At 71.8% G+C, this 57553-nt stretch carries 47 protein-coding genes, 1 pseudogene and 1 riboswitch (1 of these 49 running past the window's edge); of the genes and pseudogenes, 13 read left to right on the plus strand and 35 right to left on the minus strand.

Going from position 1 to position 57553, the window contains the following annotated elements; genetic code table 11:
- Window positions 1-151: 151 nt before the first annotated feature.
- Both nusA and rimP read right to left on the minus strand, forming a co-directional pair.
- On the minus strand, window positions 152-1192 hold the full coding sequence (nusA, locus tag ACGF2V_RS15835; protein ID WP_362618650.1) for a transcription termination factor NusA: 1041 nt from the start codon (window positions 1190-1192) through the stop codon (window positions 152-154).
- Between the two features lie 2 nt (window positions 1193-1194).
- Window positions 1195-1692, minus strand: a complete 498-nt coding sequence (rimP, locus tag ACGF2V_RS15840; RefSeq protein WP_362618652.1) for a ribosome maturation factor RimP — start codon at window positions 1690-1692, stop codon at window positions 1195-1197.
- 176 nt (window positions 1693-1868) lie between these two features.
- On the opposite strand from rimP, the gene ACGF2V_RS15845 reads away from it, so the two are divergent.
- From ACGF2V_RS15845 to ACGF2V_RS15855, 3 genes are read left to right on the plus strand one after another with little or no spacing between them, the layout of a single operon-like run.
- Window positions 1869-2393, plus strand: coding sequence for a hypothetical protein (locus ACGF2V_RS15845; RefSeq protein WP_362707994.1), 525 nt, complete (start codon window positions 1869-1871; stop codon window positions 2391-2393).
- A complete protein-coding gene (locus tag ACGF2V_RS15850; RefSeq protein ID WP_362707992.1) occupies window positions 2390-2935 on the plus strand; it encodes a ferritin-like domain-containing protein in 546 nt (181 codons plus the stop codon). Before ACGF2V_RS15845 ends, ACGF2V_RS15850 begins: the two co-directional genes overlap by 4 nt.
- 28 nt (window positions 2936-2963) lie before the next feature.
- Window positions 2964-3866, plus strand: a complete 903-nt coding sequence (locus tag ACGF2V_RS15855) for an aminoglycoside phosphotransferase family protein (RefSeq protein ID WP_362618657.1) — start codon at window positions 2964-2966, stop codon at window positions 3864-3866.
- 97 nt (window positions 3867-3963) lie between these two features.
- Here ACGF2V_RS15855 and ACGF2V_RS15860 read toward each other — a convergent pair whose 3' ends face one another.
- From ACGF2V_RS15860 to ACGF2V_RS15905, 10 genes are all read right to left on the minus strand, one after another.
- Entirely contained in the window at window positions 3964-5664 is a 1701-nt protein-coding gene (locus ACGF2V_RS15860) for a proline--tRNA ligase (RefSeq protein WP_362707990.1), read from the minus strand.
- Window positions 5665-5848: 184 nt separating this feature from the next.
- Window positions 5849-6427 (minus strand): GNAT family N-acetyltransferase, encoded by a 579-nt coding sequence (locus tag ACGF2V_RS15865; protein ID WP_362618660.1) that lies wholly within the window; start codon window positions 6425-6427, stop codon window positions 5849-5851.
- 116 nt (window positions 6428-6543) lie between these two features.
- Window positions 6544-7389: a GNAT family N-acetyltransferase gene (locus tag ACGF2V_RS15870; protein ID WP_362618661.1), complete on the minus strand. Its 846-nt coding sequence runs from the start codon at window positions 7387-7389 to the stop codon at window positions 6544-6546.
- Between the two features lie 233 nt (window positions 7390-7622).
- Complete coding sequence (gene ispG, locus ACGF2V_RS15875; protein ID WP_362618663.1) at window positions 7623-8777, minus strand: flavodoxin-dependent (E)-4-hydroxy-3-methylbut-2-enyl-diphosphate synthase; 1155 nt, start codon at window positions 8775-8777, stop codon at window positions 7623-7625.
- A gap of 213 nt (window positions 8778-8990) precedes the next feature.
- Complete coding sequence (locus ACGF2V_RS15880) at window positions 8991-10301, minus strand: site-2 protease family protein (RefSeq protein WP_362618665.1); 1311 nt, start codon at window positions 10299-10301, stop codon at window positions 8991-8993.
- The gene (dxr, locus tag ACGF2V_RS15885) at window positions 10298-11551 is read right to left on the minus strand and encodes a 1-deoxy-D-xylulose-5-phosphate reductoisomerase (RefSeq protein ID WP_362618666.1); all 1254 of its coding nucleotides are present in this window, start codon (window positions 11549-11551) and stop codon (window positions 10298-10300) included. Before dxr ends, ACGF2V_RS15880 begins: the two co-directional genes overlap by 4 nt.
- A gap of 153 nt (window positions 11552-11704) precedes the next feature.
- On the minus strand, window positions 11705-13651 hold the full coding sequence (locus ACGF2V_RS15890) for an acyl-CoA dehydrogenase family protein (RefSeq protein ID WP_362618669.1): 1947 nt from the start codon (window positions 13649-13651) through the stop codon (window positions 11705-11707).
- Between the two features lie 396 nt (window positions 13652-14047).
- Window positions 14048-15493 carry an aldehyde dehydrogenase family protein gene (locus tag ACGF2V_RS15895; RefSeq protein ID WP_362618671.1) on the minus strand — a complete coding sequence of 482 codons (1446 nt, stop codon included), beginning with the start codon at window positions 15491-15493 and terminating at the stop codon, window positions 14048-14050.
- Window positions 15494-15699: 206 nt separating this feature from the next.
- Entirely contained in the window at window positions 15700-17310 is a 1611-nt protein-coding gene (locus ACGF2V_RS15900) for a PucR family transcriptional regulator (RefSeq protein WP_362707986.1), read from the minus strand.
- Window positions 17311-17480: 170 nt separating this feature from the next.
- The gene (locus ACGF2V_RS15905) at window positions 17481-19982 is read right to left on the minus strand and encodes an ATP/GTP-binding protein (RefSeq protein ID WP_362618674.1); all 2502 of its coding nucleotides are present in this window, start codon (window positions 19980-19982) and stop codon (window positions 17481-17483) included.
- A 295-nt stretch (window positions 19983-20277) separates the two neighbouring features.
- Here ACGF2V_RS15905 and gabT point away from each other — a divergent pair, with 295 nt between their 5' ends.
- Window positions 20278-21618 (plus strand): 4-aminobutyrate--2-oxoglutarate transaminase, encoded by a 1341-nt coding sequence (gene gabT / locus ACGF2V_RS15910; protein WP_362618675.1) that lies wholly within the window; start codon window positions 20278-20280, stop codon window positions 21616-21618.
- A 147-nt stretch (window positions 21619-21765) separates the two neighbouring features.
- Window positions 21766-22710, plus strand: coding sequence for a phosphatase PAP2 family protein (locus tag ACGF2V_RS15915; RefSeq protein ID WP_362707983.1), 945 nt, complete (start codon window positions 21766-21768; stop codon window positions 22708-22710).
- 78 nt (window positions 22711-22788) lie between these two features.
- Here ACGF2V_RS15915 and ACGF2V_RS15920 read toward each other — a convergent pair whose 3' ends face one another.
- The 7 genes from ACGF2V_RS15920 to ACGF2V_RS15950 all read right to left on the minus strand — a co-directional run bounded on the left by ACGF2V_RS15920 (window position 22789) and on the right by ACGF2V_RS15950 (window position 30831).
- A complete protein-coding gene (locus ACGF2V_RS15920) occupies window positions 22789-23250 on the minus strand; it encodes a hypothetical protein (RefSeq protein ID WP_362618680.1) in 462 nt (153 codons plus the stop codon).
- 228 nt (window positions 23251-23478) lie between these two features.
- Window positions 23479-24900: an FAD-dependent oxidoreductase gene (locus tag ACGF2V_RS15925; protein ID WP_362707980.1), complete on the minus strand. Its 1422-nt coding sequence runs from the start codon at window positions 24898-24900 to the stop codon at window positions 23479-23481.
- Window positions 24901-24958: 58 nt separating this feature from the next.
- Window positions 24959-25759, minus strand: a complete 801-nt coding sequence (locus ACGF2V_RS15930) for an ABC transporter permease (protein WP_362618683.1) — start codon at window positions 25757-25759, stop codon at window positions 24959-24961.
- The gene (locus tag ACGF2V_RS15935; protein WP_362618685.1) at window positions 25759-26688 is read right to left on the minus strand and encodes an ABC transporter permease; all 930 of its coding nucleotides are present in this window, start codon (window positions 26686-26688) and stop codon (window positions 25759-25761) included. Before ACGF2V_RS15935 ends, ACGF2V_RS15930 begins: the two co-directional genes overlap by 1 nt.
- Entirely contained in the window at window positions 26685-27842 is a 1158-nt protein-coding gene (locus ACGF2V_RS15940) for an ABC transporter ATP-binding protein (RefSeq protein ID WP_362618687.1), read from the minus strand. Before ACGF2V_RS15940 ends, ACGF2V_RS15935 begins: the two co-directional genes overlap by 4 nt.
- A gap of 181 nt (window positions 27843-28023) precedes the next feature.
- Window positions 28024-29274, minus strand: coding sequence for a spermidine/putrescine ABC transporter substrate-binding protein (locus tag ACGF2V_RS15945; protein ID WP_362618688.1), 1251 nt, complete (start codon window positions 29272-29274; stop codon window positions 28024-28026).
- 42 nt (window positions 29275-29316) lie between these two features.
- The gene (locus ACGF2V_RS15950; protein WP_362618689.1) at window positions 29317-30831 is read right to left on the minus strand and encodes a gamma-aminobutyraldehyde dehydrogenase; all 1515 of its coding nucleotides are present in this window, start codon (window positions 30829-30831) and stop codon (window positions 29317-29319) included.
- Window positions 30832-31044: 213 nt separating this feature from the next.
- Between ACGF2V_RS15950 and ACGF2V_RS15955 the strand changes: the two genes are divergently transcribed.
- Window positions 31045-31584, plus strand: a complete 540-nt coding sequence (locus ACGF2V_RS15955) for an NADAR family protein (protein WP_362618691.1) — start codon at window positions 31045-31047, stop codon at window positions 31582-31584.
- A 228-nt stretch (window positions 31585-31812) separates the two neighbouring features.
- Here ACGF2V_RS15955 and ACGF2V_RS15960 read toward each other — a convergent pair whose 3' ends face one another.
- On the minus strand, window positions 31813-32640 hold the full coding sequence (locus ACGF2V_RS15960) for a DUF4190 domain-containing protein (RefSeq protein ID WP_362707977.1): 828 nt from the start codon (window positions 32638-32640) through the stop codon (window positions 31813-31815).
- A gap of 132 nt (window positions 32641-32772) precedes the next feature.
- On the opposite strand from ACGF2V_RS15960, the gene ACGF2V_RS15965 reads away from it, so the two are divergent.
- Window positions 32773-33807 carry an adenosine deaminase gene (locus ACGF2V_RS15965; protein ID WP_362707975.1) on the plus strand — a complete coding sequence of 345 codons (1035 nt, stop codon included), beginning with the start codon at window positions 32773-32775 and terminating at the stop codon, window positions 33805-33807.
- Window positions 33808-34028: 221 nt separating this feature from the next.
- Window positions 34029-34826, plus strand: coding sequence for an SAM-dependent methyltransferase (locus tag ACGF2V_RS15970; RefSeq protein ID WP_362618697.1), 798 nt, complete (start codon window positions 34029-34031; stop codon window positions 34824-34826).
- A gap of 90 nt (window positions 34827-34916) precedes the next feature.
- Here ACGF2V_RS15970 and ACGF2V_RS15975 read toward each other — a convergent pair whose 3' ends face one another.
- Both ACGF2V_RS15975 and ACGF2V_RS15980 read right to left on the minus strand, forming a co-directional pair.
- Window positions 34917-36080, minus strand: coding sequence for an extracellular solute-binding protein (locus ACGF2V_RS15975; RefSeq protein WP_362618945.1), 1164 nt, complete (start codon window positions 36078-36080; stop codon window positions 34917-34919).
- Between the two features lie 205 nt (window positions 36081-36285).
- The gene (locus ACGF2V_RS15980; RefSeq protein WP_362618699.1) at window positions 36286-37725 is read right to left on the minus strand and encodes a gamma-aminobutyraldehyde dehydrogenase; all 1440 of its coding nucleotides are present in this window, start codon (window positions 37723-37725) and stop codon (window positions 36286-36288) included.
- Window positions 37726-37904: 179 nt separating this feature from the next.
- Between ACGF2V_RS15980 and ACGF2V_RS15985 the strand changes: the two genes are divergently transcribed.
- The 4 genes from ACGF2V_RS15985 (at window position 37905) to ACGF2V_RS16000 (ending at window position 41930) form a co-directional block, all read left to right on the plus strand.
- Window positions 37905-38396 (plus strand): Lrp/AsnC family transcriptional regulator, encoded by a 492-nt coding sequence (locus ACGF2V_RS15985; protein WP_362618700.1) that lies wholly within the window; start codon window positions 37905-37907, stop codon window positions 38394-38396.
- Entirely contained in the window at window positions 38381-39760 is a 1380-nt protein-coding gene (locus ACGF2V_RS15990; RefSeq protein ID WP_362707972.1) for an aspartate aminotransferase family protein, read from the plus strand. The genes ACGF2V_RS15985 and ACGF2V_RS15990 overlap by 16 nt, the downstream gene beginning before the upstream one ends.
- Window positions 39761-40029: 269 nt before the next feature.
- A complete protein-coding gene (locus ACGF2V_RS15995) occupies window positions 40030-40767 on the plus strand; it encodes an ATP-binding cassette domain-containing protein (protein ID WP_362618705.1) in 738 nt (245 codons plus the stop codon).
- A complete protein-coding gene (locus tag ACGF2V_RS16000) occupies window positions 40749-41930 on the plus strand; it encodes a hypothetical protein (protein ID WP_362707970.1) in 1182 nt (393 codons plus the stop codon). The genes ACGF2V_RS15995 and ACGF2V_RS16000 overlap by 19 nt, the downstream gene beginning before the upstream one ends.
- Window positions 41931-42028: 98 nt before the next feature.
- Here ACGF2V_RS16000 and ACGF2V_RS16005 read toward each other — a convergent pair whose 3' ends face one another.
- The 9 genes from ACGF2V_RS16005 to rpsB all read right to left on the minus strand — a co-directional run bounded on the left by ACGF2V_RS16005 (window position 42029) and on the right by rpsB (window position 52105).
- A complete protein-coding gene (locus tag ACGF2V_RS16005; RefSeq protein ID WP_362707968.1) occupies window positions 42029-43054 on the minus strand; it encodes an ABC transporter ATP-binding protein in 1026 nt (341 codons plus the stop codon).
- 2 nt (window positions 43055-43056) lie between these two features.
- Window positions 43057-44670, minus strand: coding sequence for an iron ABC transporter permease (locus tag ACGF2V_RS16010; RefSeq protein ID WP_362618947.1), 1614 nt, complete (start codon window positions 44668-44670; stop codon window positions 43057-43059).
- Window positions 44671-44792: 122 nt separating this feature from the next.
- The gene (locus ACGF2V_RS16015) at window positions 44793-45923 is read right to left on the minus strand and encodes a thiamine ABC transporter substrate binding subunit (protein ID WP_389044044.1); all 1131 of its coding nucleotides are present in this window, start codon (window positions 45921-45923) and stop codon (window positions 44793-44795) included.
- 73 nt (window positions 45924-45996) lie between these two features.
- Window positions 45997-46114: riboswitch (TPP riboswitch) on the minus strand.
- 182 nt (window positions 46115-46296) lie between these two features.
- Entirely contained in the window at window positions 46297-47403 is a 1107-nt protein-coding gene (rlmN, locus tag ACGF2V_RS16020; RefSeq protein WP_362707965.1) for a 23S rRNA (adenine(2503)-C(2))-methyltransferase RlmN, read from the minus strand.
- A 109-nt stretch (window positions 47404-47512) separates the two neighbouring features.
- Complete coding sequence (locus ACGF2V_RS16025; RefSeq protein ID WP_362618713.1) at window positions 47513-48598, minus strand: phosphatidate cytidylyltransferase; 1086 nt, start codon at window positions 48596-48598, stop codon at window positions 47513-47515.
- Window positions 48598-49155, minus strand: a complete 558-nt coding sequence (frr, locus tag ACGF2V_RS16030; protein WP_335938695.1) for a ribosome recycling factor — start codon at window positions 49153-49155, stop codon at window positions 48598-48600. Before frr ends, ACGF2V_RS16025 begins: the two co-directional genes overlap by 1 nt.
- A 180-nt stretch (window positions 49156-49335) precedes the next feature.
- Complete coding sequence (pyrH, locus tag ACGF2V_RS16035; protein WP_362618717.1) at window positions 49336-50112, minus strand: UMP kinase; 777 nt, start codon at window positions 50110-50112, stop codon at window positions 49336-49338.
- Between the two features lie 160 nt (window positions 50113-50272).
- Window positions 50273-51127, minus strand: coding sequence for a translation elongation factor Ts (gene tsf / locus ACGF2V_RS16040; protein WP_362618720.1), 855 nt, complete (start codon window positions 51125-51127; stop codon window positions 50273-50275).
- Window positions 51128-51226: 99 nt separating this feature from the next.
- Window positions 51227-52105: a 30S ribosomal protein S2 gene (gene rpsB / locus ACGF2V_RS16045; RefSeq protein WP_362618722.1), complete on the minus strand. Its 879-nt coding sequence runs from the start codon at window positions 52103-52105 to the stop codon at window positions 51227-51229.
- A 427-nt stretch (window positions 52106-52532) separates the two neighbouring features.
- Between rpsB and ACGF2V_RS16050 the strand changes: the two are divergent.
- Window positions 52533-53081 (plus strand): annotated as a pseudogene (locus ACGF2V_RS16050) (peptidoglycan DD-metalloendopeptidase family protein); the annotation flags it as partial.
- A gap of 253 nt (window positions 53082-53334) precedes the next feature.
- On the opposite strand, the gene ACGF2V_RS16055 reads toward ACGF2V_RS16050, so the two are convergent.
- The 4 genes from ACGF2V_RS16055 to ACGF2V_RS16070 all read right to left on the minus strand — a co-directional run.
- Entirely contained in the window at window positions 53335-53901 is a 567-nt protein-coding gene (locus ACGF2V_RS16055) for a helix-turn-helix domain-containing protein (protein WP_362618952.1), read from the minus strand.
- A gap of 118 nt (window positions 53902-54019) precedes the next feature.
- On the minus strand, window positions 54020-54856 hold the full coding sequence (whiG, locus tag ACGF2V_RS16060) for an RNA polymerase sigma factor WhiG (protein ID WP_362618724.1): 837 nt from the start codon (window positions 54854-54856) through the stop codon (window positions 54020-54022).
- Between the two features lie 248 nt (window positions 54857-55104).
- Window positions 55105-56376 (minus strand): DNA-processing protein DprA, encoded by a 1272-nt coding sequence (gene dprA / locus ACGF2V_RS16065; RefSeq protein ID WP_389044163.1) that lies wholly within the window; start codon window positions 56374-56376, stop codon window positions 55105-55107.
- Window positions 56377-56381: 5 nt separating this feature from the next.
- Window positions 56382-57553, minus strand: the 3' portion of a protein-coding gene (locus tag ACGF2V_RS16070) for a YifB family Mg chelatase-like AAA ATPase (protein ID WP_362618727.1). 454 nt of this gene lie beyond the right edge of the window; 1172 of the gene's 1626 nt are visible here — the last part of the coding sequence; its start codon lies off the right edge, out of view; its stop codon occupies window positions 56382-56384.

Consider the following 57553-nt stretch of genomic DNA (forward strand, 5'->3'; position numbering starts at 1 on the left):
ATCGAACGCATGTTGTCGTCGACAGCGGTACGCCGCCCCGGGATTATTCCCGCGGCCCGCACGAATCACCCGGGACGGTGCTCCGGTCCGCCGTCGCCGTCTGCGGGCGCAGCCGCCGTCGGGCCGGACGGTGCGCGCCCGGCCCTGCGGATCAGCCGCGCTCCGGCCGCCGGTGGGCCCGCTCCGACCGCTCCCGGTCGGCGACGTCGCGCTCCGCGTCCGTCTCCGTGTCCGGGCGGATGTCGATGCGCCAGCCGGTGAGGCGGGCGGCGAGGCGAGCGTTCTGCCCCTCCTTGCCGATCGCGAGCGACAGCTGGTAGTCCGGGACGGTGACCCGGGCGGACCGGGCGCCGAGGTCCACGATCTCGACCTTGCTCACCCGCGCGGGTGACAGGGCGTTGGCGACCATCTCGGCCGGGTCGTCCGACCAGTCGACGATGTCGATCTTCTCGTCGTGCAGTTCGGCCATGACGTTGCGCACCCGGCCGCCCATCGGGCCGATGCAGGCGCCCTTGGCGTTGAGACCGGAGCGGGTCGAGCGGACCGCGATCTTGGTACGGTGACCGGCCTCGCGGGCGATCGCGCAGATCTCCACGGAGCCGTCGGCGATCTCCGGGACCTCCAGCGCGAAGAGCTTCTTCACCAGATTGGGGTGGGTGCGCGAGAGCGTCACGGACGGACCGCGCACTCCCTTGGCGACCCGGACGACATAGGTGCGCAGACGCAGCCCGTGCGGGTACTCCTCTCCCGGCACCTGTTCCTGCACCGGCAGGATGGCCTCCAGCTTGCCGATGTCCACCAGGACGTTCTTGGGGTCCTTGCCCTGCTGGACGACGCCGCTGACGATGTCGCCCTCGTGGCCCGCGTACTCCCCGAACGTCTTGTCGTCCTCCGCGTCGCGCAGGCGCTGCAGGATGACCTGCTTGGCCGTGGACGCCGCGATCCGGCCGAAGCCGGACGGAGTGTCGTCGAACTCCTTGGGCTCCTGGCCCGGCTCCAGGTCGGCCGGGTCCTCCGTCGCCCACACCGTCACGTGGCCGCGCTCGTCGATCTCCACGCGCGCGCGGCGGTGGCTTCCCTCGGTGCGGTGGTAGGCGATGAGGAGGGCCGACTCGATCGCCTCGACGAGCACGTCGAAGGGGATCTCCTTGTCCTGCGCCAAGCCCTTCAAGAGCTTCACATCGATGTCCACGGCTACGCCTCCTCTTCCTTCTTGTCCTTGCGGCTGAATTCGATCTCCACACGCGCCTTGGCGATCTCGTCGAAGGCGACCCGGCGGGAGGTGGGCCTGCGGCCCTTGACGCCCGGCACTTCCAGGTCGAGGCCGTCCTCGTCCACGGCGAGGATCCGGGCGACCAGCTCGCCGCCCTCGCGCAGGTGAAGCCTGGCCAGGCGACCCGTGGCACGTACGTAGTGGCGGTGCTCCGTCAGCGGTCGGTCGGCACCGGGGGAACTGACTTCGAGGACGTACTCGCCCTCGCCCATCGCGTCGGTCTCGTCGAGCTTCTGGGAGATCGCACGGCTCAGCTCGGCACAGGCGTCCAGCTCCACGCCCTCTTCGGAATCCACGACGATCCGCAGCACCCGGCGGCGGCCCGCCCGGCTCACCTCGATGTCCTCGAGGTCCAGTCGCTCGGCGCTGACGAGCGGTTCGAGCAGCCCGCGCAGCCTTTCGCTCTGGGTGGTGCTCATCCGGGTGACTCCTCGGCCGCGTGTGCTGTTGTGGGATCTTGCGTGTCAGGTCACAGGGTATCCGGTCCCGAGGGGTGTTGCCGTCCTCCTGCCTCGTGGTCACGGGTACGCTCGCCTGCGGTGATCACTTCTGGACAGTTCCAGTCACAACAGGCCCAACCCCGAAGGAGAAACAAGTGCGGCGCACGGGGACGACGCGCAGAGGCGCGTTGACCGCGACAGGGGTGATCGCCATGGGCGCAGCCCTGAGCGGCTGCGGCGGGTCCGGGGACGGTGAGGGCTCCGCCCGGACCGGCGCACCGACCGCCGCCGAGATCGCTCGGGCCGTGCGGACGGAGCACAGGCTCCGGGCGAGCGCCGCGCGCACCAGCCTGGAACTGCTGGCCCGCTACGAGCACGTGGTGAGCGCCCATCCGGCGACCGCCGCCGGGCTCGCGCCGCTGCGCGACGCCGTACGCGCCCACGTCAGGACGCTGGCCCCCGACGGCGAACAGGCTCCGACGGCCCCGCGCTCCCGCGCGAAGGGTGCCCGGGCCGCCGTCCAGGAACTGGCCGACGCGGAGCTTCGCACGGCCGACGCCCACCTGGCGGCCCTCATGGAGGCGCCGCCGGAACTGGCCCGACTGCTCGCGTCGGTCGCGGCGGCCGGCGCGGCCCACGCCTATCTGCTGACCGACCTGGCCAAGGAGACCTCGTCATGAGCGACGGGACCGCGACGAGCGACGCGACGCGAGAGGCCGCCCAGGCGGCCCTGGCCGCCGAACACGCGGCGGTGTACGGGTACGGGGTGCTCGGCGGGCGTGTCGCGGCGGGCCGCCGGGCCGAGGCCACCGCGGCGTACCACGCCCACCGGTCCCGCCGGGACGCGCTGGTGCGGAGGGTCCGCGACCTGGGCGCCGAACCGGTGGCGGCCCGGGCCGCGTACGCCCTGCCCTTCGCGGTCCCGGACGCCGCGGCGGCGGTCCGGCTGGCCGCCGTGCTGGAGGACCGGGTCGCGGACGTGTACTCCGACCTCGTGCGGGCGGCCGAGGGGCCGCTGAGGCGCCAGGCGGCGGACGCGCTGCGCGAGTCCGCCGTGCGCGCGGTCCGCTGGCGGGGCAGCGGCGTACCGTTCCCCGGCCTCGTCGAGCACACCGCCGACGGGTCCGGCGCGGCGGCCGGGGCGGCGAAGACCGCCGCCGGGGCCGCTCCGGGCAACGGGGACGGAGCCGCTCCGGGCAACGGGCCCGGCTCCGCGCACTGAAGAGGCTTCGAGAGGGAACAAGGCACGTATGGATTTCGAACCGCCGCAGCGGCTGGTGCGAGCGCTCGGCGAGTCGTACGGGGACGCCGCCGCCGACTGGCTGGCACGGCTTCCGGCACTGACCGGGGAAGCACTGACCTCGACCGGGCGGGAGCTGACCGTCGACCGGGTCGTCGCCCCGGGCGGCCGCAGCGGTCTGGTCCTGCTGGTGACGTGCCCCGACGGCACCCCGGCGGCGCTGAAGATCGTCCCGCCCGGGGCCGCGCCCGGACTGGAGCGGGCGGCGCTGGCGCACTGGAACGGGTGGGGCGCGGTGCGGCTGCTCGACGACGGCCCCGGCGCGCTGCTGCTGGAGCGGCTGCATCCCGAGGTGTCGCTGCGCTCGCTGCCCGAGGCGAAGGCCCTGCTGGAGGCGGCCGGCACGGTGCGCCGCCTCTGGGTCGAGCCGCCGACCGGTCACGGTTTCGAGACGGTCACCGAGCGGACCGCGCGCCAGGCGGAACCGATGCGTGCCCGCGCCGCGGCCGATCCGGGCCTGGAGCCCCTGGTCTCCGCGGCGCTCGCGGCGCGCGATGAGCTGACCGGCAGCTCCACCGAACTCCTGCTGCTCCACGGGAACTTCCGGCAGAGCAAGGTCCTGGCGGGCGAGCGCGCGCCCTGGCTGGCGGTCGGGCCCGAGCCGCTGGTCGGTGAGCGGGCCTACGATCTCGCGCGTCTGGTGCGCGACCGCGTCGAGGACCTGATCGCCTCCCCCGCGGGTCCGGCGTCGGCGCGGCGCCGGATCAAGAAGCTGGCCGACGCGCTGGACGTGGACCGGGAACGGCTGCACGGCTGGACGCTGTTTCGCGCGGTGGAGTCGGGCACCCGCGCACTGGCGGCGGGCCGCCGCCAGGAGGGCGAGCTGACGCTGGAGTTCGCCGGCTGGCTGTAGACCGTGGGGCCGGGCGTCTTCCGCGCCCGCCCCGGCCGCCCCGGGAGCACGACGGCAGCCCCCGTGCGTCGCCGCGGGGGCTGCCGTGTGCCGCGGCTCAGTTCTGTGCGGTGAGGCGCGCGATCGCCTCGTCGACCGTGAGTTCCTCGCGCTCGCCGGTCCGGCGGTCCTTGAGCTCCAGGACGCCTTCGGCCGAGCGGCGGCCGGCGACCAGGATGTTCGGGACGCCGATCAGCTCGGCGTCGGTGAACTTCACGCCGGGCGAGACACCGGCCCGGTCGTCGACCATGACCCGCAGGCCGGCGGCGGCGAGCCGGTCCGAGACCTCGAGGGCCAGTTCCGTCTGGAGGGCCTTGCCCGCCGCGACGACGTGGACGTCGGCCGGGGCGACCTCGCGCGGCCAGCACAGCCCGTGCTCGTCCGCGGTCTGCTCGGCGAGCGCGGCGACGGCGCGGGAGACGCCGACGCCGTAGGAGCCCATGGTGACCCGGACCGGCTTGCCGTGCTGGCCGAGCACGTCGAGCTGGAAGGTGTCCGCGTACTTGCGGCCCAGCTGGAAGATGTGGCCGATCTCGATGGCACGGTCCAGCTTGAGGCCGGCGCCGCACTTGGGGCAGGGGTCGCCCTCCTCGACGACGACCACGTCGAGGTACTCGTCGACCTCGAAGTCGCGGCCGACGACGACGTTCTTCACGTGGGTGCCGGGCTTGTTGGCACCGGTGATCCAGGACGTGCCGGGGGCGACGCGCGGGTCGGCGATGTAACGGACCTTGTCGAGACCCTGCGGGCCGACGTATCCGCGCACCAGGTCGGAGCGGCCCTCGAAGTCCTCCGCGGTGACCAGCTCCACGACGGCGGGGGCCAGGTGCTCACCGAGCTTGCCGAGATCGACCTCGCGGTCGCCGGGCACGCCCACGGCGACGATCTCGCCGTCGATCTTGACCAGCAGGTTCTTCAGGGTCGCGGAGGCGGGCACGCCCAGGTGCGCGGCGAGCGTCTCGATGGTCGGGGTGTCGGGGGTGTCCAGCTCCTCGGCCGGGCCGTGCGCGGATCCTTCCGCCGGGGCGGCCTGGAAGGTGACGGCCTCGGTGTTGGCCGCGTAGTCGCAGGCGGGGCAGTCGACGAAGGTGTCCTCACCGGCCGGGGCGGGGGCCAGGAACTCCTCGGAGGCGGAGCCGCCCATGGCGCCGGAGATGGCGGAGACGATGCGGTAGTCGAGGCCGAGCCGCTCGAAGATGCGGATGTAGGCGCCGCGGTGCAGCCGGTACGCCTCGGCGAGGCCCTCGTCGGTGGTGTCGAAGGAGTACGAGTCCTTCATCTGGAACTCGCGTCCGCGCAGCACCCCGGCGCGCGGGCGGGCCTCGTCCCGGTACTTGGTCTGGATCTGGTACAGGATCACGGGCAGGTCCTTGTAGGACGTGATCTGGTCCTTGACGACCTGGGTGAAGATCTCCTCGTGGGTGGGGCCGAGGAGGTAATCGGCGCCCTTGCGGTCCTTCAGCCGGAACAGCAGCTCGCCGTACTCTTCGTAGCGGCCGCTGGCCTCGTACGACTCCTTGGGGAGCAGCGCGGGCAGCAGGACCTCCTGGCCGCCGATGGCGTCCATCTCCTCGCGCACGACGCGGGTGATGTTCTCCAGGACCTTCTTGCCGAGCGGCAGCCAGGTCCAGATCCCGGCGGCGGTGCGACGAACGTATCCGGCCCGGACGAGCAGCTTGTGGTTGAGCGTCTCGGCGTCCGCCGGGTCGTCGCGCAGTGTCTTGATCATCAATCGGGACATGCGCTGGACCTGGGCCATGATGAACTCCTGCTCGGAAAGGGTGATGAGCAGGAGGTTAGCCGGGCGGCCCGGCCGGGCGGAAATCGATTGGTGCCCCGGTCCGTCCCGCACACGGCTCCCGGCCCGTCCCTGGCGCGGCTCCCCCGCCGCTCCCCGCACGACTCCAGGTCCGTCCCGCGCGGTTCCCCGATCCCCCGCCTGCTTACGGCGCCTGCCCTTCGCGGCGCAGTGGGAGCGGCGCTCCCATCACCGCGTACGGCTTGGGGGCACTGGGGAAGTGCACCTGCCGGGCCAGGTCCCGGTAGCCCAGACTGCGGTACAGGCCGCGGGCCGGGCTGTCCGTGTCGATCGCGGAGAGGATGGAGCGGGGCTGGTCGGCGGCGTCCGTGAGGGTGGTGATCAGGGAGCGGCCGATGCCTCGGTTCTGGAACGCGGGCAGGACGTGCAGTTCGGTGATGACGAAGGAATCGTCCAGCCAGTGCGCGGAGCCGGTGGCGCGGAGGTAGGGCTCGACGACGGTGGACCACCAGTGGGCGCGTTCGTTGGGCATGCCGTAGACGAAGCCGACGAGCCGGCCGTCGGGGGTGGTGGCGCCGAGGGCGCGGGCGTGCGGGTGGTCGAGATGCCGCAGGACGATATGGCGGCGTACCTCGACCTCTTGCGGGCCGAGGCCGAAGGCGACGGCCTGCACGGCGAGCGCCTCGTCCACGCGCGCGGCGAGATCGACCGGGCCGATCCGGACGCTGGGAGTGCGGGGTCCGTCCCCGGGAACTGCTGCCATGGGCCGACCCTACTGGCCGCGACGGGGTGGGTGGAACGGCCGGGTGGCCGGGCCCCGGCTCTCGTGCGTGGCCGGCCCCCGGCCCGTGCGTGCCCGCTCCGTCGGCCGTCGGCCGGTCAGAACAGGACGCTCATGAACGCGCCGGTCTCGCGGAAGCCGACCCTGGCGTAGGCCCGGCGGGCGGGGGTGTTGAAGTCGTTCACGTAGAGGCTGACGACGGGGGCGACGTCCGCCAGCGCATAGCGCAGGACCGCCGCCATGCCGGTCTCCGACAGGCCGCGTCCACGGTGTTCGGGGGCGACCCAGACGCCCTGGATCTGGCATGCCTGCGGGGTGGCCGCGCCGATCTCCGCCTTGAAGACGACCTCGCCGTCCTCGATCCGGGCGAACGAACGGCCGGCGCCGATGAGTTCGGCGACACGTGCCTGGTAGAGGAGTCCGCCGTCGCCCGCGAGCGGGGAGATGCCGACCTCTTCGGTGAACATCGCCACGCAGGCCGGCATCAGAACGTCCATCTCGTCCTTGCGGATGCGGCGGACCAGGGGATCGGGGGCGATGTCGGCGGACGGGCTCTCGGTGACCATGAGCGGCTGGTGGGCGCGGACCTCGCGGGCGGGGCCCCAGCCGGGTTCGAGCAGCCGCCAGAGCTGAGCGGTGGGTTCGGCGGGGCCGACGATCGAGGAGCAGCGGCGGCCGGCCCGGCGGGCGCGGTCGGCGAAGGCCCTGACGGCCTCGGGGCACGCGCAGATCGGTACGAGGTTGGCGCCCGAGTAGCACAGCGAGCGCAGCCGCCCGTCGGCGTACCAGCCCCACATCTCACCGCCGAGGCGCCAGGGGTCGAGCCCCGCGACCCGGACCCGGGACGTCACGAAGGCATTGGCGACGGGGTCGCTCTCCAGAACGGCGAGAGCGGCGCCGAGGTCGCTGGGTTCGAGGACCCGGGTGGTCGTCTGCGTCAACACGAGGGGGCCTCACCATGCGGTCTGCTGATTTCCGCACTGTACCCAAAGAGGCTGTGCCGCGCCGCCCCGGCGGGGGACCGGGACCGCGCGACGGGACGGGTCCGGTCACGACGCGGCGCCCCGCCGGGCGGAGGTCCGTCCGGCGGGGCGCCGTGGTGCGTGCGAATCCCGGCGGCCACGCCCGGACACCCCGGACGCGAGTACGCGCGGGTCCCGGCGGCCGTGCGGCGGGCTCAGCCGACGGAGACCTCGGGTTCACCGGAGACGACGCCGTCCTTCTCCATCTGCTCGGCGATCTTCATGGCCTCTTCGATCAGGGTCTCGACGATCTTCGACTCGGGCACGGTCTTGATGACCTCGCCCTTCACGAAGATCTGTCCCTTGCCGTTGCCCGAGGCCACACCCAGGTCCGCCTCGCGGGCCTCGCCGGGCCCGTTGACGACGCAGCCCATCACGGCTACGCGCAGCGGGACCTCCATGCCGTCGAGGCCGGCCGTGACCTCCTCGGCGAGCTTGTAGACGTCGACCTGCGCGCGGCCGCAGGACGGGCAGGAGACGATCTCCAGGCGGCGGGGCCTGAGGTTCAGCGACTCCAGGATCTGGATGCCGACCTTGATCTCCTCGACCGGCGGGGCCGAGAGGGAGACGCGGATGGTGTCGCCGATGCCCTCCGAGAGCAGCGCGCCGAAGGCGACCGCCGACTTGATCGTGCCCTGGAAGGCGGGACCGGCCTCCGTGACGCCGAGGTGCAGCGGGTAGTCGCACTTCTCGGCGAGCAGGCGGTAGGCGTTCACCATGACCACCGGGTCGTTGTGCTTCACCGAGATCTTGATGTCGCGGAAGTCGTGCTCCTCGAAGAGGGACGCCTCCCACAGCGCGGATTCGACGAGCGCCTCGGGGGTCGCCTTGCCGTACTTCTGGAGCAGACGGCGGTCCAGGGAGCCCGCGTTCACACCGATGCGGATCGGGGTGTTGTGGTCCTTCGCCGCCTTGGCGATCTCCTTGACCTGGTCGTCGAACTTCTTGATGTTGCCCGGGTTCACACGGACCGCGGCACATCCGGCCTCGATGGCCGCGAAGACGTACTTCGGCTGGAAGTGGATGTCCGCGATCACCGGGATCTGCGACTTCCTCGCGATGGTCGCGAGCGCGTCGGCGTCGTCCTGCGTCGGGCACGCCACGCGCACGATCTGGCATCCCGACGCCGTCAGCTCCGCGATCTGCTGCAGCGTCGCGCCCACGTCCGACGTACGGGTCGTGGTCATCGACTGCACCGACACCGGCGCGTCCCCGCCCACCGCGACCGACCCGACCTGGATCTGGCGGCTGACCCTCCGGTCGGCGAGCTTGGTCGGTACGGACGGCATTCCGAGAGAAATCGCAGTCATGCGCTGAGCATCCCCAAGGTGTGGATCGAGGTCCCGAGTTCGGCGGGCTCCGGCCTCCGAGATTACGGCACCGGGAGCGCCGCCGAGCACACGGCGCCTTGGAGTGCCGCGTTCCGGTACGGCCCGGACACACGCTGTGTGCCGGGCCGTCACCGTTGGTGCACCGGCCGGTCCTCCGGGGGCTTCGGCCGGACGGTCGGTCAGGTTGGTCGGTCAGGTGATCTTGACCGGGTTCACGATGTCGGCGACCAGCACCAGCAGGGTGAAGCAGATGAAGACGCCCGCCACGACGTAGGCGACCGGCATCAGCTTGGCCACGTCGAAGGGGCCGGGGTCGGGCCGCCTGAAGACCCGTGCCACGTTGCGGCGCAGCGCCTCCCAGAGCGCCCCGGCGATGTGTCCGCCGTCGAGCGGCAGCAGCGGGAGCATGTTGAAGAGGAACAGCGAGAGGTTGAAGCCGGCCAGCAGGAACAGCATCATCGCGACCTGGTTCTGCGCCGGTACGTCCAGCGTCATCACCTCGCCGCCGATCCTGGCCGCGCCCACGACGCCCACCGGCGAGTCGGCCGCCCGTTCGCCGTCGCCGAAGGCGGCGTCCCACAGGCCGGGGACCTTGGACGGGAGGGCGATGATCGAGTCGACGCCGTCCTCGATCATGTCTCCCATGCGGACGACCGACTCGCCGAAGGAGAGCGGGATGATCTCGGTCTGTGCGGCGAAGCCGAGGTAGCCCGCCTTGACGTACTCGCCGGGGACGACATCGCCCCTGGAGTCCTTCTTGGCGACCGCGTTCTCCTTGAGCACGGCGTGGAGTGTCTTGTCCTGACCGTCGCGCTGGACGGTGAGGGTGGCCGGGCCGATGGTGCCGCGGATCTTCTCGGAGAGCGTGTCCCAGTCGTCGACCTTCTGGCCGTTGAAGGCGACGATCCGGTCGCCCTTTTGGAGCCCGGCGGCCTGTGCCGGCGAGACCTCGTCGGACTTCTTGCAGGTGTCGCGGTTCTCGCTCTGCGGGATCACGCACTTCTGGACGCCCGCGACCTCGGTGGTCTGGGTCTGGAAGCCGAACGTCATCGCCACGCCGAGGAAGATCCCGACGGCGAGGACCAGGTTCATGAACGGTCCGGCGAACATCACGATGACGCGCTTCCACGGCTTGCGCGTGTAGAAGAGCCGCTTCTCGTCGCCGGGTTCGAGTTCCTCGAAGGCGGCGGAACGGGCGTCCTCGATCATGCCGCGCCACGGAGAGGTGGAACGGGCCTCCAGCCGGCCGTCCGGACCCGGCGGGAACATGCCGATCATGCGGATGTAGCCGCCGGCCGGGATGGCCTTGATCCCGTACTCGGTCTCGCCCTTCTTCCGTGACCAGATCGTCGGTCCGAAGCCGACCATGTATTGCGGGACGCGGATGCCGAAGAGCTTCGCGGTCGACAGGTGCCCGAGTTCGTGCCAGGCGATGGAGAACAGCAGGCCGATGACGAAGACGGCGATGCCGAGAATCGTCAACAGGACCGTCGAAATGCTCATGCGCGCGCCTCCGCTGTCGCCTTCGCCGAGAGTTCACGGGCCCGGGCGCGGGCCCAGGTCTCCGCTTCCAGGACGTCTGCGACCGTGAGCGAAGTTCCCGCGACGGGGGTGCCGTGTTCGGCCACCACCGCCGTGACCGTATCCATGATGCCGGTGAACGGCAGCCTTCCCGACAGGAACGCGTCGACGCATTCCTCGTTCGCCGCGTTGAAGACGGCGGGGGCGGTGGAGCCGAGCATGCCCACGTGCCGGGCGAGTCCCACGGAGGGGAACGCCTCGTCGTCGAGAGGGAAGAACTCCCAACTGGACGCCTTCGACCAGTCGAAGGCGGGCGCGGCGTCCGGGATGCGCCGGGGCCAGCCGATACCGATGGCGATCGGGCCCCGCATGTCCGGGGGCGTGGCCTGGGCGAGGGTGGAGCCGTCGGTGAACTCCACCATCGAGTGCACGTACGACTGGGGGTGGACCACGACCTCGATCCGGTCGAACGGGATGTCGTAGAGGAGGTGCGCCTCGATGACCTCCAGGCCCTTGTTGACGAGGGTGGCGGAATTGATCGTGATGACCGGTCCCATCGCCCAGGTCGGGTGGGCGAGGGCCTCCTCGCGGGTGACGCCCGCCAGCTCCTTCCGGGTGCGCCCCCGGAAGGGTCCGCCGGACGCGGTGACGACGAGTTTGCGCACGTCGGCACGGGTGCCCGCGCCGAGCGCCTGGAAGAGGGCGGCGTGCTCGGAGTCGACCGGGATGATCTGGCCGGGCTTGGCCAGCTCCTTCACCAGCGGGCCGCCGACGATCAGCGACTCCTTGTTGGCGAGGGCGAGGGTGCGGCCCGCGCCGAGGGCGGCGAGCGTGGGGGCGAGGCCGATGGAGCCGGTGATTGCGTTGAGCACGGTGTGGCAGTCGGTGGCGGCGAGCTCGGACGCGGCGTCGGGCCCGGCGAGGATCTCGGGGAGCGGTTCGCCCGCCCCGTACCGCTCGCGCAGCGCCTCGCGGAGGGCCGGTACGGCGTCCGGCGCGAAGACGGCGACGGTACGCACCCGCAGTCGCCGCGCCTGCTCGGCGAGCAGGTCGACCCGTCCGCCCGCGGCGGCGAGGCCGGTGACACGGAACTGGTCGGGGTTGCGCAGCACCAGGTCGATGGCCTGGGTGCCGACGGAACCGGTGGAGCCGAGGATGACGAGATCCCGGCGGCCTTCCGCGGCATCGAAGACGAGGTGCGGGTCGGCAAGGGGGGCAGGGCTGTCGCTCATGACCCCCATTGTTGCCGCATCGGCCGCGGGCGTGGACAGGGTGTCCCCGCTGCCCGGCCGAGCCTGCCCGGTGCGGCCCGTACGACCGGGCGCACGCCGTCGGCCGTACGGGCCGCCGCGGTGTGCGCGGGGCCGGCGGTTCGGGCCGCCCGCTCAGTGCACCGGGCGGCGGACGTCGTCCCCGGTGCTGGGTCCCGGGGTGGCGTCGGCGATCCACGGGCCGTCACCGCTCGGGTCGACGACGCCCTCTTCCAGCCAGGTGTACGCGCCGGACAGGATGCCGTCGACCAGGCGCCGGTCCTGGTCGTCGGTGTTGGACCACAGGCGGGTGAAGAGTTCCTCGACCCGGAGGCGGGCCTGTCGGCAGAAGGTGTCGGCGAGCCGGTACGCCTCGCGGCCGTGGTCGCCGGATGAACGCAGGTGCTCGGCCCGCACGCAGGCGGCGCTCATCGCGAAGAGTTCCGCGCCGATGTCGACGATCCGGCCGAGGAAGCCCTGTTTGGTCTCCATCCGGCCCTGCCAGCGCGACATGGCGTAGAAGGTGGAGCGCGCGAGCTTGCGGGAGCTACGTTCGACGTACCGCAGGTGGGAGGAGAGGTCCGGGTGCCCGGGGTGGGTGAACTCCCCGTACGTGCGGGGCAGTTGTCCCGGGCCGGCGACGAGTTTGGGCAGCCATCGGGCGTAGAAGCCTGCCGCGTTCGCGCCCGCCTTCGCCTTCGCGGAGAGGGGTTTGCCGGGGTCGATGATGTCCCCGGCGACCTTCAGGTGGGCGTCGACGGCCTCCCGCGCGATCAGCAGGTGCATGATCTCGGTGGAGCCCTCGAAGATCCGGTTGATCCGCAGGTCGCGCAGGAGTTGTTCGGCGGGGACGGCGCGTTCGCCCCGGGCCGCGAGGGACGCGGCGGTCTCGAAGCCCCGCCCGCCGCGGATCTGGACGAGTTCGTCGGCCATCAGGCAGCCCGCCTCGGAGCCGTACAGCTTGGCGAGGGCCGCCTCGATCCGGATGTCGTTGCGGTTCTCGTCGGCCATCTGGGAGGCGAGGTCGACCATCGCCTCCAGGGCGAAGGTGGTCGCGGCGATGAAGGAGATCTTGGCGCCGACGGCCTCGTGCCGGGCGACCGGACGGCCCCACTGCTCGCGCACCGCCGACCACTCGCGGGCGATCTTGAGACACCACTTCCCGGCGCCGACGCACATGGCGGGCAGCGAGAGCCGTCCGGTGTTGAGCGTGGTGAGGGCGATCCTGAGCCCCGCGCCCTCGGGTCCGATGCGGTTCGCGGCCGGGACCCGTACGCGGTGGAAGCGGGTGACACCGTTCTCGATGCCGCGCAGGCCCATGAAGGCGTTGCGGTGCTCGACGGTGATGCCCGGGGAGTCCGCCTCCACGACGAACGCGGTGATGCCGCCCTTGTGGCCGTCCGACTCGGGTACGCGCGCCATCACGACGAGCAGGTCGGCGATGACGCCGTTGGTCGTCCACAGCTTCACGCCGTCGAGGACGTAGTCCTCGCCGTCCGGGACCGCCGAGGTGGCCAGCCGGGCCGGGTCGGAGCCGACGTCCGGTTCGGTGAGCAGGAACGCCGAGATGTCGGTGCTCGCCAGCCGGGGCAGGAAGGCGTCCTTCTGCTCCTGGGTGCCGAAGAGCTTCAGCGGCTGCGGTACGCCGATGGACTGGTGGGCGGAGAGCAGCGCGCCGATCGCGGGGCTGACCGAACCGACCAGGGTGAGCGCCTTGTTGTAGTAGACCTGGGTCAGCCCGAGCCCGCCGTACTTCGGTTCGATCTTCATCCCGAGGGCGCCGAGTTCCTTGAGGCCGTTGATCACCTCGTCGGGGATCCGGGCCTCGCGCTCGACGAGGGCGGCGTCGATCCTGGTCTCGCAGAAGTCGCGCAGCCGGGAGAGGAACGCCTCCCCGCGCCGGACGTCGTCCGGGGACGGCAGCGGGTGCGGGTGGATCAGGTCGAGCCGGAAGCGCCCGAGGAAGAGTTCCTTGGCGAAACTCGGCTTGTGCCAGTCCTGTTCGCGGGCGGCCTCGGCCACTCGGCGCGCCTCGCGCTCGGTGATCGCGGGAGTGTTCTTGGGTGCGGATGGGGCGGACATGAGGAACTCACCTCGCCGCAGCGTGGGGATGGGCGGACGCGGCCGGTCCGGGCGGTGGCGGGTGCCTGCCGTGCCGTACCGAACGGTGCTACGTGTCCTGATGTACCCGATGCGCGGGCCCGCCGCCATTCGCGGATGCCGATCGGGTCCGCGACCACCCCAGCGGCCGTTGTCGCCGTGACAGGGCGGCCCGGGAGTGCGCACGGGCAGTCCATGGCTCGCGTCCCGCCTCCCGCCCCGCGCACGCGCACACGGCGGCCGGGAGCGCACGCACGGAGGCGGCCGCAGCCCCCGCACAGTGGGCTGCGGCCGCCTCCGTCGCCGTCCGCTCCACGCTGTCCAGGCGGATGGAGGCGGGCGGTGCCGGTGGACCGGGTGTCGTTCCGGTTCCGGGACTCAGAGAGCGAGGCCGGTGAGGACCAGCACGCGCTCGTAGGTGTAGTCGTCCATGGCGTAGCGGACGCCCTCGCGGCCGACGCCGGACTGCTTGGCGCCGCCGTACGGCATCTGGTCCGCGCGGTAGGAGGGGACGTCGCCGATGATCACGCCGCCGACCTCCAGGGCGCGGTGGGCGCGGAAGGCGGTCTGCAGGTCGTGCGTGAACACACCGGCCTGCAGGCCGTACTTGGAGGAGTTGACCGCGGCGAACGCCTCGGCCTCGCCGTTCACCTTGTGCACGGAGAGGACGGGTCCGAAGACCTCCTCGTGGGAGAGGGTGGCGTCGGCCGGGAGGTCCGCGAGCACGGTCGGCGCGTAGGTGGCGCCGTCGCGCTTGCCGCCGGCGAGCAGGTGGGCGCCGCCCCGTACGGCCTCGTCGACCCAGGACTCGACGCGCTTGGCGGCGTCCTCGCTGACCAGCGGGCCGACGTCGGTGGTGGCGTCGGACGGGTCCCCGGTGACCTGGGCCTCGACGGCCGCGACGATCTTCGGGACGAGCCGGTCGTACACCGAGGCGTCCGCGATGACGCGCTGCACCGAGATGCAGGACTGGCCGCCCTGGTAGTTGGCGAAGGTCGCGATGCGGTTCGCGGCCCAGTCCAGGTCCTCCTCGGAGGCGTAGTCGCCGAGGACGACGGCGGCGGCGTTGCCGCCGAGCTCCAGGGTGCAGTGCTTGCGCGGCACCGACTCCAGGATCGAGTAGCCGACGGGGCCGGAGCCGGTGAAGGAGATGACGGGCAGGCGCTCGTCCTGGACCAGGGCGGGCATCCGGTCGTTGGGGACGGTCAGCACGGACCACGAACCGGCCGGCAGGTCGGTCTCGGCCAGGATCTCGCCCAGGATCAGCGAGGAGATCGGGGTGGCCGGGGCGGGCTTCAGGATGATCGGGGCGCCGACGGCGATGGCCGGGGCGACCTTGTGGGCGCTCAGGTTCAGCGGGAAGTTGAACGGGGCGATACCGAGGACCGGGCCGCGCGGGAAGCGGCGGGTCAGGCCGAGGCGGCCGGTGCCGCCCGCGTCGGTGTCGAGGCGCTGGGCGTCGCCGCCGTTGAAGCGGCGGGCCTCCTCGGCGGCGAACCGGAACACGGAGACGGCGCGGCCGACCTCGCCGCGGGCCCACTTGATGGGCTTGCCGTTCTCGGCGGAGATCAGCTGGGCGATCTCCTCGGTGCGCTCCACCAGGCGCCGTACGACGTGGTCGAGCGCGGCGGCCCGGACGTGGGCCGGGGTCGCGGCGAACTCCTCGCGCACGGCGTGCGCGGCCGCGACGGCCTCCTCGATCTGCGCGTCGGTCGGCACGCCGACGGTGCCGACGAGCCGGCCGTCCCAGGGGTTGGTGACGTCGAAGCTGTCCTCACCGGTGGCCCGGCGGCCGGCGAGCCAGAAGGCGTGGGTGGAAGTCATGGAGGTTCCGGCCCTTCGGAGTCGTGGGGTGTGCTGCACCCCACCGTAGGGCCGAACGTGCGGCCTGGCGTTTGTCCGGCGTGGAGCAGTGCGCCTCGGGCTTGCTACGGATTGTCCGAGGCGTCGCCGGACCGCGGGGGGCGCCGGGGCGCGCCGTGGACGTCGGCGGGCCCGGGGAGGGGCGGCGGGCGGGCCGGACGCCGACGCTATGCCTCGTGCTTCGACGTCCCGTGGCCCGGCGGGGTGCTCGTGGCCTTCAGCGCCAGCCACAGCTCCATCCGCACGTCCGGGTCGTCCAACGAGCGGCCGAGGATCTCCTCCACCCGGCGCATCCGGTAGCGCAGGGTGTGGCGGTGCACGCCCAGGTCCGCCGCGGCGGCGTCCCACTGGCCGTGGTGGGAGAGCCAGGCGCGCAGCGAGGCGACCAGGTCGCCGCGTCCCTTCGCGTCGTGCTCCCGCAGGGCCCTGAGCATTCCGTCGGCGAAGGCGCGTACGGCGTCGTCCGCCAGCAGCGGCAGCACGGAGCCGGCCACCAGTTCCTCGTGCTCCACCAGCGCCCTGCCCCGGCGCCGGGCCACCGACAGGGCCTGCTCGGCCTGTTTGTACGCGGCCGGGACGGTGGTGGGGCCCGCCGGTGCGGAGAGGCCCACGACCACCCGGTCGTCCTCCGTCGTCGCCGGTTCGCGCGTCGGTCGCGCCTCACGGGGCTCCCTGGCCTCCTGGGCCCGCGCATATGCCGTGCAGGCGGCGACCACCGCTCCCCCGTCCGCGGCGAGGACGACGAGCCGTCCGCCCTCGGGCACCGCCAGCAGCGCCTCGCCGGTCCGGAAGGCCGCGGCCTCCAGCGCCTCGCCCAGCGCCACCGGCGCGCGGGGGCCGTCCGCCTCGGCGATGAGCAGCCGGAACGGGGCGTCGAGCAGCTCGCCGTGCAGATCCCCGGCGACGGCCCTGGCGTGGTCCGGCAGGCCGGCGAGCAGCATCCGCAGCACCGCCGCGCCCAGCCTCTGCTCGGCGCCCTGGAGGGAGCGGGAGCGGGCGGTGGTGAGGGTCAGCAGGGCGACCGCGGAGTGCACGGCGTACCGCTCGGCGGTGCCCAGTGCCGCGCCGGTGCCGACGGCCAGCGCGCCCCGGACCCGGCGGCCGGTGCCCAGGGTCTGGAGCTCGACCCGGTCGTCGGTACTGCCGACGACCACACTGGCCGGGGCGGGGCGTTCGCGCAGCCGCTCCACGTCGGGCGTGAGCCGGGCGGCCCGGCGGGCTGCCCACTCGGGGGCCGCGGCGACGACGGCGCCCGAGGTGTCGTAGAGCGCGGCCCAGCCGTCGACGTGCGCGGCGAGCCGGGCGAGGAGTTCACCGGGGCCGTCGCCCGACAGCGCGGCCTTCGTCAGCTCCCGCTGGGCGGCGAACCCGGCCGTCACCGCCCGGTACTGCTCGGCGGCGATCGCCGAGGAGACGGCCTTGGCGATGGCGATGAACGGGGTGCGGCGCGGCACTTCGAGCAGCGGGAGGCCCGCCTCCTCGGCTGCGTCGATCAGGGCCCGGGGCACCTCGTCGTAGTTGACGCCGACGGCGAAGCCCAGGCCGACGACCCCGGCCCCGGCCAGCCGCCGCACGTACCGCCGCATCGCCTCGGGGTTCTCGGCGTCCAGGTTGGTGGCGGTGACGAGCAGGAACTCGCCGCCCTCCATGTACGGGACCGGGTCGGGCAGCTCGCTGGCGTGGGCCCAGCGGACGGGCACGTCGAGCCGGCCCGCCCCCGCACGCACCCTGAGTCTGAGCGCCGAGTGCTGGACGAGCGAGGCGAGAGTGGGGGTCATGGGGACCGTGGGACCTCGGGCAGTCGTTCTTCGCCGTCCCGTACGAACGGCCGCACTCAATTCTGCCAGGACGGCGCAGTCCGCCGCGACGGCTCGGCCGCACCAGCACGATCCCGCGCACGGACCGGGGCCGCCCCGTGCGCCTTCGCTCGGGCTCTGTACGCCTTCGGTCAGTCGCCCAGCCGCACCAGCAGGGGCGGCGCGTGCTCGCCGTCGACCGTCGTCAGGGAGAGGACCGCGTGCCCCGGGGGCAGTTCGTAGGCGAGCGCGGAGGCGGACCAGCGTTCGCGTTCCACCTGCCGCACGGTCACGGCGTCGACGGTGACCGCCTTGCCGGTGGCGAGCTTGCGCAGCGCGTGCATGGCCCGGGTGAACGGCTGGTCGGCGAAGACCCCGTGCTGGGCCACCTCGCGGACCGAGACCCATTCCTTGCCCCAGGTCTCCGCGAACCGCTTCCCGTCCCACGTGGTGACGCCCGAGAAGATCATCCCGCAGCCCACCGCGCCCAGCAGGGACGCGTGCAGGCCCTCGGGAACGTCGTCGATGGTGCGCAGCGCGAGCACCGCACCGGCGTTCAGCGGCCTGAGACCCCTGAGCCCCTGGACGGTCCGGGCGGTGATGGTGTGGGTCGCGTCGTCCAGCACCAGACAGGCGAAGACCGACCGGTCGGCCCGGGTCTCGGCCATCGCGTTGAACTGCGCGAGGACGAGGCGGGCCAGCACCCTGGACGCTGCGGCGTGGGCGCGTTCGGGGAGGTCGATCCGGACCCTGAGCGGATGCTGTCCGAGGGCACGGAGGGAGAAGGGCCGGGCGTCCTCCCCGGTCGCGAAGAACCCGGCGAACGCGGGCCGGTCGAGGAGGGCGACGCGGTCGGCGAGCACTGACGCGGGGTCTCCCCCGGCGCCCGCCTGCCGGATCCGGGCATCGAGCTCGCGGAGCATCGCGGCATGACCCCCCGCCTCCAGCGCGCGCCGCAGTCCGCCGAGGGCCGTCTCGTCCCCCGCGAGCAGTTCCCGCAGTTCGGGGACGGGCGGGAAGTGTCCGTGGACCGTCCGGTAGGGGCCGAGCAACTGCCCCAGCGCCAGGGCCGCGCGCCGTCCGTCCAGCTCGGGAACGTCTCCGGCCAGCCCTTCCGCGAGGGTGGCCGCGGCCTCGTCGGGATCGGTCGATCCGCCGTACAGGTCGAAGTCGTGGACGGACGAGGGGTCGCCGATCCTGACGACGACGTCGTACGCGTCGTCGGGGCCCAGGGGCGTGCCCGCGGCGCCGACGGCGAGCACCGCCGCCTCGCCCGTCAGTGCCTGGAGGGCCAGCGTCTCCACGACGGGGCGCACCAGCCCCGTCGTCTTGCCCGCTCCGGGCGGGCCGACCGCCAGCAGGGACGTCCCCAGCACGGCGGGGTCCAGGGCGACGCCCGAGCCGCGGCGCGCGTAGGGGTTGCGTTCGTCGTCCGCGCAGCCGCCGATGCGGACCTGTCCGGTCAGCAGGTCGTGGCGGGCGGCGCGCAGGGGGAGGTCGCGGCGGCCCGAGGGGTGCAGGAAGGCGTCGGCGCCCCGGCGCACCACCGTCTCGTCGAAGGACGCCGGGCCGTCGTGACGGGACCGGGCCCGCGTCCAGGCGTGCTGGACGCGCACGCAGTCCACGTCGTTGAGGCGTCCGGCGCGCACGGCCGAGGCGAGCACGTCCGCCGCGGCGGTGAGCCCCGCGGCGCGCAGCGCGGGCCACTGAGCGGCGTCCGTTCCAAAGACGGGCGACGGGCCCTGCCCGGTCGCCGGTGGGACGGCCGCCGCAGAGGCGGCTGCCGGGCGGTCGCCCGCCGGACGCGTGGCCGCGCGGCGCGCCGACCGGGCGCGGAACGCGGCCTGCCAGCGTCCGGCCCGGGCGAAGGGCCATACGACCGCGGCGACGACCAGGGCGTACGCCCCGTAGGCGACCAGCGCCGCCAGATACGCGCTGCCGCCGCCCTGCAGCCAGCTCTGCGGGATGAGGTAGAAGACGACGTCCAGCAGGGGCACCGTGCCGTTCCAGACCAGCCACAGGGCGAACAGGGCCCCGAGGCCCGAGATCCACAGCCGGGCCCGGTCCGTGTTCGCTCCCGCCCAGTGACGCAAGAGCCCGGACCAGTGCCCGACGCGAGCGGCCCAGAGCCCGGCGAGCAGCACCAGCGCCTGGTAGTAGAGCGTCTCCACGCTGTACGCGGCGGCCGGGACGTAGCCCGCCCGCAGCGTCTCGAACACCCACCAGTCCCCCGGCGTGAGCGCCACCAGGGGCACCTTGACGTACGGGATGCGGAAGTCCGCGAGCAGCGCCCAGACCAGCAGCCAGAGGCCCAGGGTGATCAACGGCCCCAGCAGGGAGGGCCGGGGCGGCTTCTCGGCGGGGCGCGGCACGTATCCGTACCGCCAGATGCCCGGCGCGGCGGCGGGGCGCAGGGTGTTCAGCCACTCGGCGACCGACGGCCCGGCGGGGGGAGGTCCCGCGGGCATCGGCGGCGCGGCCGGGGGCGGCCCCGCGGGCCTGGGCGGGACGGCGGGCGGCGGTCCGGCCGGGCGCGGCACCGGATGCCGGGACGCGCCGGGAGCGATGTGCGCCCGTTCCGGCGCGTCCTCGTCCCGCGCACCGTGCACGTCACCGCCCACGCCCCGCGCGCCCTGCACGTCGTCGCTCTTCATGAACCGTTGCCCCCCTGACCGGCCGGGTCCGTCCGCTGCCCCGGTCAATCTAGTGCCCCTCCCGGCAACGTCCGCCCCGCGCGCCGCCCGGCGCGCACGGCGGTTGCGGCGGGGCTCCCGGACGGCGGCCGTACGGGCGATGTTCCGGCGTCCCGGGACCCTGTCCCCGTGCGTGCTATGTCCGCGACGGACAACGCCGCGCGGCCACCACTCCCGAACGGAACATGCCGGACGTCCGGTCACGCCCCTAGCCTGCAGGCAGAGAAGCGTCCCAAACACCCCACAGGAGCCCCGCATGACCTCTCTTCCGCAGGAGCGCCGCCTCGTCACCGCCATTCCCGGCCCGAAGTCGGTGGAGCTTCAGGCCCGCCGTACCGCGACGGTGGCCGCAGGCGTGGGCTCCACCCTGCCGGTGTTCGCCGCGCGCGCCGACGGCGGGATCATCGAGGACGTGGACGGCAACCGTCTGATCGACCTCGGTTCCGGCATCGCCGTCACGTCGGTGGGCGCCTCCGCCGAGGCCGTCGTACGCCGCGCGTCCGCCCAGCTCGCCGACTTCACCCACACCTGTTTCATGGTCACGCCGTACGAGGGCTACGTCGAGGTCTGCGAGCGGCTCGCCGAGCTGACGCCCGGTGACCACGCCAAGAAGTCCGCGCTGTTCAACTCGGGCGCCGAGGCCGTCGAGAACGCCGTCAAGATCGCCCGCGCGTACACCAAGCGCCCCGCGGTCGTCGTCTTCGACCACGGCTACCACGGCCGCACGAACCTGACGATGGCGCTGACCGCCAAGAACATGCCGTACAAGCAGGGCTTCGGCCCGTTCGCGCCCGAGGTCTACCGGGTGCCGGTGGCGTACGGCTACCGCTGGCCGACCGGTGCCGAGAACGCCGGGGCCGAGGCGTCCGCCCAGGCCATCGACCAGATCACCAAGCAGATCGGCGCGCAGAACGTCGCCGCGATCATCATCGAGCCGGTGCTCGGCGAGGGCGGGTTCATCGAGCCGGCCAAGGGCTTCCTCCCGGCGATCGCGCAGTTCGCCAAGGACAACGGCATCGTCTTCGTCGCGGACGAGATCCAGTCCGGCTTCTGCCGTACCGGCCAGTGGTTCGCCTGCGAGGACGAGGGCATCGTCCCGGACCTGATCACCACCGCCAAGGGCATCGCGGGCGGTCTGCCGCTGTCCGCCGTGACCGGCCGCGCCGAGATCATGGACGCCGCGCACGCCGGCGGCCTCGGCGGCACCTACGGCGGCAACCCGGTGGCCTGCGCCGGTGCGATCGGCGCCATCGAGACGATGCGCGAGCTGGACCTGAACGGGAAGGCGAAGCGCATCGAGGAGATCATGAAGGGCCGGCTCGCCGAGATGCAGGCGAAGCTGCCGAACGGCGACGTCATCGGCGACATCCGCGGTCGCGGCGCCATGATCGCGATCGAGCTGGTGAAGTCCGGTTCGAAGGACCCGAACCCGGAGGCCGCCGCGAAGCTGGCCAAGGCGTGCCACGCGGAGGGCGTTCTGGTCCTCACCTGCGGCACGTACGGCAACGTCCTGCGCTTCCTGCCGCCGCTGGTCATCGGCGAGGACCTGCTGAACGAGGCGCTCGACATCCTCGAACAGAGCTTCGGAAGCATCTGACCCGTGCGACCCCCGGCCCGGTCCGCGGCCCTGCGCGCGGGGACGGTCCGGGGGCCTCGTGAGGGCTGTGAAGAACGTGTGCGGGGCCGATGGCGGGATCCGATTCCGGCTGTCGGTCCCCCTCCGGCTGCCGTACGGTTTCGGCAGATGAGAGAAACACCCCGCCCGCAGGGGACTGCGGGCGACGCCGGGCCGGAGCTTTCCCGGCACCGTCCCGGCCGTGCCTTCGCGCACACCACTGGAGCCTTCGGCTCCGGAACTCCTCACCGATCGGATGACCGCTCGCCCCAGACCCCCCGGGGCGCGCGGTACACCGGTCCGGCCGGCCGTCCCGGAACCTCCCCCCCTGTTCCGGGACGGCCGGCCCTTCTCGTTTTCCTGGCCTCGGGTCTTCTGGCCCTCTTCGCGCTCGTCACCTGGCAGGTCGCAACCGACGGGCCGCTGCGCGGGGCGGACGAGCGGGCCGCCCGGGCCGTCGTCGGACACGGCCCCGCCCCGCTGACCGAATTCCTCGCCGATCTCGGCAACACGCAGGTCGCGCTCCCCGTGCTGGGGTGCGCGATCGTGTGGGCGCTGCTGCGCGGGGAGCGACGCGGAGCCTTGTACGCGGCACTCGCCATGGCCGCGGTGCCGCTGCTGATCGTCCCGTTGAAGCACTGGATCGCCCGCCCCGGGCCGCTGACCGCGGCCACCGGCTACTACCCCTCCGGCCACGCGGCGACGGCCGCGGTGGCGTACGGCGCGGCGGCGCTGCTCGCCGCGCGGTGCCTGCGGGGAGCGCGGGGCACAGAGGACACGCGGGACCCGGCGGGCGTGCGGGGCGCGCTGCGGACATGGATGATGCCCGTCGCCGCCGTCGTGCTGACCACGGGGACGGGCATCGGTCTGGTGCTGCGCGGCTACCACTGGCCGCTGGACGTGCTGGGCAGTTGGTTCCTGTCCGGGCTGCTGCTCCTGCCGTCGGCCCCGGGGGGCCGCGCCGGGCGCGGGACGGGCTCCGGAGGGCCTGGGCGCCGCGCCGGGCGCGGGGGCGGCCGAAACAGGTGTCGAAGTTCTTCGAGAGCTCCCCGTTGTCGAAGCGGTCCCAGTTGACCGACCACGTCATCAGCCCGCGCGTCGCCCGTGACTGGCACTTCCCCGCAGCGCCACCGCCCACTTCCTGACGTTATGTCATCTCCGGCCTCTCTCGGCCCTGACGGCCGCCGCTTCGTGCATGGCGAGTTCGAGGAGTGCCGCGTCGTTGAGCGTTCCCGAACCGTCCGGCGGAATCAGCCAGCGCACTGCGCCGACGACCCGTCGGCCCGGATGCGGCACGACGATCCAGGTGCCCCGGCCCGCACCGCGCACCCCGGTGCCGATCCAGCCGTCGACGGTGCCCGGCGGCACGAAGAAGCCCGTGCGGGCGTCGCCGAAGTCGCAGAGGACCGGCCCCGGCCGGTCGACGAGACGGGTGAGCACGTCGAACGTGGGATGCCCCAGCTCCCCGGGAAGAATCAGCACGTCCCAGCGCCTGCCTGCGGGAAGGAGCGCGACCCCCCTGGGATCGCGCTCCCACACCCACCGACAGGCGTCCGGGTCGGGCGCCACCGACACGAGCCACTTGACCGCTGCCCCGACCCCCGCGCCAGCCATGACCGGCCCTCCGTTCCGCATCGACCGGCTCCGTGTCGCCGGTGCGTCCACACGGGGAGAGAGGGGTGACGCCGTTCCATTACGCGAGTTGACCGCCCAGTGACAGTGATCCGGGTCACACCACCGAGCAGCCCGTTCGCCGTTCGGTCCGCTCGTGGAGCGACCGGTTCGTGCGTCGGCCTGTCCGCCGGACCCCGTTCACGGGGCGACCGGCTCGCGCGTCGGCGTTCAGCTGTCGAAGCCGAGCCCCAGCCGGTCCATGGTCCGCAGCCACAGGTTGCGGCGCCCGCCGTTGGCGTCCGCCCTGGCCAGGGACCTCTTGGTGAGTTCGATCCCGGCCCAGGCGAAGGGCTCCGGCGGGAACGGCATCGGCTTGCTGCGTACCATCTCCAGGTCGGTCCGCTCGTTGCGCGCACCCGCCAGCAGGTCGAGCGTCACCTCGGCCCCGAACCGGGTGGCCCCCACGCCGAGCCCGGTGTACCCGGCGGCGTAGGCGACCCTCCCCCGGTGGGCGGTGCCGAAGAACGCGGAGAAGCGGGAACAGGTGTCGATCGCCCCGCCCCAGGCGTGGGTGAAGCGGATCCCGGCCAGTTGCGGGAAGCACTCGAAGAACTGGTCCGCGAGCTTGTGGAAGGTCTCCGGACGCTGGTCGAGGGCGGCGCTCAGCCGACCGCCGTACGGATAGATCATGTCGTAGCCGCCCCACAGGATCCGGTTGTCCGCCGACAGCCGGAAGTAGTGGAACTGGTTGGCGCTGTCCGCCAGCCCCTGCCGGTTTTGCCAGCCGATCGATTCGAGCTGTCCGGCGCTGAGCGGTTCGGTCATCAGCGCGTAGTCGTAGACCGGGACGGTGTACGGGCGCACGCGCCTGACCAGCGACGGGAAGACGTTCGTGCCGAGGGCCACGTGCCGGGCGAACACCCTCCCGTGCCGGGTACGGACGGTCATTCCCCCGCCGGCCCCGGCCAGTGAGAGGCCGGGAGTGTTCTCGTACATCCGCACGCCCAGCCCGAGACAGGCCCGCTTCAGGCCCCAGACCAGCTTGGCGGGGTTCAGCATGGCGACCCCGCGCCGGTCCCACAGCCCGCCCAGGAACGTGGGCGAGTCGACCTCGGCGCGCACCGCGTCGCGGTCCAGGAACTCCAGCCCGGTGAAGCCCTGCCGCTCGGCCTCCTCGTGCCAGGTGCGGAGTTCCTCCAGCTGGTGCGGCTGCGTGGCGATATCGATCTCGCCCGTGCGCTCGAATTCGCAGTCGATGGTGTACCGGGCGACGGCCTCCTCGATGGCGTCGAGATTCCGCGCGCCCAGGTCCTCCAGCTTCTCGATCTCGTCGGGCCAGCGCTCCAGGCCGTTGGGCAGGCCGTGCGTCAGGGAGGCGGCGCAGAATCCGCCGTTGCGCCCCGAGGCGGCCCAGCCCACCTCGCGACCCTCGATCAGGACCACGTCCCGCGCCGGGTCGCGTTCCTTGGCGATCAGCGCGGTCCACAGGCCGCTGTAGCCGCCGCCGACGACGAGGAGGTCGCAGTGCTCGTCACCGGTGAGCGCGGGCAGCGCCTCGGGCCTGCCGGGGTCGTCCAGCCAGAACGGTACCGGGCTCGTGTCGGAGAGTGAGAGTGATGATGCAGCGGTACGCATGGCTTCTGGGGCCATGGTTTCCAACTCCTTCGGGGCTTTCCGTAGCGCGCCCGCGTTCGCCGTCCGTCGGACGTCAGCGGGCGCTGTTCCTCCGCCGGTTCGCGATGAGCTGGCCGGCGACGACCACCAGGACGGCGATGACGAACATGGCCGTTCCGATGACGTTGATCTGCACGGGCGTGCCGCGTTGCGCCGATCCCCAGACGAACATGGGGAAGGTCACGGTCGAGCCCGCGTTGAAATTGGTGATGATGAAATCGTCGAAGGAGAGCGCGAAGGCGAGCAGCGCTCCCGCCGCGATCCCGGGGGCGGCGATCGGCAGCGTCACGCGCAGGAAGGTCTGCACGGGCCCCGCGTACAGGTCGCGGGCCGCCTCCTCCAGCCGCGGGTCCATCGACATCACCCGCGCCTTCACCGCCGTCACCACGAAGCTCAGGCAGAACATGATGTGCGCGATGAGGACGGTCCAGAAGCCGAGCTGCGCCCCCATGTTGAGGAAGAGCGTGAGCAGCGAGGCGGCCATGACGACCTCGGGCATCGCCATCGGCAGGAAGATCAGCGAGTTGATCGCGCCGCGCGCCCGGAAGCGGTAGCGGACCAGGGCGAACGCGATCATGGTGCCCAGGGCGGTCGCCCCGAGCGTGGCCCAGGCGGCGATCTGGAGGGACAGCGACAGCGAGCCGCACATGTCGGCGACTCCGCACGGGTCCTTCCAGGCGTCCGTGGAGAACTGCTGCCAGGCGTAGTTGAAGCGCCCCTTCGGCTTGTTGAACGAGAACACCATGACGACGACGTTCGGAAGGATCATGTACGCGAGGGTCAGCAGACCCGCGATGACGACGAGGTTCCGTCGGATCCAGCGCAGTACGGGCATCAGACCAGGTCCTCCGTCCCGGAGCGGCGGATGTAGACGGTGACCGTGATCAGGACGACCGCCATGAGGATGAAGGAGAGCGCGGCCGCCGTCGGGTAGTCGAGGACGCGCAGGAACTGCGTCTGGATGACGCTGCCGACCATCTTGGTGTCGGTGGAGCCGAGCAGTTCCGCGTTGACATAGTCGCCGCTGGCCGGGATGAAGGTCAGCAGCGTTCCGGAGACGACGCCCGGCATGGAGAGCGGGAAGGTCACCTTGCGGAAGGTGGTGGCGGGGGTGGCGTACAGGTCGCCGGCCGCCTCGTGCAGCCTGCCGTCGATCCGTTCCAGCGAGGTGTAGAGCGGCAGGATCATGAACGGCAGGAAGTTGTACGTGAGACCGCAGACCACGGCCATCGGCGTGGCCAGCACCCGGTCCGACTCGGTCCAGCCGAGCCAGCTGGTGACGTCCAGGACGTGCAGGGTGTTCAGTACGTCGACGACCGCGCCGCCGTCCGCCAGGATCGTCTTCCAGGCCAGCGTGCGGATCAGGAAGCTGGTGAAGAACGGTGCGATGACCAGGACGAGGACGACGTTGCGCCAGCGTCCGGCCTTGAACGCGATGAGGTACGCGAGCGGGTAGCCGAGCAGCAGGCACAGGAGGGTGGCGGTGCCCGCGTAGAGCAGGGACCGGACGAACTGCGGGTAGTACTCCTTCAGCGCGTCCCAGTACGTCTGGAAGTGCCAGGTGACCTCGAAGCCCTTCTCGAGGGACCCGGTCTGCACGGACGTCGACGCCTGGTAGACGAGCGGCAGCGCGAAGAACACGACGAGCCACAGGATGCCGGGGAGCAGCAGCCAGTACGGGACGAGGCGTCTGCGGGCGGAGACCTTGCGGATCTCCGGTTCGGTGACGGGCGCGGCGGGGGGCGCCTCCTCGGTGACGGTCACGCCGCGTCCTCCACCGTCTCCACACCGGCGTCGATGTCCTGGTCGGCGTCGAGCCCGAACGTGTGCGCGGGGTTCCAGTGCAGGACGACCTCGGTGCCGTCCGTGAGTCCGGCGCGCCGCTCGATGTTCTGCTCGTACACCTGGAGCCCCGTGCCCGCCGGGCTGTCCACCATGTACTGGGTGGAGACCCCGATGAAGCTGGAGTCGGTGATCCGGCCGGTGACCCGGTTACGGCCGTCGGCTATCGCGTCCGCCTCGTCGGCGGGGACGACCGAGATCTTCTCCGGGCGCACGCCGAGCAGCAGCCTGCCGCCGTTCACGAGCGGAGCCGTACATCGCTCCCGGGGCAGTCGCAGCTTGCCGCCGCCGGCCGTCACGACGACATCGCCGCCCTCCGCGCCCACGGCGACGATCTCGGCCTCGATGAGGTTGGAGCTGCCGAGGAAGTTGGCGACGAACGTCGTCCTCGGGTTCTCGTACAGATCGGCGGGGGCGCCGAGTTGCTCGACCCGGCCCGCGTTCATCACCGCGACGGTGTCGGCCATGGTCATGGCCTCCTCCTGGTCGTGGGTGACGTGGATGAAGGTGATGCCGACCTCGGTCTGGATGCGCTTGAGCTCCAGCTGCATCTGGCGGCGCAGCTTGAGGTCGAGGGCGCCGAGCGGCTCGTCGAGGAGCAGCACCTGCGGGTGGTTGATCAGGGCGCGGGCGACGGCGACGCGCTGCTGCTGGCCGCCGGAGAGCTGGTGCGGCCTGCGCTTGGCGAAGTCCCCGAGCTGGACGAGGTCCAGCATGTCGGCGACCTGCTTCTTCACCGACTTGATGCCGCGCCGGCGCAGGCCGAAGGCGATGTTCTCGGCGATGTCGAGGTGCGGGAAGAGCGCGTAGCTCTGGAAGACCGTGTTGACGGGCCGCTTGTACGGGGGCAGGTCGGTGATGTCCCGGTCGCCGAGCAGGATCGTGCCGGTGGTCGCCTCCTCCAGGCCCGCGATCATGCGCAGGGTGGTGGTCTTGCCGCAGCCGGACGCGCCGAGGAGCGCGAAGAAGGAACCCTGCGGGACGGTCAGGTCGAGCGGTTTGACGGCGGTGAAGGAGCCGTACGTCTTGCTGATCCCGGTGAGGCGGACATCGCCGCCTGTCTGCTGCTGTGTCATGGGTCGCGGTCCCAGTGGTGTCAGGTCCCAGTGGTGTTCAGGGGAGATTCGGTCAAAAGGGGGTCGTGCGGCGGTGGGGACGGCCGGGAGCCGGTGGACGTGGTCACCGGCGAGGACGGCCGGAGCACCGACGCGTACGGCCGGAACGCCGAGGGAAGCGGCCGGGCTCCGGCAGGAGCGGTCAGGCTCCGATGAGCTTGGCGAACTTCTCCTCGTACGCCGTCTCCTCCTGCGCGCTGAGCGAGCGGAAGGCGTGCGACCTGGCGGCCATCTCCTCGTCCGGGAGGATCAGGACGTTGTCGGCCATCGCCTTGTCGATCTTCGCCAGCTCGTCGCGGACCCCGTCGACCGGGCAGACGAAGTTGATGTACGCGGCGAGCCGGGCGGCGACCTTCGGCTCGTAGTAGTAATCGATGAGCTTCTCGGCGTTGGTCTTGTGCCGGGCGTTCACCGGGACGAGCAGGTTGTCGCTGGATATGACGTAACCGGCGGCCGGGATGGCGTACTTGATGTCCGGATTGCCCGCCTGGAGCTGGATGATGTCCCCGGCCCAGGCGACGCAGGCGGCGATGTCGCCCTTGTCGAGGTCGGCCGTGTAGTCGTTGCCGGTGAAGCGCCGGATCTGCCCCCGATCGACGGCCTTCTGGATCCGGCCGATCGCGGCGTCGTAGTCGGCGTCGGTGAACGACCGGGGGTCCTTGCCCATGTCGAGCAGGGTCAGGCCGATGGAGTCGCGCATCTCCGAGAGGAAGCTGACCCGTCCCTTCAGCTTCGGGTCGTCGAGCAGTTGGGTGACGGAGTCGACCTTGCGGCCCCCGGTCGCCTTCGCGTTGTAGGCGATGACGGCGGGGATGCCCGCCCACGGGTAGGAGTGGGCGCGGCCCGGGTCCCAGTCCGGAGAGCGGAACTGGGCGGAGAGATTCGCGTAGGCGTGCGGCAGGTTCGACGCGTCGAGGCGCTGCGCCCAGCCGAGCCGGACGACGCGGGCGGCCAGCCAGTCGGTGACGCAGATGATGTCGCGTCCGGTGTCCTGGCCGGCCGCCAGCTGCGGCTTGACCTTCCCGAAGAACTCGACGTTGTCGTTGATGTCCTCGGTGTACTTGACCCGGATCCCGGTGCGTTTCGTGAACGCCTCCAGGGTGGGCCGGTGCTTGCCGTCGTCGGTGACGTCCATGTACTCGGTCCAGTTGGAGAAGTTCACCTGCTTCTCCTCGGCCGAGTGGTCGTCGGACGCCTCGGCGGCGTCCCCGTCCCGCTTCGCGGGCGGGATGCCGCACGCGCTCAGCATGCCCAGTCCGCCGATCGTGAGCGCCCCCAGGCCGGAGGCGCGGAGCAGCGACCGGCGGGCCAGGGCGCCCCGGCCGCCGGTCATGCTGCGCCGCATCGCGGCCACTTGGGCCGCGGAGAGGCGCTCGGGCGGGTAATGCTCCATACGCGTTGCCCTTTCGGATGGGTGAGGCCGGGGCCGGCCGGGCTATCGGTCTCCGAAGATCGTGCGGTGCCAGTCCTTGCGGGCGACCGCGGTGTTGTCGTACATGACGTGCTTGATCTGCGTGTACTCCTCGAAGGAGTACGACGACATGTCCTTGCCGAAGCCGCTGGCCTTGTACCCGCCGTGCGGCATCTCGCTGATGATCGGGATGTGGTCGTTGACCCATACGCAGCCCGCCTTGATCTCGCGGGTGGCGCGGTTCGCCCGGTACAGGTCGCGGCTCCAGGCGGAGGCGGCGAGTCCGTACGGGGTGTCGTTGGCGAGGCGGATGCCCTCGTCGTCGGTGTCGAAGGGCAGCACGACCAGGACCGGGCCGAAGATCTCCGACTGGACGATCTCGCTGTCCTGGGCGGCGCCGGTGATCAGGGTCGGCCGGTAGTAGGCGCCGTCCGCGAGGTCACCGCCGGGGGCCTCGCCGCCGGTGACGACGGTGGCGTACGCGCGGGCGCGGTCGACGAACCCGGCGACCCGGTCCCGCTGGATGTGACTGATCAGCGGGCCGAGGTCGGTGGACGGGTCGAACGGGTCGCCGAGCCGGACGGTCTCCATCAGCTCCGCGACACGGCGCACGAAGGCGTCGTACAGCGGGCGCTGGACGTAGGCGCGGGTGGCGGCGGTGCAGTCCTGGCCGGTGTTGATGAGCGCCCCGGCGACCGCACCGTTGGCCGCGGCCTCCGGGTCGGCGTCGTCGAAGACCACGAAGGGGGCCTTGCCACCGAGTTCGAGGTGGAGCCGCTTGACGGTGGAGGTGGCGATCTGCGCGACCCGCTTGCCGACGGCGGTGGACCCGGTGAAGGAGGTCATGACGACGTCGGGGTGGCCGACGAGGTGCTCGCCCGCTTCCTTCCCCGCACCGGTGACGATGTTGATCACGCCGTCCGGAATGCCCGCCTCGGTGGCCGCCTGCGCGAACATCAGTGAGGTCAGCGGGGTGATCTCGGCGGGCTTGAGCACGATGGTGTTGCCCGCGGCGATCGCCGGGAGGACCTTCCACGCGGCCATCTGGAGCGGGTAGTTCCAGGGCGCGACGGAGCCGATGACGCCGATCGCCTCACGGCGTACGTACGAGGTGTGGTCGCCGTCGTACTCGGCCGCCGACTTGCCCTCCAGGTGGCGGGCGGCGCCCGCGAAGAAGGAGGTGTTGTCGATGGTGCCGGGCACGTCGAACTCGGTGGACAGCTTGATCGGCTTGCCGCACTGGAGGGACTCGACGTACGCGAAGTCGTCGGCCTGCTCGGCGAGCACGGCGGCGAAGCGGTGCATCACCTCGGCCCGTTCGGCGGGCGTCGCGCCCGACCAGCCGGGGAACGCCTCGCGGGCGGCCGCGACGGCCGCGTCGACGTCGGCGGTGCCCGCCAGTTCGTAGGTGTACACCGTCTCGCCCGTGGCCGGGTCCACCACGTCGTGGCTGCGTCCCGATGTGCCGGGCCGCAGCTTTCCGCCGATGTACTGTGCGCCGTCCGCGAACCGGTCGCGCACCTGGATGCTGTTGCCCATGACGCTCTCCTCCGCCGCGTGCGCAGAAAGCGGGCGGCGTAGCTCCTTCTCGATTTGAGTGCCGATCCTGGCAGAGGCACTGAAGCCCAACAAGTGATTCCGTTGTTGCCTTTTGGTTACGCAACGGAATCCTTCGACCATGTGTCGCGTGGACGCGAAATTAACGGGACGGAGTGTCAGTGGCGGATGCCAGACTCGCATGCCATGGGACACATGGACGATCTCCTGGCGCGGACCCGGCGCGGCGAGAAGGTGAAGTACCTGCACTTCTGGGGGCACCGCCCGTTGCCCGACGGGCGCGTCGGCGCGAGCTGCCTGAGTCAGTGGTGGCCGTCGCCGTTCGAGGTCGACGGTGTGCGGTACGCGACGGCGGAGCACTGGATGATGGCCGCCAAGGCACGGCTGTTCGGTGACGCGGAGGCCGAGGAGCGGGCCGTGACGGCGAAGGGCCCGGCGCAGGCGAAGAAGGTGGGCCGGCTGGTCCGCGGTTTCGACGAGGCGCTGTGGGAGCGTGAGCGGTACGCCCTGGTGGTGGCGGGCAACGTCCACAAGTTCGGGCACGATCCGCAGCTGCGGAAGTTCCTGGTCGATACGGGGGAGCGGGTGCTCGTCGAGGCGAGCCCCCTGGACCGGATCTGGGGCATCGGGCTGGCGGCTGACGATCCGCGCGCCCGGGACCCGGAGACCTGGCGGGGGCTGAATCTGCTGGGGTTCGCGCTGATGGACGCGCGGGCGGCGCTGCGCGCGGGGTGAGCCGGCCCGCGCGCCGGACGGGCCGGGCCGGATCGTCGGCGCGACGGCGGCGAGGAGGAACGGGGAAGGCGGAGAGGAACGGGGAAGGCGAGGAAGCGGGCCGGTCGGCAGCCGGGCAGGAGGGCGGACGGGCCGAGGGGCTGCAAAGGAACGACGGCCGGGGCGCGGACGCCGGACGGGCCGATGCGCGGCCCGTCCGGCTGAGGTCGTGCCCCGTCCTGCCCCCGGCTACCGCGCGACGTCGACGACCAGTGACGTGGCGAAGGGATCGTCGTAGGTGGACTCGTCCTCGAACTCCTCGGCATGGGTGGCGAACGCCCAGATGAAGAAGGCGATGATCGCCGTGCCGAGGGCGATGCCGACGGACCCCATGATGATCCCGGCGAGCGCCTGGCCGTTGTTGTCGGCCTCGCCCCTCCGCACCCGCTTGCGGCCCAGGACACCGAAGATCAGGGCGAGCGTGCCCAGAACGATGCTCGGTATCCCGTACAAGCAGATCAGACAGATGGCCAGGATGCCGAGCACCATGGCCGCCGTGCCCATGCCGTTGGCCGGTGGAGGGGTGCCCCAGGCCACCTGGGGGTAGCCGGTGTACCCCGGGTACCCGTACCCGTACTGCGGGGCCGCCGCGGCGGGGTAGCCGTACTGCCCCACCGTGGGCGGGATCTGCTGCCCGGGCCCGTTCGGCGCGATCGGCGGAGGTGGTACCGCCCCGAACCCGGCGCCCGAGCCCGCCCCGAACCCGGCGCCCGAGCCCGCCCCGAACCCGGCGCCCGAGCCCGCCCCGAACCCGGCGCCCGAGCCCGGCGCGGACCCGGCCGGCGCGGCGGGGCCGGTGGCCGGCGCGGCCGGTACGGGCCCGTCGGCGGCTCCCGGCATCGAGGTGACCGTCGGCTGGTCGTGCGCGGCCGGCGGCCGGGATTCCCCGGTCGGCTTGCCCAGCGGCACCTTCCGCGGATCACCGGTCGGCTTGTCCAACGGCACCCTGCTGTCCGGCGGAGCCCACGGATCGTGCGACGCGGCCCCGTCCGCGGGCTGCTGTGTGTTGTCTGACATGGGCCTCCCCCATCGTGGTCCTGTCATGCTACGGCCCGTCCCGGTGCCCGGGGCCCCGCCTACGATGATGCCCGTCCCCCGCCCGGCCGCCCGCGCCGGCAGCCTCGCCGTCCCACGCCACCGGAGAGTCCGATGACCGATCTGCACCCCTTCATCGCGGGGCTGCCCAAGGCGGAACTGCATGTCCATCATGTCGGTTCCGCCTCGCCCCGCATCGTCGCCGAGCTGGCGGCGCACCACCCCGACTCCGAGGTGCCCACCGACCCCGAGGCGCTGGCCGACTACTTCACCTTCACCGACTTCCGTCACTTCATCGAGGTCTACCTCTCCGTCGTGGACCTGATCCGCACCCCGGAGGACGTCCGGCTGCTGACGTTCGAGGTCGCCCGTGACATGGCCCGCCAGAACATCCGTTACGCGGAGCTGACCGTCACGCCGTTCAGCTCGACCCGGCGCGGCATCCCGGAGCGGGCGTTCATGGAGGCGATAGAGGACGCCCGCAAGGCAGCCGAGGCGGAGCTGGGAGTGGTGCTGCGCTGGTGCTTCGACATCCCCGGCGAGGCCGGGCTCGAAGCCGCCGAGGAGACCACCCGGCTCGCCGTGGACCTGCGCCCCGAGGGGCTCGTCTCGTTCGGGCTCGGCGGCCCGGAGATCGGGGTGGAGCGCCCGCAGTTCAAGCCCTTCTTCGACCGCGCGATCGCCGAGGGCCTGCACTCCGTGCCGCATGCCGGGGAGACCACCGGCCCGCGGACCGTCTGGGACGCGCTGACGCATCTGCGCGCCGAGCGCATCGGGCACGGCACGCACTCCGTCCGCGACCCGGAGCTGCTCGCCCACCTCGCCGAGCGCCGCATTCCGCTGGAGGTCTGCCCGACCTCGAACATCGCGACCCGTGCGGTGGCCGACATCGAGCAGCACCCGGTGAAGGAGATGGTGCGCGCGGGGGTCCTGGTCACCATCAACAGCGACGACCCGCCGATGTTCGGCACCGATCTCAACAACGAGTACGGAGTGGCCGCCCGGCTCCTCGGTCTGGACGAGCGGGGTCTCGCGGACCTGGCGAAGAACGCCGTCGAGGCGTCGTACCTCGACCCGGCGGGCAAGCGGGCCCTGACGGCCGAGATCGACACCTATACGGCGGCCTGGCTGGAGCGGACCGCCCTGTGACGAACCGCTACCGGGGCGCCGCCGCGACCGCACGGCCGCCCGTCGGCGCCCCGGTGTCACCCTCCGCACGACCACCGGCACACGCCGGCCGTCACCCTCACCGCACGCCTGCCGGCCGCCCGTCCATCCCGCCTCCTGACGGCCCCTCGCGGCCGGTCCGGCATCATGGACGCAACCGCATCCGCCGCGATGCCGGCCCCGGGATTCAGAGGAGCAGCGCCGTGTCCGAACCGAACACCCCCCTTGCCGACCGCATCCGTTCCGACATCGCGCACAACGCACGGGTCTGGAACCACTGGCTCGGCGGGAAGGACAACTACCCCGTCGACCGGACAGTCGGAGACCAGGTCACCGGCATGTACCCGAGCATCGGCGAAGTGGCCCGCGCCGACCGGGCGTTCCTGGGGCGGGCCGTCCGGTATCTGGCCGGTGAGGCGGGGATCACGCAGTTCCTGGACATAGGCACCGGGCTGCCGACCGTCGACAACACGCACGAGGTCGCCCAGCGCACCGCCCCCGGCGCCCGCGTGGTGTACGTCGACAACGACCCGATCGTGCTCACGCACGCCCGGGCACTGCTCACCAGTGCCCCGGGAGGCGCGACCGAGTACATCGACGCGGACGCGCGCGACCCGGAGAAGATCCTGCGGGCCGTCGAACCGACGCTGGATCTGACGAAGCCGGTCGCGGTCATGCTGCTCGGCATCCTCAACTTCGTCATGGACACGGACGAAGCCCGGCGCATCGTGCGGACGCTGATGGACGCGATGCCGCCCGGCAGCTACCTGGCCCTCACCCACCCCACGACGGAACTGGGCGGCGAGGGCAACGAGGCGGCGATGCGGTTCTGGAACGAGAACGCCACCCCGCCGATCACCGCCCGCAGCCGCGCCGAGTTCGCCTCGTTCCTGACCGGGCTCGAGCTGGTGGAGCCGGGAATCGTCTCCTGCGCGCGCTGGCGTGCGGAGCCCGGCGCGGTGGACGTCGCCCAGTACGGCGCGGTGGCGCGCAAGCCTTAGCGGAGGCACGGGGTGCGGGAACGCGACCGGAATGTCCGGGAGCGTACCCAGGAGGCTTGGGGGCGCGCCCCACCGCCACTGCTCCGCGCCTCACAGGCCGACGACGGCGTTCCACCTCTTCGCGAATTCGGTGCGCTCCTCGGAGCTGATGTCGCGGGCGATGGCCAGGCGGCTGCGCATCGCGTCGTCGGGGAAGATCAGCGGGTCCTCGGCGAGCGCCGCGGTCTCCTCGTCCTTGGAGGAGGCCAGTACGTCGCGGGCGGCGGGGACGGGGCAGACGTAGTTGACCCAGGCGGCCAGCTCGGCGGCGACCTCCGGGTCGTAATAGTGGTCGATGAGCTTCTCGGCGTTGCGCTTGTGGCGGGCGAGGTTGGGGATCATCAGCGATTCCGCCCACAGCTCGGCCCCCTCCTCGGGGACCACGAACTCGATCTCCGGGTTGTCCGCCTGGAGTTGGATGACATCGCCCGAGTACGCCTGGCAGGCGAGCACGTCGCCGGTCGAGAGGTCCTTGATGTAGTCGTTGCCGGTGAAGCGGCGGATGTGCTTCTTCCGTACGAGCTTCTCGACCTGATCGCAGATCAGGTGGAAGTCGTCCCGCCGCCAGCGGGTGACGTCGACGCCGTTGCCCTGCATCAGGAGCGCGAACGCCTCGTCGAGCCCGGACAGGAGCGTCACCTTGCCGCGCAGGTCGTCCGCCCACAGGTCGTTCAGCTGCCTGATCTCGCGTCCGAGCCGCTTGCGGTTGTACGCGATGCCGGTGATCCCGGACTGCCAGGGGACGCTGTGCTTACGGCCGGGGTCGTAGGCGGGCGAGAGCAGTTGCGGGTCGAGGTACTTGGCGACATTGGGCTGCTTCGCCCGGTCCATCTCCTGCACCCAGCCGAGCCGCACGAACCGCGCGGCCATCCAGTCGCTGATGACGATCAGGTCACGACCGGTCTCCTGATGGTTCATCAGGGACGGGCTGATCTTCCCGAAGAACTCGTCGTTGTCGTTGATCTCCTCCGAGTACGTGACGGAGATCCCGGTGCGTTCGCCGAACGCGTCGAGGGTGGGCCGCTTCGAGGCGTCCTCGTCGTCGGTGTCGATGTAGAGCGGCCAGTTCGCGAAGTGCAGGGCGCGGTCACGGGCCGAGGTGTCGCGTCCGGCGCGGTCGCCGGGCTCCACGTAGGCGGCGGGCACTCCGCAGCCGGCCAGCGCGACACCGGTCGCCGCGGCCCCGAAGGAGCGCAGCAGGGACCGGCGGGACATCGGGTTCTTCGGGGTTGCTCGCATCCGCGAAGGATGCCCGCCGGCGGCGCCACGGACAATGGACCAACCGTCCAGCGGGACGCCCCCCGTCCGCACACCCTGTCCAGGCCGCCCGCCCGAAAGCCGACGCGGACGAGCGCGCGGACGCGGGCACGGACGGCGCAAGGGCGGCCCCGGGCATGCGCCCGGGGCCGTTGACGGAAGGTCAGCCGTCGAGCGAGGTCATGACGTGCTTGATGCGCGTGTAGTCCTCGAAGCCGTACGCGGAGAGGTCCTTGCCGTAACCGGACTTCTTGAATCCGCCGTGCGGCATCTCGGCGACGAGCGGGATGTGGGTGTTGATCCACACGCAGCCGAAGTCGAGGTTCTTGGACATCCGCATGGCGCGGGCGTGGTCCTTGGTCCACACCGAGGAGGCCAGCGCGTACTCGACGCCGTTGGCGTACTCCACGGCCTGCGCCTCGTCCGTGAACTTCTGGACGGTGATGACCGGGCCGAAGACCTCGTTCTGGATGATCTCGTCGTCCTGCTTGAGGCCGGAGACGACGGTCGGAGCGTAGAAGTAGCCCTTGTCGCCGACCCGGTGGCCGCCCGCCTCGACCCTGGCGTGGGCGGGGAGCCGCTCGATGAAGCCGCTGACCTGCTTCAACTGGTTGGCGTTGTTGAGCGGGCCGTACAGCACGTCCTCGTCGTCCGGCTTGCCGGTCTTCGTGTCGGCCGCGGCCTTGGCGAGGGCGGTGACGAACTCGTCGTGGATGGACTCGTGGACCAGGACGCGGGTGGCGGCCGTGCAGTCCTGGCCGGCGTTGAAGTAACCCGCGGTGGCGATTCCCTCGACGGCCTTGGCGATGTCGGTGTCCTCGAACACCACGACCGGCGCCTTGCCGCCGAGCTCCAGGTGGACCCGCTTGACGTCCTTGGAGGCGGACTCGGCGACCTGCATGCCGGCCCGTACCGAACCCGTGATGGAGGCCATCGCCGGGATCGAGTGCTCGACCATCGCGCGGCCGGTGTCGCGGTCGCCGCAGATGACGTTGAAGACGCCCTTGGGAAGGATCTGTCCGATGATCTCGGCGATCAGCACGGTCGACGCCGGGGTGGTGTCGGACGGCTTGATGACGACGGTGTTGCCCGCGGCGAGCGCCGGGGCGAACTTCCAGACGGCCATCATCATCGGGTAGTTCCACGGCGCGACCTGCGCGCAGACGCCGACCGGCTCGCGCCGGACGATGGAGGTGAGGCCCTCCATGTACTCACCGGCCGAGCGGCCCTCCAGCAGCCGCGCCGCGCCCGCGAAGAAGCGGATCTGGTCCACCATCGGCGGGAGTTCCTCGGTGCGGGTGAGCTCGACCGGCTTGCCCGTGTTCTCCGACTCGGCGGCGATGAGGTCCTCGGCGCGCTCCTCGAAGGCGTCCGCGATCTTCAGCAGGGCCTTCTGGCGCTCGGCGGGCGTGGTGTCGCGCCAGGCGGGGAAGGCCGCCGCGGCGGCCTCCATCGCGGCATCGACGTCGGCCTGGCCGGAGAGCGGCGAGGTCGCGTAGACCTCCTCGGTCACCGGATTGATCACATCGATGGTCCGCCCGTCAGCGGCGTCCCGGAACTCTCCGTCGATGTAGTTGCGCAGACGGCGCACCTCGGTGGTCACAACCACCCCTCCTGTCACACACGTCCTATGGGTGAGATGTCCAGCCTAGTCGCTCGGGTGTCGCTTTCGACATGCCCACCCACCCGGAACTTCGGATTCAGTGTGATCCAGACCCGCAGACAACGAATTTCATCGATCCGGGGTTGCCAGACCGACGAGTCCCGGTGCAGAGTGGATGTGTGGCCAGTCGCAGCGCAGACTCCAGGAACAGGAACGGATCGCCCCCCGCGGTCGATGCCGTGTCCCTCGCGATCATCGAGCAACTCCAGGAGGACGGGCGCCGCCCGTACGCCGCGATCGGCAAGGCCGTCGGCCTGTCCGAGGCGGCCGTACGGCAGCGCGTCCAGAAGCTGCTCGACCAGGGAGTGATGCAGATCGTCGCCGTCACGGACCCGCTCACCGTGGGATTCCGGCGCCAGGCGATGGTCGGCATCAACGTCGACGGCGACCTCGACCCCGTGGCCGAGGCGCTGTCGGCCATGGCCGAGTGCGAGTACGTGGTGATGACCGCGGGCTCCTTCGACCTGATAGTGGAGATCGTCTGCGAGGACGACGACCACCTTCTGGAAACGATCAACAAACGCATCCGGGCCATCCCCGGCGTGCGCTCCACCGAGAGCTTCGTCTACCTGAAGCTCAAGAAGCAGACCTATATGTGGGGAACCCGATAGCCGTGAGCAAGGACCTCAGCCGAACCGCGTACGACCACCTGTGGATGCACTTCACCCGCATGTCGGACTACGAGAACGCGCCCGTTCCCACCATCGTGCGTGGCGAGGGCACCTACATCTTCGACGACCAGGGCAAGCGCTACCTCGACGGCCTGTCCGGCCTGTTCGTGGTCAACGCCGGCCACGGCCGTCACGAGCTCGCCGAGGCGGCCTACAAGCAGGGTCAGGAACTGGGCTTCTTCCCGGTCTGGTCCTACGCCCACCCGAAGGCCGTCGAGCTGGCCGACCGCCTCGCCGACTACGCGCCGGGCGACCTCAACAAGGTCTTCTTCACCACCGGCGGCGGCGAGGCCGTCGAGACCGCCTGGAAGCTGGCCAAGCAGTACTTCAAGCTCCAGGGCAAGCCGACCAAGTACAAGGTCATCTCGCGCGCGGTCGCCTACCACGGCACCCCGCAGGGCGCCCTGTCCATCACCGGCCTGCCGGCGCTGAAGGCCCCCTTCGAGCCGCTGGTCCCCGGTGCGCACAAGGTCGCCAACACCAACATCTACCGCGCCCCGATCCACGGCGACGACCCGGTGGCCTTCGGCCGCTGGGCCGCCGACCAGATCGAGCAGCAGATCCTCTTCGAAGGCCCCGAAACCGTCGCCGCGGTCTTCCTGGAGCCGGTGCAGAACGCCGGTGGCTGCTTCCCGCCGCCGCCCGGATACTTCCAGCGCGTGCGCGAGATCTGCGACAAGTACGACGTGCTGCTCGTCTCCGACGAGGTCATCTGTGCCTTCGGCCGCCTGGGCACCATGTTCGCCTGCGACAAGTTCGGTTACGTGCCGGACATGATCACCTGCGCCAAGGGCATGACCTCGGGCTACTCCCCCATCGGCGCCTGCATCGTCTCGGACCGCGTCGCCGCGCCGTTCTACGAGGGCGGCAACACCTTCCTGCACGGCTACACCTTCGGTGGGCACCCGGTGTCCGCGGCGGTCGGCCTCGCCAACCTCGACATCTTCGAGCGCGAGGGCCTCAACCAGCACGTCCTGGACAACGAGAACGCCTTCTTCACCACCCTGCAGAAGCTGCTCGACCTGCCGATCGTCGGCGACGTCCGCGGCAACGGCTACTTCTACGGCATCGAGCTCGTGAAGGACAAGGCCACCAAGGAGACGTTCACCGACGAGGAGACCGAGCGCGTCCTGTACGGGTTCCTCTCCAAGGCGCTCTACGACAACGGCCTGTACTGCCGTGCCGACGACCGCGGCGACCCGGTCGTCCAGCTCGCGCCGCCGCTGGTCTCCGACCAGTCGACGTTCGACGAGATCGAGGGCATTCTGCGCAACGTCCTGACGCAGGCGTGGACCAAGCTCTGACCGGCAGATCCGTCCGCCGCCCGGCCACGGACCGGCCGGCGGACGCAATCCGGTGCCCGACCGCTGCCTGACGACCGCCCGCCCGGCAGCCGTCCCCCACGGTCCATGACGGCCCGGGTGCACCCATTCGAGTGGGAAGGGGTGCACCCGGGCCGTGTGCTGTGCCCAGACCCCGGTCCGGGTCCCTACGGTGCCGAGTGACCGATCGGCCCCCGCAACGTTCCCCCGTACGGGGGACGGGACTTACGATCTGAACCGAGGTGTACGCCATGGTGGCCCCGCCGGACAACGACGTGATCTGGGCGCGTTCCCTCCAGCACTCCTACAACGGCTCGCCCGCGCTCGGCGGAGTCTCCCTGGGCGTCCGCGACGGCGAGATCCTCGCCGTGACCGGTCCCAGAGGCAGCGGCAAGACGACCCTGCTGCACTGTCTCTCCGGCCAACTGGTGCCCCAGCAGGGCGAGGTGTGGTTCAACAGCGCCCCCGTCCACACCATGGGCCCCCGGCTGCGCGAACGGCTGCGCCGCGACAGGTTCGGCTGGATCGCCCCCGTACCGCAGCTCGTCCCGGAGCTGAGCGCCTGGGAGAACGTGGCGCTCCCGCTGCTCTTGCGCGGCGCCACGCACCGGGAGGCGAAGAAGACCGGCCGGGAGTGGCTGGAGCGGCTCGACATCGGCGCGTGTGCCAAGCAGCGACCGCACACCCTGCTCCAGGGAGAGCGCCAGCGGATCGCCGTCGCCCGCGCACTGGCCACCTCACCGACGGTGATCTTCGCCGACGAACCGACCGCGGCCCTCCACCGCGCGGACCGCGCGTATGTGCTGCGCACCCTCACCAGCGCGGCCCGCTCGCACCACATCACGGTGGTGCTCGCCACCCATGACCCGGAGGTCGCCTCCCTCGCCGACCGTACGGTCCCGCTGCTGGACGGCCGCCGCGTCGCCACCGTCGCCCTGCCCGCGGTACCCGAGGCGGAGGGCCACGCGGCGTGCTCGCTCTCCGTCTAGCCCGGGGCTCCCGTCCGCTGGTCCTGCTGCGCAGGCTGCTCGTCGCGGCCGCCTCCGCAGGGGTCGGCTTCCTGCTGCTGTGCGCCCTGGCCTACGCGTCCGGGCACCCGGACCGGTCCGGCGCGGCGGCGCTGCGGCTGCTGTGGTGCCTGGTACCGCTCGTCGCCGCCGTGCAGTTCGCGGTGGCGGTGGCCCGTACGGATCCCAGCACCCGGCCGCGTTCGGGACTGTCCGCCGTGGGCCTGGGGCCCGTGAAACTCACCGTGCTGGCCGCCGTCTCCACCGCCGTCTCCTGCACGCTCGGATCGGCCGTGGCGCTGCTGCTCGTCCTGCACCTGCGCGGCGATCTGTCCGGGCTGCCGTTCGACGGCGCCGCGGCCGGGCTGCTCGACGCCCGGTCCCCGCTGCCGCTCGCCGCCGCGGTGGTGCTGCTGTCCCTGGTCCCGGTGTGCGCGGCGACTGCGAGCGGGCTCGCGTTGCGCAACAGGCCCGTCGTGGTCCCGTTGCCGGACAGGAGCTCCGCGGACGGACCGCAGGAGGAACAGCCCGTTCCGGCGACGCCCCCGAGCGGGCTGCCGTGGGGCGTGGCCCTGACCGCCGTCGGTCTCGCCGTCGAGGCGTACATGAGCCGCGGTGACGGGCGCAGTCTGCTTCCGCTCCCGGGCCGGCTCGACGACACCCCGGCCGGTGTGCTGGCGGGATGGACGCTGACGGCCGTCGGCCTGGCGATGGCCGGGCCCGGCCTGGCGTACCACTGCGGCCGACTGCTGCAATCGGCGCGCCCCGGCGCCGTACGACTGCTGGCCGGACGGGTGCTGATGGACGAGGCGCGCCGGATCGGCGGGCCGCTCGGCGTGGTGTGCGCGGTGCTCTCGGCGGTGGTCGCCGTGTACGCGCTGCACGGAACGGGCCCGCTCCTCTTCGGCCCGCTCACGACGCTGGGGGCGGTGCTCGTCCTCGGCTGCACGACGGCCACGCTGCTGACCTGCGCCCTGGAGGCGAGGCAGGACCGCGCCCGGACGTCCAGGGCACTGCTGCGGCTCGGTGCCCCGGCCTCGGCGCTGCGGTGCGCCACGGCCCTGCGCGCCACCGTCCTGCTCGTGGTGTTCGCCCCGCTGACCTGGCTGGTCGCCGAACTGGCGGCGCTGCCGCTGACCGTCTGAGGAGGCGGGCGCGTCCACAACGCCGCGACCCCGGATCCGCGGGCGGGGCGGGGTCGCGGCCGACGGCGCGCGTGCCGCCCGCTCCCACCGGAGCCCGATCACCGCTCGGCGGGCAGCACCACGCACTCCGCCGCGTCGAAGCGGACCCCGACCGTCTCCCCCTCCCCGGGGGCATCGCGCAACGCGCACTCCGCCTCCAGGACCGGACCACGTTCCGGCGTCAGCCGTACGGCGACGCGGTCGCCCCGGAACGTGCGCGTCCCGACCGCGCAGCGCAGCCCCTCGTCCGGCGCGCCCATCCGCACCCCGGCCGGACGCACCAGCACGGCGCACTCCCCCTGCGGCGCCCCCTCGGGCACCGGGACCGCGCCCCACACCGTGTGGGCGTCGGTGCCGGTCACCGTCGCCACGACCACGTTGTCGAAGCCGAGGAACCGGGCGACGAACGCGGAGGCGGGCCGCTGCCACACCTCCAGCGGCGTGCCCGCCTGGGCGATCCGTCCGTCCCGCATCACCACCACCCGGTCGGCCAGCGCGAACGCCTCGCCCTGGTCATGCGTGACGGCCAGCACCGTCGTCCCCAGTCGGCCGAAGAGCGTGCGCAGTTCGGCCACCAGTCGCTCGCGCAGACCGCGGTCGAGCTGGCCGAGCGGCTCGTCCAGCATCAGCAACTTGGGACTCGGGGCGAGCGCGCGGGCGAGGGCGACCCGCTGCTGCTCGCCGCCGGACAGCGCGGCGACGGCCCGCCGCTGGGCGCCGGGCAGGCCCACCAGGTCGAGGAGTTCACCGACCCGGCGTTCCTGGTCGCGCCGGGGCACCCCGCGCATCCGCAGCCCGAACGCGACGTTGGCGCCGACGTCCCGGTGCGGGAAGAGCTGGTGGTCCTGGAACATCAGGCCGAGACCCCGCCGGTGCACCGGCACCCCCGTCTGGTCCGTCCCGTCCAGCAGAACCCGGCCGCCGTCCGTCTCCTGGAGCCCGGCGACGACCCGCAACAGGGTCGACTTGCCGCTGCCGCTCGGCCCCAGCACACAGACGATCTCGTGCTCTTCGACCTCCAGGTCCACCCGGTCGAGCGCGGTCCGCCCACCGAAGCGGACCGTGGCCGATTCCAGTGTCAGCATCGTCAGAACTCCCCGGACCGGTCCGTGCGAATACGTTCGAGCAGCAGCAGCGAGACCGCGCACACCACCATGAGAATGGTGCTGAGGGCCATCGCCTGGCCGTAGTTGAGCTCACCGGCCCGGCCCAGCAGCCGGGCCACCGCCACCGGCAGCGTCGGCCGGTCGGGCCGTGCGATGAACACCGTCGCACCGAACTCGCCGAGCGACACGGCGAACGCGAAACCGGCCGCGACCAGCAACGCCCGCCGCACCAGCGGGAGATCGACCTCCCGCCAGGCCCGCAGCGGCGAGGCCCCGAGCACCGCGGCCGCCTCACGGAGCCGGCCGTCCACCGCGCGCAGCACCGGCAGCATGGTCCGTACGACGAAGGGCACGCCGACCAGCGCCTGGGCGAGCGGCACCAGGATCCACGACGTACGCAGGTCCAGCGGCGGCTTGTCCAGGGTGATCAGGAAGCCGAAGCCGACGGTGACCGCCGACACCCCCAGCGGCAGCATCAGCAGCGCGTCGAAACCACGCACGAGCCGCCCCGCGCGCCGGGTCAGCGCGGCAGCGGCCAGCCCGCCCACGACCAGCGCGATCGTCGTCGCGACCAGCGCGTACGCCACGGAGTTCCCGATCGCTTCGAGCGGCGCGACCAGGAAGGTGCCTCCGCCCGCGTCCACCGATCCCAGAGCGCGGTAGAAGTCGAGACCATGGCCGCCGGGAGTGTCGAGCGAGCGTTCCACCAGCACCGCGAGGGGCAGCAGTATGAGCACCAGCACGGTCAGCAGCACCGCGCCGAGCAGCGCCCACTGCCCGCCCCCGCGCGGCCTGCGGGCGGTCCGTTCCGGATCGACCAGCCTCAGCGCGGTCTCCCTGCGCCGTACGGTCCACGCGTGCACCGCGAGGATCGCGCCCACCGCGGCGAACTGGATCAGCGTCAGCACGGCGGCCGTCGGAAGGGCGAGGAGCTGGGCGGTCTGCCGGTAGATCTCCACCTCCAGCGTGGCGTACCCGGGGCCGCCGAGGATCTGCACGACGCCGAACGAGGTGAAGGTGAAAAGGAATACCATCAGCGCGGCGGCGGCCACGGCGGGCGCGAGGGCCGGCAGCGTCACCCGCCGCCAGGCCGCGAACCGTCCGGCGCCCAGCACCCGGGCGGCCTCCTCCTGCCGCGGATCGAGCTGCGCCCACAGGCCGCCGACGGTCCGTACGACCACCGCGTAGTTGAAGAAGACATGGGCGAGGAGAATCGCCCACACGGTGGTGTCGAGGCGCACGCCCCAGAGTTCGTCGAGGAGTCCGCCGCGCCCCAGCACCGCCAGGAACGCCGTCCCGACGACGACGGTCGGCAGGACGAACGGCACGGTGACCACCGCCCGCAGCAATTGCTTCCCGGGAAAGTCGAGGCGGGCGAAGACGTAAGCGCCGGGCAGTGCGACGAGCAGCGTCAGCGCGGTCGAGGCGAGCGCCTGCCAGGTGGTGAACCAGAGGACGTCGCGGATCTCCGGCCGGGCCAGCACCTCGCCGATCCGGCCGAACTGCCACACGCCGTCCGCCTTCAGCCCCCGGCCGACGATCGCGACGACGGGGTAGGCGAAGAACACCGCGAAGAACGCGACGGGCACGGCCATCAGGGCCGTCCGCACCGCGCCCGCGCGCCGGGACGCGGCGCGCGCCGCGCCCGTGCGGTCGGCGCACGGGCGCGGACCCGTGCCGTCCGCGCCCTTCACCTCCGCGAGAGCGGCGGGCCCGGCTACTTCACGACGAGCGAGGACCACGACTGGACCCACTGCTCACGGTTCTCGGCGATCAGGTCGGGAGCGACGGTCGTCGGCTTCTCGACGGTCGCGCCGAACTTCGTGAACAGGTCCGGCAGCTTCGCGTCCGGGACGACCGGGTTCACGAACATGTTGAGCGGCATGTCCTCCTGGAAACGCTTGCTGATCAGGAAGTCCAGCAGCGCCTTGCCGCCCGCTTCGTTCTTCGCGCCGTTCAGCAGGCCCGCGAACTCGATCTGCCGGAAGCAGGTCCCGGTGGCGACCCCTGTCGGGGCCTCGGACGGCTGCGGCTTCGCGTACAGCACCTCGACGGGCGGGCTGGACGCGTACGAGACGACGAGCGGACGGTCGGCCTCGGCCTTCCTGCCGCCCGCGGAGCCGGAGAACTCCTCGTTGTACGCCTGCTCCCAGCCGTCGACGACCTTGACGCCGTTGTCCTTCAGCTTCTTCCAGTAGTCCTGGTAGCCCTGCTCGCCGTAGGCGGCGACGGTGCCGAGGAGGAAGCCGAGACCGGGCGAGGAGGTCGCCGCGTTCTCGGTGACCAGGAGGTTCTTGTACGCGGGCTTCGCCAGGTCGTCGAAGGTCCGCGGCGGGGCGAGCTTCTTGTCGGCGAAGTACTTCTTGTCGTAGTTGACGCAGACGTCGCCGGTGTCGACCGGCGTGACCCGGTGCTCGGCGTCCAGCCGGGTACCGGCCGCGACCCGGTCGATGCCCTTCGCCTCGTACGGCGTGAAGATGCCGCTGTCGAGGGCGCGGGAGAGGAGGGTGTTGTCGACGCCGAAGAACACGTCTCCGCGCGGCGATCCCTTGGTCAGGATCTCCTGGTTGAGGGCCACGCCCGCGTCGCCGCTCTTCAGGACCTTGACGGTGTAGCCGGTCTCCTCGGTGAACTCCTTCAGCACTGCGTCGGAGGCGTTGAAGGAGTCGTGGCTGACGAGCGTCACGGATTTCGGGCCCGTGCCCTTCGTGCCGCCCGAGCCGGAGGACGAGGTGCCGGAACTCCCGCATCCGGCCAGTGACGTGATGCCGAGTGCGGTGACGACGGCCGTGGCCGCGAGCCGCACGGACCCGCGCGTGGCGCCCATGGTCCTGCGCGTGGTGGTCATGGTGGATTCCTCCTGGGTTTTGGCCAGGAAGAGACGCGGCCCCGCCCGCGGAAAGCGGGCAGGGCGCAACAGCATGAGTTGATGACCGAACTTCCTACCCGGAATGACCCGGGCGAGGTTCAGAGGGTCTGCGGACGACCGGTCCCCCGGTGCCGCACTCTCAGCGCTGTGGCGCTCCCCTGTCGGAATATGAAGTTGATTCCGGGCCAGGTTACACGGGCCGGCCGACCGGCCCGCCGGGGCCTCGGCCGACCGGCGCCGAAGGCCCCAGGCCCCCGGCCCCCGGCGCCCGTGCGCCGCGCGGTCCGGCCGGACCACTGCGGACCCGCAGAACGCCGGACTCAGTGCTCCCGCGATCCGGTCGGCTTCGGTCTCAGCGCTCGGCCGCCGCCAGCTGCCCGCAGGCCCCGTCGATCTCCTGGCCCCGGGTGTCCCGTACGGTCACCGGTACCCCGTGCGTCGCGATGGCCTCCACGAACGCCTTCTCGTCCTCGGGCCGGGAGGCGGTCCACTTGGAGCCGGGCGTCGGGTTCAGCGGGATCAGGTTGACGTGCACCCGCTTGCCCTTGAGCAGCCGGCCGAGCAGATCACCGCGCCACGCCTGGTCGTTGATGTCCCGGATCAGCGCGTACTCGATGGAGACACGGCGGCCGGACTTCTCCGCGTACTCCCACCCGGCGTCCAGCACCTCGCGCACCTTCCACCGGGTGTTCACCGGGACGAGGGTGTCGCGCAGCTCGTCGTCCGGCGCGTGCAGCGAGACGGCCAGCCGGCACTTGAAGCCCTCGTCGGCGAAGCGCCGCATCGCGGGCACCAGCCCCACGGTGGACACGGTGATCCCCCGCTGCGACAGCCCCAGCCCGTCCGGCTCCGGATCGGTCAGCCGACGGATCGCGCCGACGACGCGGTTGTAGTTGGCCAGCGGCTCGCCCATGCCCATGAAGACGATGTTGGAGAGCCGCGCCGGTCCTCCGGGCACCTCCCCGTCGCGCAGCGCCCGCATGCCGTCCACGATCTGGTGGACGATCTCCGCGGTCGACAGATTGCGGTCCAGACCGGCCTGCCCGGTGGCGCAGAACGGGCAGTTCATCCCGCAGCCCGCCTGCGACGAGATGCACATCGTCACCCGCTCCGGGTAACGCATCAGGACGGATTCGACGAGCGTCCCGTCGTGCAGCTTCCACAGCGTCTTGCGGGTGGTGTCGTCGTCGCAGCTGATGTGACGGACCACGGACATCAGCTCGGGGAACATCGCCTCGGCGAGCTTCTCCCGCGAGGCGGCCGGGATGTTGGTCCACTCGGCCGGGTCGTGCGCGTACCGCGCGAAGTAGTGCTGCGAGAGCTGCTGGGCGCGGAACGGCTTCTCGCCGATCGCGGCGACGGCCTCCTTGCGCTCGGCGGGCGTGAGGTCGGCGAGGTGCCGCGGCGGCTTCTTGGCTCCGCGGGGTGCGACGAAAGTGAGTTCTCCGGGCTTAGGCATGGTTCATCCAGTGTCGCAGACGCGACGACGAGGGCCCGCCGCCCTGTGGACAGCGGGCCCTCATCGGGAGAACGCCCAGGTGGGGGGGACGGGCGAGCCGCCCCTCGGCTCAGCCGGAGCCGACGAACAGCACCAGCAGCAGCCAGACCACCGGAGCGGTCGGCAGCAGCGAGTCCAGCCGGTCCATGATCCCGCCGTGGCCCGGCAGCAGGGTGCCCATGTCCTTGATGCCGAGGTCCCGCTTGATCATCGATTCGCCGAGGTCGCCGAGGGTGGCGCTGACCGCGACCGCGAGCCCCAGCAGCAGGCCCTGCCACCAGACACCGCCGTCGATCAGGAACTGCATGCACAGGGCGCCCGCGACCATCGCGAAGGCGACGGCCCCGAAGAGGCCCTCGCGGGTCTTTCCGGGGCTGATGCGCGGCGCGAGCTTGTGCTTGCCGAAGCGCCAGCCGACGGCGTACGCCCCTGTGTCGCTGACCACGGTCAGCAGCAGGAAGGTGAGCACCCGCTGCGGCCCGTCGTCCGCGGTCAGGAGCATGGCGACGAAGGTGGCGAGGAACGGGACGTAGAACGCGGCGAACACACCGGCCGTGACGTCCTTGAGGTAGCCCTCCGGAGGCTGGGCCATCCGCCAGACGAGCACCGCGAGCGCGGTCAGCGCCACGGCAACCCAGGCGCCCTCGGCGCCCTTCACGTACCCGGCCACCACCATCGCCGCGCCGCCGACCGCCAGCGGCACGAGCGGCGCGTTGATGCCCTTGCGCTCGGACAGCCGCGAGGTGAGCTCCCACAGGCCCACGACGACGGCGACGACGACCACTCCGACGAAGACGGCCTTCACGATGAACAGCGAGGCGACGATGACGGCGCCGAGCCCCACCCCGACCCCTATGGCGGCTCGCAGATCGCGGCCCGCACGTTTCTTCTGCGGGGGCGGTGGCGCGGTGGGCATGGGCTCCTGCGGCTTCTGGTCGCGGAGCAGGGGGCCGCCGTTCGGGCGTGCGCCCCCCCGCTCCCGGTCGTCACGGTCGTCAGCGTCTCCACCTGCGTCAGGAGCGTCCGGCACGATGGGCATGGGCCGAGTCTGCTGGGCGTCATGCACATCGTGCGCGGGACCCGCCGGGGCAGCAGGCATCTCGGGCGCAGCCCACGGACCGGCTCCCGGCGTGGCGCCCCAGGAAGAGTCGTTCATCAGACTTCGAGCAGCTCGGCTTCCTTGTGCTTGAGCAGCTCGTCGACCTGTGCGACGTACTTCGCGGTGGTGTCGTCGAGCTCCTTCTCGGCGCGACGCACCTCGTCCTCGCCGGTCTCCTTGTCCTTGACCAGCTTGTCGAGCGCTTCCTTGGCCTTGCGGCGCACGGCCCGGATGGAGATGCGGGAGTCCTCGGCCTTGGTCCTCGCGACCTTGATGTAGTCGCGGCGGCGCTCCTCGGTGAGCTCCGGGAAGGTCACCCGGATGATGTTGCCGTCGTTGCTCGGGTTGACGCCGAGGTCCGAGTCCCGGATGGCCTGCTCGATGTTGCGCAGCGCGCTCTTGTCGAACGGCGTCACGACGGCCATGCGGGGCTCGGGCACCGAGAACGAGGCGAGCTGGTTGATCGGGGTCAGCGCACCGTAGTAGTCGGCGACGATCTTGTTGAACATCGCCGGGTGGGCGCGGCCGGTCCGGATCGCGGCGAAGTCCTCTTTCGCGACGACGACGGCCTTCTCCATCTTCTCCTCGGCCTCGAGGAGGGTTTCTTCGATCACCACGTGCTCCTGCGTGTCTTGAGTGGGCCCGGCGTGCTCGGGCCCGCGGATCTGCGTCGCGTCCTCACCTGCACGGTGTCCGACCGGCAGGCCGTTGTCCATCCTCCCGGGTGCCGTGCCGGGGTGTTCCCCGCAGGTCCCGGACCGTGCCCGCGGCTCCCCGGGGACGCTTCCCGGTTCTCAGGCCCGGGTGCCCTGGTCGCTCACGAGCGTGCCGATCTTCTCACCCCTGACCGCGCGGGCGATATTGCCCGTGGCCGTCAGTTCGAAGACGAGGATCGGCAGCTCGTTGTCCCGGCAGAGCGTGATGGCGGTGGCGTCGGCGACCTTGAGATCGCGGGCGAGCACCTCGCCGTATTCGAGCGCGTCGAACTTCACCGCGTCGGGATTGGTCTTCGGGTCGGAGTCGTAGACCCCGTCCACCCCGTTCTTGCCCATCAGCAGCGCCTGGGCGTCGATCTCCAGGGCCCGCTGGGCGGCGGTGGTGTCGGTGGAGAAGTACGGCATGCCCATGCCCGCGCCGAAGATGACGACGCGGCCCTTCTCCAGGTGCCGCACGGCGCGCAGCGGAATGTACGGCTCCGCGACCTGACCCATGGTGATGGCCGTCTGGACGCGGGAGTCGATGCCCTCCTTCTCCAGGAAGTCCTGGAGCGCCAGACAGTTCATGACCGTGCCGAGCATGCCCATGTAGTCGGACCGGGCCCGGTCCATGCCGCGCTGCTGGAGTTCGGCACCGCGGAAGAAGTTCCCGCCGCCGATCACGACCGCGATCTCTGCGCCGTCACGGACGACCGCCGCGATTTCCCGGGCGATGGCGTGCACGACGTCGGGGTCGACACCGAGCCCCCCGCCGCCCGCGAACGCCTCTCCGGACAGCTTCAGCATGAAGCGTCCGGGTACCTTGTCGTCGTCGCTCTTGTGGTCGCCCTTGGCGGCGTCCGCGCCCTTGTTCATGGAGATTCTCCTCGTGCACATACCAAGAAGGCCATTGCCGGTGGGTCTGGTGTCCCTCAGCGGCAATGGCCTCCTCGTCAGATCTGCGGTCGTACGGCATGGGTGCGGCCGACGACTGCACCGGACCCCGTCAGGGGCCCACCGTTGTTCGCGGACGGACTCAGATGCCGACCTTGATGCGCGAGAAGCGCTTCAGGGTGACACCGGCCTCGTCCAGAACCTTCTGGACCGACTTCTTGTTGTCCTTGGCGAACGCCTGCTCCAGGGCGACTGCCTCCTTGAAGAAGCCGTTGACCCGCCCCTCGACAATCTTCGGGAGAGCGGCCTCGGGCTTGCCCTCCTCGCGGGAGGTGGCCTCGGCGACACGGCGCTCGTTCTCGACCGTCTCGGCCGGAACGTCCTCGCGGCTGAGGTACTTCGGGGCGAAGGCGGCGATGTGCTGCGCGACGTCCTTGGCGACTTCTGCGGCTGCCTCGTCCGATGCGGTCCCCTTGTCCAGCTCGACCAGGACGCCGACCTGCGGCGGGAGGTCGGGCATGGTGCGGTGCATGTACGCGGCCACGTAACCGCCGGTGAACTGCGCGAAGCGGTCCAGGACGATCTTCTCGCCGAGGTTGGCGTTGGCCTCGTCGACGTACGCCTGGACGGTCTTGCCGGCCTCGATCTCGGAGGCGAGCAGCGCGGCCAGGTCGGCCGGGGAGGTGGCGGCGACGTGCGCGGCGAGCGTGTTGGCGACGTTCTGGAACTTCTCGCCCTTGGCGACGAAGTCCGTCTCGCACTTCAGCTCGAGCAGGACGCCGGAGGTCTTGTCCTCGGAGATGAGGGAGATGACGGCACCGTTCTCGGCGGAACGGCCCTCGCGCTTGGCGACGCCCTTCTGGCCCTTGATACGGAGCGCCTCGACGGCCTTCTCGACGTTGCCCTCGGCCTCGTCGAGCGCCTTCTTGCAGTCCATCATGCCGGCGCCGGTCAGCTCGCGGAGCTTCTTGACGTCAGCGGCGGTGTAGTTCGCCATGAGTCTGTGTTTCTCTCTCGAAGTCTGAAAGATCTACGGGTGAACGGCGGGGGCGGTGCTCGTTGCACCGGCCCCCGCCGTCATCAGCCGTGACGGGTGTCAGGCCTGCTCGGCGTCCGCGGCGGCAGCCTCGGCCGGCTTCTCGGCGTCGGCAGCCTTCTCGGTCTCGGCGGAGGACTGGACCTCGGCGTCGGCCTTCTTGTCGCCCTCGAGCAGGTCGCGCTCCCACTCGGCCAGCGGCTCACCGGCGGCCTTCTCGCCCGGCTTCGAGTCACCCGTGGCGGCACCGGAACGGGCGATGAGACCCTCGGCGACGGCGTCGGCGATCACGCGGGTGAGCAGGGTGACGGAGCGGATCGCGTCGTCGTTGCCCGGAATCTTGTAGTCGACCTCGTCGGGGTCGCAGTTGGTGTCGAGGATCGCGACGACCGGGATGTTGAGCTTGCGAGCCTCGCCGACGGCGATGTGCTCCTTCTTGGTGTCGACGATCCAGACGGCGCTCGGCACCTTCTGCATCTCGCGGATACCACCGAGGGTCTTCTCCAGCTTGGCCTTCTCGCGGGAGAGGACCAGGAGCTCCTTCTTGGTGAGGCCGGAGGCGGCCACGTCCTCGAAGTCGATGAGCTCCAGCTCCTTCAGGCGCTGGAGGCGCTTGTAGACGGTGGAGAAGTTGGTGAGCATGCCACCGAGCCAACGCTGGTTGACGTACGGCATGCCGACGCGCGTCGCCTGCTCGGCGATGGCCTCCTGGGCCTGCTTCTTGGTACCGACGAACATGATGGAGCCGCCGTGGGCGACGGTCTCCTTGACGAACTCGTAGGCGCGGTCGATGTACGACAGCGACTGGAGCAGGTCGATGATGTAGATGCCGTTGCGCTCGGTGAAGATGAAGCGCTTCATCTTCGGGTTCCAACGACGGGTCTGGTGACCGAAGTGGACGCCGCTCTCCAGCAGCTCCCGCATCGTGACGACGGCCATGGCCGTACTCCTTGGGGTACTCGGTTGTCGCGACCGCAGGATTGCTGTCGCGCCTGACGCCCCGACGCGCCGTGCCACGAAGGACCGAGGAGCGCGGCCACCGTCCGCGAAGAGGGGGGTGGCGGGGCGTGCGAAGTCGACCCGGTGACCCGGATCGCCATAGGAAGTGTACGGGACGGGCCGGGTGCCGGGTGACGGCGCTGTCCACAACCGGTCGGTAGTCCACAGATCCGGTCCATGATCCCCACGGATCCGGGCGGTGCGGGACGGTTCTGTCATGCGAACCGCACACGATCCGGTGGCGTCCCCCCGCACGCCCGTCCGCATGCCGATCCGCGCGCGTCGGCTCCGTGCCGTGACGGCCGTGATGGCGACGGCCTCCCTTCTCGCGCTGCTGCGCGGCGCTCCGGCCGCGGCCCCGGTGTCCATGCCCCCGGCCGCTCCCGCGGGGCACGCCGAGGCGGCGTCCTCGTCCGCACCCGCACGGGCCCGGGCAGCGTCGCCTGTCCGTGATCCCGTACCCGCGCCGGCGCCCGGTTCCCTGCCCGCCCCGCCCGCGCGCGATCCCGGGCCACTGCCCGCAGGTGGTCCCGACTCCGAGCCACCGCCCTCACGCGATCCCGTACCCGAGCCCCTTCCCCGCCCGTCCCCGTCGAGGCCGGACGACGCCCGAAGCCTGCCGCTGGCCGGGCGCCCCGCGGTCCTCCGGGGCTGGGAACCACCGGCCGGTACCTACGGGCGAGGGCACCGCGGGGTCGACCTCGCCGCTGCGCCGGGCTCAGTGGTGCTCGCGGCGGCCGCGGGGCGCGTCTCCTTCGCGGGGCGCGTCGCGGGTCGCGGGGTGGTGGCCATCGAGGTGGCCGACAGCGGCGACCCGCCGCTGCGGACCACCTACGAGCCGGTGCGCGCGCTCGTCGCCGAAGGCGCGCACGTGACGGCCGGTGAGGGCGTGGGAGTTCTGGAGGCCGGGCCCTTCCACTGCCCGTCGGGCTGTCTGCACTGGGGCCTGCGGCGCGGCGACGCGTATCTGGACCCGTTGTCGCTGCTGCCGCCCGAGCTGCTGCGGCGGGGGCCGTCCCGTCTGCTGCCGGTGTTCGGTGTACCAGAACCCGTTGCGCCGGAATCCGGTGCGCCTGCCGAAGGGGCCGGGGACGGACTCGCCGCCCCCGGCGTTCTGTTCGCCGCCGCGCGACGTACCGTTCCGCCGCGCGCCACCCCACGGCCCGCTGTCAGTCCCGCACCCCCTGTACGCCGCGCAGGACCATGGCGACGGCGGTGTCCGCGATCACGGCCGGCTCCTCCGCCACGCCGAGCTCGATACGCCGGACCGCGGCGTCCACGGAGCCCTGCACCAGCATCGCCGCCAGCCGCGGTTGCTCGTGGCCCAGTTCCCCGAGTGCCTCGACGATCATGGCGATCAGTCCGCCGTGCGCAGCTCTGATCTTCTCGCGGGCCCCGGCGTCCAGCTCGCTCGCCGAGATCGCGACGACCGCCCGGTGGCGGCGGTCGCCGACGAGATCGAGCTGCCGGCGCACATACGCTTCGATCTTCCCCTCGGGCGTGGTGGCCTGCTCCATCGCGCTCTCGACCTCCGCCGCCCAGACGGGGAAGTCGACGGCGCACAGCTCTTCGACGACGGCCGCCCGGGAGCGGAAGTACTCGTAGACGGAGGACCTGGCGAGGCCCGTGCGTTCGGCGAGGGCGGGGAAGGTCAGCGCCTCCGTACCGCCCTCGGACAGCAGGGAGCGGGCGGCGTCCAGGAGGGCGCCGCGCTGCATGGTCCGGTGCTCGGCCACCGAGGCCGCTCGAATCCTGGGCACGGGTCCACTTTACGGCGACCGGTGTTCGAGCGGCGCTGTGCGGCCCCGATCAGTGGCCGAAGCCACCGCGGGCGGGCGCGGGCCGACGCCGGTCTCAGCGTCCGGCGTCGGCCAGTTTCGCCCGCAGTTGCAGCACCGATTTGGTGTGGATCTGGCTGACCCTGCTCTCGGTCACCCCGAGCACGTTGCCGATCTCGGCGAGGGTGAGGCCCTCGTAGTAGTAGAGCGTGACCACTGTCTTCTCACGCTCCGGGAGTGTGTTGATCGCCCGGGCGAGCAGCCTTCTGAGCTCGCGGTCCTCCGCGACCTCGACCGGGTCGTCGGCGGAAGTGTCCTCCAGCGTGTCCATCAGGCTCAGCCGGTCGCCGCCCTCGCCGCCGACATGCAGCAGTTCCTCCAGCGCGACCACGTTCGCCAGGGACAACTGGCTGAAGACCGAGTGCAGTTCCTCCAGCGTGATGCCCATCTCGGCGGCGACCTCGGGCTCGGAGGGGGTGCGCCGCAGCTGCGCCTCCAGCGTGGCGTACGCGCGCTCCACGGCCCGCGCCTTCTGACGCACCGAGCGCGGGATCCAGTCCAGCGCCCGCAGCTCGTCGATCATGGCGCCCCTGATGCGCGTGATCGCGTACGTCTCGAACTTGATCGCGCGCTCGATGTCGAACTTCTCGATCGCGTCGATCAGTCCGAACACCCCCGAGGAGACGAAGTCGGCCTGCTCGACGTTGGAGGGCAGGCCCACGCTCACCCGGCCCGCGACGTACTTCACCAACGGCGAGTAGTGCAGGATCAACTGCTCCCGCAGCCGCTCGTCGCCCGTGGACTTGTACGAGCGCCACAACTCGTCGAGGGAGGAGGGGGCGGGAGGGCGCACAGTGCCACGCGCAGCCGGTGGTACTGCCGTGCGGTCAGACCCGGAGGTGTGCTGGGGCATGTGGTGCCTTGAGCCGTTCTGCCGTGAAGTGCTGGGGCCGGGAGACTTGTGTCGGATGCGGGGTCCTTGTGAGCGTAGCGTGATTACGGCGTCGCGGTCCGCGCAGGACGACGGGTCGGCGCCGTGCGATTCCGGCCGATCGGACGAGGCTGCGGTCCGGGACCATCACCGCGGGTGCCGGCCCCGGGCGTGCCGCCGAAAGGCCGGCGAAGGTCATCGACTTCACCTTTTCACCCGAATGCGCCAGGTCAAGTACCGCCTCGCCGCGCGTCGCCATTGCATGTCCGCCTCCGCGTCAACTGCCATCCGTCGCCATGTCGTTCGACGAACCCCAGTGAGTGCAGCTCGTACAACCTTCCGACGGCTTCGTCGGTACTGGTTCCGGCTGCGCGGGCGACGTCACAGCCAGTGACGGTGCCGCGGTACGGCAGCGCGTCGAGGACCCGCGCGGCGTCCGCGTCCAGCAGGTCCCGCGGGTGGACGGGCCCCTGTGCGACAGGGGCGAGATCGCCGATGTCCCCCACCAGTTCGACGACTTCCGCGGCACTGGTCACCAGGACGCCCTCGCCGCGCAGGAGTTCGTGGACGCCCGCGGACAACCCGCTGGTGGCCGGGCCCGGCACGCCCATCGTGAAGCGGCCGAGCCGCTGCGCGCCGCGTGCGGTGACGAGCGAACCGCTGCGGTGCTCGGCCTCGACCACGACGGTTCCCCGCGTCAACGCCGCGATGACCCGGTTCCGCATAAGGAATCTGCTGCGGGTCGGATGATCGGACGGCGGCAGTTCACCGATGACGAGTCCCTGTTCCGCCATACGTCCGATCAACTCGGCGTGTCCCCGGGGGTACGCGACGTCCACCCCGCAGGCCAGGACCGCCATCGTCGCCCCGCCGACGGCGAGCGCGCCGCGGTGCGCCGCGCCGTCCACGCCGAAAGCCGCTCCCGACACGACCACCCACCCCAGCTCCGCGAGCCCCGCGCCGAGGCTCGCCGCCATGTGGGACCCGTACGGTGTGCAGGCCCGGGCGCCGACCACGGCGACCGAGCGCAGCGCCCAGAGCCGCAGATCTCGCGGCCCCCGCACCCAGAGTCCCGTCGGCCTGGCGTCCCCCAGGTCGTCGAGCTGACCGGGCCACTCCAGTTCGCCCGGGCAGACGAACCGCCCACCGAGCGCGGCGACCGCCGCCAGGTCCCGCTCCGGTTCGACGCGCTCAGCCCGTAAGCGGTAGCCGCCGAGACGCTTCGCGGTCATGCCCTCAAGGCGTTCCGCACTGCCGTCCCGGGCTCTGATCCGCCGCAGCAGCTCGACGGCCCCGTACTCACGCAGCCATCGGCCGCCCCGCTCGTCCCCCGGCTCCAGAATGCGGGTCAGCGCGACCCGCGCCAGCCGTTCCCGGACATCGGCCGCCGTCTTGGCATCCCCTCCCGGCGCGGCGCGATCGGACCGCGTTCCTGTCTCACCGCCGTGCTCCGACGCCCCGCCCGGGAAGCGCTGTGGCTCCTCCCGTCGTCCGCGGCCCACCCCCGTCACGACGCACCGGCCTTGACCGGGACACCTCGCGAAATCCCGGTCCGCAGTTCAAGCGCCACCGCGACATCGGATGCCTCCGGGCGGTCGGCGCCGCGCAGATCGGCCACCGTCCACGCCACTCTGAGGACCCGGTCCAGACCCCGGGCCGTGAGCAGTCCGCGTTCCATGTCCCGCTCCGCCTCCAGGAGCGCGCCAGGTGCCGAGGTCAGCCGCGTGCGCAGCTCGTGGCCGGGAACCTCGCTGTTGGTGTTCCATCCCGTGCCGGCCAGGCGGTGGGCCGCTCGCGCCCTGGCCTCACTGACCCGGGCGGCGACGACGGCCGACGGCTCCCCTCTGCCGCCCTGCCCCATCAGGTCCTCGCGCCCGACCCGGTCGACGGACACCCGCAGGTCCACCCGGTCGAGCAGGGGACCGGAGAGCCTCGCCCGATAGCGCCGGACCGCCGACGGCGGGCATTCGCAGCCCGTGCCGCCGACGGAATGCCTGCCGCACGGGCAGGGATTGGCGGCCAGTACCAGCAGGAATCTCGCGGGCAACCGCACCACCCCGGCGCTCCGCGCCACGACCACGTGCCCGGATTCCAGCGGCTGGCGCAACGCGTCCAGCACCCGTACAGAGAATTCCGGCGCCTCGTCCAAAAAGAGAATGCCCCGATGGGCCAGGGAGACCGCGCCGGGCCGCGGCAGACCGTTGCCCCCGCCGACCAGCGACTGCATCGTCGCGGAGTGGTGGGGCGCGCAGTACGGCGCCCGGGTGACCAGCGGCTCCCCCGGCGGCAGGAGTCCTGCCACGGAGTGCACGGCGGTGACCTCCAGGGCCTCCGTCCTGGTCAGCTCCGGCAGGATGGCGGGCAGGCGCTCGGCCAGTATGGTCTTGCCCGCGCCCGGTGGGCCGGAGAGCATCAGATGGTGGCCGCCCGCCGCGGCGACCTCCAGCGCCTTGCGGGGCAGCTCCTGCCCCGCGACGTCCACGAGATCCGGCACACCGCCGTCGCCCCGGCCCGGGCCGCGGACGAGACCGGTGCCGGTCCCTGCGCCGGGCACCAGGAGCCCGGCCAGCATCGTGTCCGGGCGCCCCCCGTCGTCGTCCCTCGGTTCGTCCGGCACCGGCTCGTCGCAGAGCACCGCGATCAGCTGCCGCAGACTCCGCACGCCGAGAACCGAGACGC

Source organism: Streptomyces sp. NPDC047982 (assembly GCF_043204165.1).
Taxonomy (GTDB): Bacteria; Actinomycetota; Actinomycetes; order Streptomycetales; family Streptomycetaceae; genus Streptomyces.

What these genes read in the sequence shown, in the direction of transcription:
- rimP (WP_362618652.1), bottom strand. Translation starts at nt 1,692, where the DNA reads ATGAGCACCACCCAGAGCGAAAGGCTGCGCGGGCTGCTCGAACCGCTC.
- ACGF2V_RS15850 (WP_362707992.1), top strand. Translation starts at nt 2,390, where the DNA reads ATGAGCGACGGGACCGCGACGAGCGACGCGACGCGAGAGGCCGCCCAG.
- ACGF2V_RS15855 (WP_362618657.1), top strand. Translation starts at nt 2,964, where the DNA reads ATGGATTTCGAACCGCCGCAGCGGCTGGTGCGAGCGCTCGGCGAGTCG.
- ACGF2V_RS15860 (WP_362707990.1), bottom strand. Translation starts at nt 5,664, where the DNA reads ATGGCCCAGGTCCAGCGCATGTCCCGATTGATGATCAAGACACTGCGC.
- ACGF2V_RS15865 (WP_362618660.1), bottom strand. Translation starts at nt 6,427, where the DNA reads ATGGCAGCAGTTCCCGGGGACGGACCCCGCACTCCCAGCGTCCGGATC.
- ispG (WP_362618663.1), bottom strand. Translation starts at nt 8,777, where the DNA reads ATGACTGCGATTTCTCTCGGAATGCCGTCCGTACCGACCAAGCTCGCC.
- ACGF2V_RS15880 (WP_362618665.1), bottom strand. Translation starts at nt 10,301, where the DNA reads ATGAGCATTTCGACGGTCCTGTTGACGATTCTCGGCATCGCCGTCTTC.
- dxr (WP_362618666.1), bottom strand. Translation starts at nt 11,551, where the DNA reads ATGAGCGACAGCCCTGCCCCCCTTGCCGACCCGCACCTCGTCTTCGAT.
- ACGF2V_RS15890 (WP_362618669.1), bottom strand. Translation starts at nt 13,651, where the DNA reads ATGTCCGCCCCATCCGCACCCAAGAACACTCCCGCGATCACCGAGCGC.
- ACGF2V_RS15895 (WP_362618671.1), bottom strand. Translation starts at nt 15,493, where the DNA reads ATGACTTCCACCCACGCCTTCTGGCTCGCCGGCCGCCGGGCCACCGGT.
- ACGF2V_RS15900 (WP_362707986.1), bottom strand. Translation starts at nt 17,310, where the DNA reads ATGACCCCCACTCTCGCCTCGCTCGTCCAGCACTCGGCGCTCAGACTC.
- ACGF2V_RS15905 (WP_362618674.1), bottom strand. Translation starts at nt 19,982, where the DNA reads ATGAAGAGCGACGACGTGCAGGGCGCGCGGGGCGTGGGCGGTGACGTG.
- gabT (WP_362618675.1), top strand. Translation starts at nt 20,278, where the DNA reads ATGACCTCTCTTCCGCAGGAGCGCCGCCTCGTCACCGCCATTCCCGGC.
- ACGF2V_RS15915 (WP_362707983.1), top strand. Translation starts at nt 21,766, where the DNA reads ATGAGAGAAACACCCCGCCCGCAGGGGACTGCGGGCGACGCCGGGCCG.
- ACGF2V_RS15920 (WP_362618680.1), bottom strand. Translation starts at nt 23,250, where the DNA reads ATGGCTGGCGCGGGGGTCGGGGCAGCGGTCAAGTGGCTCGTGTCGGTG.
- ACGF2V_RS15925 (WP_362707980.1), bottom strand. Translation starts at nt 24,900, where the DNA reads ATGGCCCCAGAAGCCATGCGTACCGCTGCATCATCACTCTCACTCTCC.
- ACGF2V_RS15930 (WP_362618683.1), bottom strand. Translation starts at nt 25,759, where the DNA reads ATGCCCGTACTGCGCTGGATCCGACGGAACCTCGTCGTCATCGCGGGT.
- ACGF2V_RS15940 (WP_362618687.1), bottom strand. Translation starts at nt 27,842, where the DNA reads ATGACACAGCAGCAGACAGGCGGCGATGTCCGCCTCACCGGGATCAGC.
- ACGF2V_RS15945 (WP_362618688.1), bottom strand. Translation starts at nt 29,274, where the DNA reads ATGGAGCATTACCCGCCCGAGCGCCTCTCCGCGGCCCAAGTGGCCGCG.
- ACGF2V_RS15950 (WP_362618689.1), bottom strand. Translation starts at nt 30,831, where the DNA reads ATGGGCAACAGCATCCAGGTGCGCGACCGGTTCGCGGACGGCGCACAG.
- ACGF2V_RS15955 (WP_362618691.1), top strand. Translation starts at nt 31,045, where the DNA reads ATGGACGATCTCCTGGCGCGGACCCGGCGCGGCGAGAAGGTGAAGTAC.
- ACGF2V_RS15960 (WP_362707977.1), bottom strand. Translation starts at nt 32,640, where the DNA reads ATGTCAGACAACACACAGCAGCCCGCGGACGGGGCCGCGTCGCACGAT.
- ACGF2V_RS15965 (WP_362707975.1), top strand. Translation starts at nt 32,773, where the DNA reads ATGACCGATCTGCACCCCTTCATCGCGGGGCTGCCCAAGGCGGAACTG.
- ACGF2V_RS15975 (WP_362618945.1), bottom strand. Translation starts at nt 36,080, where the DNA reads ATGTCCCGCCGGTCCCTGCTGCGCTCCTTCGGGGCCGCGGCGACCGGT.
- ACGF2V_RS15995 (WP_362618705.1), top strand. Translation starts at nt 40,030, where the DNA reads ATGGTGGCCCCGCCGGACAACGACGTGATCTGGGCGCGTTCCCTCCAG.
- ACGF2V_RS16005 (WP_362707968.1), bottom strand. Translation starts at nt 43,054, where the DNA reads ATGCTGACACTGGAATCGGCCACGGTCCGCTTCGGTGGGCGGACCGCG.
- ACGF2V_RS16010 (WP_362618947.1), bottom strand. Translation starts at nt 44,670, where the DNA reads ATGGCCGTGCCCGTCGCGTTCTTCGCGGTGTTCTTCGCCTACCCCGTC.
- ACGF2V_RS16015 (WP_389044044.1), bottom strand. Translation starts at nt 45,923, where the DNA reads ATGACCACCACGCGCAGGACCATGGGCGCCACGCGCGGGTCCGTGCGG.
- rlmN (WP_362707965.1), bottom strand. Translation starts at nt 47,403, where the DNA reads ATGCCTAAGCCCGGAGAACTCACTTTCGTCGCACCCCGCGGAGCCAAG.
- ACGF2V_RS16025 (WP_362618713.1), bottom strand. Translation starts at nt 48,598, where the DNA reads ATGAACGACTCTTCCTGGGGCGCCACGCCGGGAGCCGGTCCGTGGGCT.
- pyrH (WP_362618717.1), bottom strand. Translation starts at nt 50,112, where the DNA reads ATGAACAAGGGCGCGGACGCCGCCAAGGGCGACCACAAGAGCGACGAC.
- tsf (WP_362618720.1), bottom strand. Translation starts at nt 51,127, where the DNA reads ATGGCGAACTACACCGCCGCTGACGTCAAGAAGCTCCGCGAGCTGACC.
- rpsB (WP_362618722.1), bottom strand. Translation starts at nt 52,105, where the DNA reads ATGGCCGTCGTCACGATGCGGGAGCTGCTGGAGAGCGGCGTCCACTTC.
- whiG (WP_362618724.1), bottom strand. Translation starts at nt 54,856, where the DNA reads ATGCCCCAGCACACCTCCGGGTCTGACCGCACGGCAGTACCACCGGCT.